Annotated in this window: 43 protein-coding genes and 1 pseudogene; 19 read left to right on the forward strand and 25 right to left on the reverse strand. The window is 41.9% G+C overall.

The window, feature by feature from the left end; translation table 11 throughout:
* The 4 genes from F8R90_RS27075 to F8R90_RS27090 all read right to left on the reverse strand — a co-directional run.
* Positions 1-236: transposase family protein (locus F8R90_RS27075; RefSeq protein WP_196513253.1), on the reverse strand; the 236-nt coding region annotated here is incomplete at its 3' end.
* Between the two features lie 361 nt (positions 237-597).
* Positions 598-2,271 (reverse strand): O-linked N-acetylglucosamine transferase, SPINDLY family protein, encoded by a 1,674-nt coding sequence (locus F8R90_RS27080; RefSeq protein ID WP_196513254.1) that lies wholly within the window; start codon positions 2,269-2,271, stop codon positions 598-600.
* Entirely contained in the window at positions 2,268-6,089 is a 3,822-nt protein-coding gene (locus F8R90_RS27085; protein WP_196513284.1) for an FkbM family methyltransferase, read from the reverse strand. Before F8R90_RS27085 ends, F8R90_RS27080 begins: the two co-directional genes overlap by 4 nt.
* 35 nt (positions 6,090-6,124) lie before the next feature.
* Entirely contained in the window at positions 6,125-6,523 is a 399-nt protein-coding gene (locus F8R90_RS27090; RefSeq protein WP_196513255.1) for a tetratricopeptide repeat protein, read from the reverse strand.
* A 51-nt stretch (positions 6,524-6,574) separates the two neighbouring features.
* On the opposite strand from F8R90_RS27090, the gene F8R90_RS33170 reads away from it, so the two are divergent.
* Positions 6,575-6,754, forward strand: a complete 180-nt coding sequence (locus F8R90_RS33170; RefSeq protein ID WP_230966928.1) for a hypothetical protein — start codon at positions 6,575-6,577, stop codon at positions 6,752-6,754.
* A 697-nt stretch (positions 6,755-7,451) separates the two neighbouring features.
* A complete protein-coding gene (locus tag F8R90_RS27095; RefSeq protein WP_012407469.1) occupies positions 7,452-7,670 on the forward strand; it encodes a DUF4327 family protein in 219 nt (72 codons plus the stop codon).
* A 60-nt stretch (positions 7,671-7,730) separates the two neighbouring features.
* Here the strand turns inward: F8R90_RS27095 and F8R90_RS27100 are convergent, their stop codons facing one another.
* The 3 genes from F8R90_RS27100 to F8R90_RS27110 form a co-directional block, all read right to left on the reverse strand.
* Positions 7,731-9,002, reverse strand: coding sequence for a protein kinase domain-containing protein (locus F8R90_RS27100; protein WP_196513256.1), 1,272 nt, complete (start codon positions 9,000-9,002; stop codon positions 7,731-7,733).
* Positions 9,003-9,204: 202 nt separating this feature from the next.
* A complete protein-coding gene (locus tag F8R90_RS27105) occupies positions 9,205-11,181 on the reverse strand; it encodes a serine/threonine phosphatase (RefSeq protein WP_196513257.1) in 1,977 nt (658 codons plus the stop codon).
* Between the two features lie 181 nt (positions 11,182-11,362).
* Positions 11,363-11,686, reverse strand: a complete 324-nt coding sequence (locus tag F8R90_RS27110) for a transporter substrate-binding domain-containing protein (RefSeq protein ID WP_331000729.1) — start codon at positions 11,684-11,686, stop codon at positions 11,363-11,365.
* Between the two features lie 227 nt (positions 11,687-11,913).
* On the opposite strand from F8R90_RS27110, the gene F8R90_RS27115 reads away from it, so the two are divergent.
* Entirely contained in the window at positions 11,914-13,113 is a 1,200-nt protein-coding gene (locus F8R90_RS27115; RefSeq protein WP_196513258.1) for an aminotransferase-like domain-containing protein, read from the forward strand.
* Between the two features lie 200 nt (positions 13,114-13,313).
* On the opposite strand, the gene F8R90_RS27120 is transcribed toward F8R90_RS27115, so the two are convergent.
* From F8R90_RS27120 to F8R90_RS27130, 3 genes are all read right to left on the reverse strand, one after another.
* Positions 13,314-13,940, reverse strand: a complete 627-nt coding sequence (locus tag F8R90_RS27120) for a J domain-containing protein (RefSeq protein WP_196513259.1) — start codon at positions 13,938-13,940, stop codon at positions 13,314-13,316.
* A gap of 209 nt (positions 13,941-14,149) precedes the next feature.
* Complete coding sequence (locus F8R90_RS27125) at positions 14,150-14,761, reverse strand: ATP-dependent Clp protease proteolytic subunit (protein WP_196513260.1); 612 nt, start codon at positions 14,759-14,761, stop codon at positions 14,150-14,152.
* A gap of 104 nt (positions 14,762-14,865) precedes the next feature.
* On the reverse strand, positions 14,866-15,528 hold the full coding sequence (locus tag F8R90_RS27130) for an ATP-dependent Clp protease proteolytic subunit (RefSeq protein ID WP_179067383.1): 663 nt from the start codon (positions 15,526-15,528) through the stop codon (positions 14,866-14,868).
* Positions 15,529-15,766: 238 nt separating this feature from the next.
* Between F8R90_RS27130 and F8R90_RS27135 the strand changes: the two genes are divergently transcribed.
* From F8R90_RS27135 to F8R90_RS27145, 3 genes are all read left to right on the forward strand, one after another.
* On the forward strand, positions 15,767-17,023 hold the full coding sequence (locus tag F8R90_RS27135) for a vWA domain-containing protein (RefSeq protein ID WP_196513261.1): 1,257 nt from the start codon (positions 15,767-15,769) through the stop codon (positions 17,021-17,023).
* Positions 17,020-18,300, forward strand: a complete 1,281-nt coding sequence (locus F8R90_RS27140; RefSeq protein ID WP_196513262.1) for a vWA domain-containing protein — start codon at positions 17,020-17,022, stop codon at positions 18,298-18,300. Before F8R90_RS27135 ends, F8R90_RS27140 begins: the two co-directional genes overlap by 4 nt.
* 144 nt (positions 18,301-18,444) lie before the next feature.
* The gene (locus F8R90_RS27145; RefSeq protein ID WP_196513263.1) at positions 18,445-18,666 is read left to right on the forward strand and encodes a hypothetical protein; all 222 of its coding nucleotides are present in this window, start codon (positions 18,445-18,447) and stop codon (positions 18,664-18,666) included.
* 254 nt (positions 18,667-18,920) lie between these two features.
* Here the strand turns inward: F8R90_RS27145 and F8R90_RS27150 are convergent, their stop codons facing one another.
* The 3 genes and pseudogenes from F8R90_RS27150 to F8R90_RS27160 form a co-directional block, all read right to left on the reverse strand.
* Positions 18,921-19,349, reverse strand: coding sequence for an MAPEG family protein (locus F8R90_RS27150; RefSeq protein ID WP_196513264.1), 429 nt, complete (start codon positions 19,347-19,349; stop codon positions 18,921-18,923).
* A 19-nt stretch (positions 19,350-19,368) separates the two neighbouring features.
* Positions 19,369-19,494: pseudogene (locus F8R90_RS33945) on the reverse strand (pentapeptide repeat-containing protein); the annotation flags it as partial.
* 792 nt (positions 19,495-20,286) lie between these two features.
* Positions 20,287-21,216 (reverse strand): AraC family transcriptional regulator, encoded by a 930-nt coding sequence (locus F8R90_RS27160; protein WP_196513265.1) that lies wholly within the window; start codon positions 21,214-21,216, stop codon positions 20,287-20,289.
* Positions 21,217-21,456: 240 nt separating this feature from the next.
* On the opposite strand from F8R90_RS27160, the gene F8R90_RS27165 reads away from it, so the two are divergent.
* From F8R90_RS27165 to F8R90_RS27175, 3 genes are all read left to right on the forward strand, one after another.
* The gene (locus F8R90_RS27165) at positions 21,457-22,533 is read left to right on the forward strand and encodes an alpha/beta hydrolase (protein WP_196513266.1); all 1,077 of its coding nucleotides are present in this window, start codon (positions 21,457-21,459) and stop codon (positions 22,531-22,533) included.
* Between the two features lie 429 nt (positions 22,534-22,962).
* Positions 22,963-23,349 carry an SMU1112c/YaeR family gloxylase I-like metalloprotein gene (gene gloA2 / locus F8R90_RS27170; protein ID WP_190891983.1) on the forward strand — a complete coding sequence of 129 codons (387 nt, stop codon included), beginning with the start codon at positions 22,963-22,965 and terminating at the stop codon, positions 23,347-23,349.
* 9 nt (positions 23,350-23,358) lie between these two features.
* Entirely contained in the window at positions 23,359-23,580 is a 222-nt protein-coding gene (locus F8R90_RS27175) for a hypothetical protein (RefSeq protein ID WP_230966930.1), read from the forward strand.
* A gap of 63 nt (positions 23,581-23,643) precedes the next feature.
* On the opposite strand, the gene F8R90_RS27180 is transcribed toward F8R90_RS27175, so the two are convergent.
* Entirely contained in the window at positions 23,644-24,720 is a 1,077-nt protein-coding gene (locus F8R90_RS27180) for a PIN/TRAM domain-containing protein (RefSeq protein ID WP_190891524.1), read from the reverse strand.
* 250 nt (positions 24,721-24,970) lie between these two features.
* On the opposite strand from F8R90_RS27180, the gene hemW reads away from it, so the two are divergent.
* The 3 genes from hemW to F8R90_RS27195 all read left to right on the forward strand — a co-directional run bounded on the left by hemW (position 24,971) and on the right by F8R90_RS27195 (position 28,311).
* Entirely contained in the window at positions 24,971-26,152 is a 1,182-nt protein-coding gene (hemW, locus tag F8R90_RS27185) for a radical SAM family heme chaperone HemW (RefSeq protein ID WP_196513267.1), read from the forward strand.
* Between the two features lie 60 nt (positions 26,153-26,212).
* On the forward strand, positions 26,213-27,100 hold the full coding sequence (locus F8R90_RS27190) for a sugar phosphate nucleotidyltransferase (RefSeq protein ID WP_196513268.1): 888 nt from the start codon (positions 26,213-26,215) through the stop codon (positions 27,098-27,100).
* Positions 27,101-27,189: 89 nt separating this feature from the next.
* Positions 27,190-28,311, forward strand: a complete 1,122-nt coding sequence (locus F8R90_RS27195) for a THUMP domain-containing class I SAM-dependent RNA methyltransferase (protein ID WP_196513269.1) — start codon at positions 27,190-27,192, stop codon at positions 28,309-28,311.
* A 236-nt stretch (positions 28,312-28,547) separates the two neighbouring features.
* Here F8R90_RS27195 and F8R90_RS27200 read toward each other — a convergent pair whose 3' ends face one another.
* The 4 genes from F8R90_RS27200 to F8R90_RS27215 all read right to left on the reverse strand — a co-directional run bounded on the left by F8R90_RS27200 (position 28,548) and on the right by F8R90_RS27215 (position 34,842).
* A complete protein-coding gene (locus tag F8R90_RS27200; protein ID WP_196513270.1) occupies positions 28,548-29,195 on the reverse strand; it encodes a PEP-CTERM sorting domain-containing protein in 648 nt (215 codons plus the stop codon).
* A 387-nt stretch (positions 29,196-29,582) separates the two neighbouring features.
* Positions 29,583-31,235: an NAD(P)/FAD-dependent oxidoreductase gene (locus F8R90_RS27205; RefSeq protein ID WP_331000732.1), complete on the reverse strand. Its 1,653-nt coding sequence runs from the start codon at positions 31,233-31,235 to the stop codon at positions 29,583-29,585.
* Between the two features lie 24 nt (positions 31,236-31,259).
* On the reverse strand, positions 31,260-32,285 hold the full coding sequence (locus F8R90_RS27210) for a S66 peptidase family protein (RefSeq protein WP_196513271.1): 1,026 nt from the start codon (positions 32,283-32,285) through the stop codon (positions 31,260-31,262).
* A 115-nt stretch (positions 32,286-32,400) separates the two neighbouring features.
* Positions 32,401-34,842 carry a dynamin-like GTPase family protein gene (locus F8R90_RS27215; protein WP_196513272.1) on the reverse strand — a complete coding sequence of 814 codons (2,442 nt, stop codon included), beginning with the start codon at positions 34,840-34,842 and terminating at the stop codon, positions 32,401-32,403.
* A 606-nt stretch (positions 34,843-35,448) separates the two neighbouring features.
* Between F8R90_RS27215 and F8R90_RS27220 the strand changes: the two genes are divergently transcribed.
* The gene (locus F8R90_RS27220) at positions 35,449-36,006 is read left to right on the forward strand and encodes an HPP family protein (RefSeq protein WP_196513273.1); all 558 of its coding nucleotides are present in this window, start codon (positions 35,449-35,451) and stop codon (positions 36,004-36,006) included.
* 163 nt (positions 36,007-36,169) lie between these two features.
* Here the strand turns inward: F8R90_RS27220 and sppA are convergent, their stop codons facing one another.
* Together sppA and fni are read right to left on the reverse strand one after the other, a co-directional pair.
* Entirely contained in the window at positions 36,170-38,005 is a 1,836-nt protein-coding gene (gene sppA, locus F8R90_RS27225; protein WP_196513274.1) for a signal peptide peptidase SppA, read from the reverse strand.
* An 89-nt stretch (positions 38,006-38,094) separates the two neighbouring features.
* On the reverse strand, positions 38,095-39,144 hold the full coding sequence (gene fni / locus F8R90_RS27230) for a type 2 isopentenyl-diphosphate Delta-isomerase (protein WP_196513275.1): 1,050 nt from the start codon (positions 39,142-39,144) through the stop codon (positions 38,095-38,097).
* A 153-nt stretch (positions 39,145-39,297) separates the two neighbouring features.
* On the opposite strand from fni, the gene F8R90_RS27235 reads away from it, so the two are divergent.
* Entirely contained in the window at positions 39,298-39,885 is a 588-nt protein-coding gene (locus F8R90_RS27235; protein WP_196513276.1) for a Uma2 family endonuclease, read from the forward strand.
* Positions 39,886-40,271: 386 nt separating this feature from the next.
* Here F8R90_RS27235 and F8R90_RS27240 read toward each other — a convergent pair whose 3' ends face one another.
* Positions 40,272-40,652: a DUF6632 domain-containing protein gene (locus F8R90_RS27240; RefSeq protein WP_196513277.1), complete on the reverse strand. Its 381-nt coding sequence runs from the start codon at positions 40,650-40,652 to the stop codon at positions 40,272-40,274.
* Between the two features lie 904 nt (positions 40,653-41,556).
* Complete coding sequence (locus tag F8R90_RS27245; protein WP_196513278.1) at positions 41,557-41,811, reverse strand: hypothetical protein; 255 nt, start codon at positions 41,809-41,811, stop codon at positions 41,557-41,559.
* Positions 41,812-41,990: 179 nt separating this feature from the next.
* Between F8R90_RS27245 and F8R90_RS27250 the strand changes: the two genes are divergently transcribed.
* Positions 41,991-45,719, forward strand: coding sequence for a HEAT repeat domain-containing protein (locus F8R90_RS27250; RefSeq protein WP_230966934.1), 3,729 nt, complete (start codon positions 41,991-41,993; stop codon positions 45,717-45,719).
* Between the two features lie 225 nt (positions 45,720-45,944).
* Here F8R90_RS27250 and F8R90_RS27255 read toward each other — a convergent pair whose 3' ends face one another.
* Positions 45,945-46,124 (reverse strand): type II toxin-antitoxin system RelE family toxin, encoded by a 180-nt coding sequence (locus F8R90_RS27255; RefSeq protein ID WP_230966935.1) that lies wholly within the window; start codon positions 46,122-46,124, stop codon positions 45,945-45,947.
* Positions 46,125-46,196: 72 nt separating this feature from the next.
* Positions 46,197-46,475 (reverse strand): hypothetical protein, encoded by a 279-nt coding sequence (locus tag F8R90_RS27260; protein ID WP_196513279.1) that lies wholly within the window; start codon positions 46,473-46,475, stop codon positions 46,197-46,199.
* Between the two features lie 58 nt (positions 46,476-46,533).
* Between F8R90_RS27260 and F8R90_RS33565 the strand changes: the two genes are divergently transcribed.
* Together F8R90_RS33565 and cax are read left to right on the forward strand one after the other, a co-directional pair.
* Entirely contained in the window at positions 46,534-46,656 is a 123-nt protein-coding gene (locus F8R90_RS33565; RefSeq protein WP_269141805.1) for a hypothetical protein, read from the forward strand.
* 542 nt (positions 46,657-47,198) lie between these two features.
* Positions 47,199-48,320, forward strand: coding sequence for a calcium/proton exchanger (gene cax, locus F8R90_RS27265; protein WP_196513280.1), 1,122 nt, complete (start codon positions 47,199-47,201; stop codon positions 48,318-48,320).
* 50 nt (positions 48,321-48,370) lie between these two features.
* On the opposite strand, the gene F8R90_RS27270 is transcribed toward cax, so the two are convergent.
* Complete coding sequence (locus tag F8R90_RS27270) at positions 48,371-49,885, reverse strand: phenylacetate--CoA ligase family protein (RefSeq protein WP_196513281.1); 1,515 nt, start codon at positions 49,883-49,885, stop codon at positions 48,371-48,373.
* A 221-nt stretch (positions 49,886-50,106) separates the two neighbouring features.
* On the opposite strand from F8R90_RS27270, the gene F8R90_RS27275 reads away from it, so the two are divergent.
* Positions 50,107-51,807 (forward strand): serine/threonine-protein kinase, encoded by a 1,701-nt coding sequence (locus F8R90_RS27275; protein WP_196513282.1) that lies wholly within the window; start codon positions 50,107-50,109, stop codon positions 51,805-51,807.
* A 50-nt stretch (positions 51,808-51,857) separates the two neighbouring features.
* A partial coding sequence (locus F8R90_RS27280; RefSeq protein ID WP_196513283.1) for a serine/threonine-protein kinase occupies positions 51,858-52,921 on the forward strand: 1,064 nt, incomplete at its 3' end.

Below are 52,921 nucleotides of genomic sequence, written 5' to 3' on the forward strand. Positions count from 1 at the left end.
CATTTGAACTGGCGACGATTTATTTTTAAGAGTACTGGCTTTTTACTCCAAGATAAATCATGAATCATCCGCCAATGATTTTGATGTATACTCTGAGTATTTTGCCCACAAGATGGGCAAGTCGAATAGTTAACGCTTTTTTCTATCGTTATAATTATTTCTTCCCCTTGAATTTCTTGAAAATCTAATACTTTCATATCGGGCAGATTCAGGATTTGCTCTACAGTAAATTTCATAGCGATACCTACGGCACACTGTGTGAAAGCCTTAATTTTTACTGTGTTATAGTATAATCATGCTATTTGGATTATTTCAGTATACGTGAAACTGCTGTAATGCTTATACAGCCTATATTTTAAGGATAAATATCATTAAAATATAGTTAGTAAAATTTACTAAAATTTAGTAACCACCATAAAAGCACCGGAAGAACCGATTTTTTAAGCATTCAAGTGCTTACTACAAACAATTCAAAAGTTTGTAGTAAGCACTTTAGTCCTCCTCCTTTGTAATTACAAATTTAAGCACTGAAGTGCTTACTACAAACAATTCAAAAGTTCGTAGTGAAGACTTTAGTACTCCTCTGTAATTACAAATTTAAGCACTGAAGTGCTTACTACAAACTCGTTTATAAAAGGCTTCTAAACCTGCGACACAAGCTTTATCATCAAATAGATGATCGTGATTTTGGCTCATTCTTTCGGCAATAGTACCTCGCCAAGTTGGGTCTAGTCCTAACTTGACAGCAATTTCAATATATTCAGTTTCGTTTTTAGATATAGTATCTGTCACTCCTAGCATTTTCAGGAAGCTGTCAGAGTGACGACCCCGCATAAATTCTCCAGGACAAGTAACAATGGGGAGATTACAAGCGATCGCTTCTAAAGTAGTATTACCACCAGACCAGGTGAAAGTATCTAGATAAACGTCTGAAAGTAAGTTAATCATTAGATAGTCCAGTCGCTCAGGAATACTGAGAAATACACAATAATCCTCGCTGTTCAAACCGATAGCAGCAAAAGCCAGCTTCAGGCGTGGCTGAAGTAGAGTACCACGCAAAAATACAAATTTAGCTTGCGGAACGCGATGAGCAATTTCTGCAAAAATAAAATCATATTGCGGTAGATACTTGAAAGGAGCTTGGCAGCATAAATATATGACTGCATCATCTGGTAGCTGAAAATCTGAGCGAGTTTTGATAACTGGTGGAATATACGGTTTAGGATAAGAAACCCCAATATTAGGCAAGCGAATTAATTTTTCTGAATAATGCTCTTGGGCATTTTCTGGTTCCATCAACTCGCTAGATAAAAAGTAATCAATTGTGGGTAAGCCAGTTGTTACCGGATGTCCCCAAGCTGTACATTGTACAGGCGCAAGCCGCAGACCTGCCATCTGCATAGTTTGCGGGTTCATCCCAATTTCGGGAAAGACTAAAATATGCAATTTATCAGCAATTATCTGTTCACTGACTGCTGATAAATTATCAGGAATATGGTGGAAAAAATCACTGTACTGTTGAAACTGTTGAGTAATTGGATCTGGCTGATTTCCTATATAGTAACAATAGATTTCAAAGCTGGAGCGATCGCAGTAACGTAACCACCCAGTTAACCAAAGCGTTCCACTATAAGAATGGAGGTAATAAGAAACGTAACCAATACGAATTTTGTTATTAGGCTGAAGCTTAGGCATAGATACAGGAACGACCCATTGTGGATAGTTAAGAGTCATAATTTCATGCACTAAGTTTCCATATTGACGTTGCAAATCTATATCATTTTGTGCTTGATATGACAGGTAAAAATTAGTGAGGCGACCTATACCTGCCAAAGCACTATTTTGTTCTTCTGTAGTTTGAAGCGATGTTTGCTGAATTAAATCTTGCAATCCTTGAGTATAGCGTTGGCGATAAAAGTTAATTTCCTCTCGATTTTCATATATTGATGGAACTGTTAAATATTTTAAGAGTTGAAAAGTATAATCATCAGGGAAACATTTAGCAGCATTGTCTGCACTGAAAATTGCTTCTTGAATACGTCCATTCTGCCGCAAATCGATGATTGATGAAAAATGTAGTCTTTCATCTGTAGGGTAAAGTTTAATTCCTTGTTGAAGAGTATTAAAATATTCATCTAGAAGGTTTAACTGTCTATAGCAATGGCTTAAGTTCCAATAAATATCTACATCACCTGATTGGATTTCTAGGAGTTTTTGATATTGTGCGATCGCTTCTTTCCATCTTCCCTCACTGAAGAATTTATTGCTCAAGCAAAAAAAAACTGTTTAGCTTGTGCTTGGCTAAAGCCTTCTATTTCGTAAGATTTCAGAGCTTCTGCTTTTCCTTGGAGCAACGCGTTTTTATCTTCATATTCTAAAATAATTCTTCCCTGAATACGAGGTAGCAAAGCTTTCCATTGAACCTCAGCCAAATTTCCTACTAAAGAAATTTCTAAACCCTCAGTAACATCTAAATCTTCCTGCACTAAAAGATTCATAACCACACTAGATAAAAACAGTTCTGCATCCTCGCTAGCAGTTTCACCAATGCTGATAAGCAGAGTAGTTTTTTTACTAATAATATTAGTTATTATTGCCTTTATTGCTCGTTCCAACTCTAAACCAATTAACTCTTCTGGTTGCGACCAATCTGGGAAAATAATTAAATTAAGCTCCTTGAGGTTTAAAGATAGAAGAGTAGCATCAATCAAGGCAGAACTTACAGTTTGCGCCATTTTTGTCCATGAGAACTTTTTCGCCTGTGCTAAACCCGCAGTAATTAAAGAGTGACGAATACTAGGCTTTTGCACCTCACAGAGTGCATTTGCCAATTCATCCACATCATCATCACTCACATATATTGCTGCATCTCCTGCTACCTCTGGAATTGAGGCATTAGGACAGGTGATAACTGGACAACCACATGCCATTGCTTCAATCACAGGCATTCCAAAACCTTCATATTTAGAAGGATAAACTAGCGCTACACCACCAGAGTAAGCTGTTGCTAACTCTTCATCACTGAGTTGCAGCATATACACTACACTACCTAATGTGTAAGCTCTAAACTCAGGTGCTAATAAACCGCCACTTCCTGTACAGATAATATCAAATCCATAGCTATTGGCAAGTTTTGAAAGAGCTTGAAAGAATAAAATACTATTCTTATACCCACTTCCAGCACCAACTAAAATAAAGTATGGTTTTGTAATACCGTATTTTAATTTAAAAGCGTTAATTTCTTCAGATTTGGCTGGTGAAAAAGTACTACTAACTCCGCAATGAGCAACAGTAATAGACTCTATAGAAATATCAGCAAAGCAGCGTGCTAAGTCATGTGCTGTATATTCTGAAATTGCTATATAAGCAGATGCATATTGAATACCCTGATGCTTCTCTCGCCACATGGGATTATCCATATCCCATCCCATCACTTCTGGAATCATGTCGTATGCCATAAATACAGAAGGCGTTGTAGTCGGCGTTGTATAGTAAGAAGAGATAAATAAATCCGTACCTTCTTCATCACATACTTGCTGTAGCATTTCCCGGTCAGCATCAGTATTATTATAGTCATAATGTGGAATGCTGCGATATCTAATACCAGGAATTTTGGGAGCCGTTCCAGCCCGGTCAAGTACAATGATATGCCTAGCAAACCCACTGTCTACCCATTCTTCTAACAAGGATTTCCAGACACGCGCAATACCAGTTTGGTAAAGTTGAAAGAATACACCATCAACTAGAATTGTTGGTGTTGCTTTCTTAATATGTGCAACTTGTTGCTGCACTTCATCTGGTTGTAAGAATCGCCAATAATTGTTGCGGAGTTCTCTTTGTGCAATTGGTACTACACCGCATGATTCAACGGTATCAACCATTGTTTCATCTCTTAGCCACGAAAAATATTCGCGTAACAGAACTGGAAATTTACTTGTTTCCTGCAAAGCTTTCCATTGTGAAACAGCATTGTTATAACCGTAGTATTGTTCTTTAAAGCGTAGTTGCTCTAGTGTTACGTAAGCAAAATGTTGAAAAACTAAACCATGTTTTTCAGTCTCTTGATGCAAAAAAGGATTTACTGCTGCAACATCCCGCCATTGACCATTTGGCAAAGGTTCTTCTAGTCTTGGTGGTTCATGTGCTACCCACACTGATCCTGGTTTATATCTCCAGGTTCGTAACCACTCTTGTCTGGGATTTTGGGCATAACAATTACGAGTACTGATAATTATTTTTTCTCCTACAAAATACCAGCACCAATAGAAAGCAGCAGTTTTATCAGGATTCTCAATAAATATCTGTCGTGCAGTCAAAATCTGCTCGACCGTCCATAACTCATCTGCATCTATTTGCCATAGTAAACATTCTTCATTTATGTTCAACAATGGCTCATTAACCATTTCCCGTTTGCCATCCCAAAACATACCATCTGGCTTACGATGAACTGTGATATTGTCGGGATATTTCTGTGTCAATTCATCCAAATATTCTGTAGTACTGTCATTGCTGCGGCCATTATCATGGATTTCATCATTTATATATCCACCCAACTTCAGACTCCATCCAGTATCATGCTTTAATTCAGCTACACCTTCAACAATGTGCCAATGCCATTTGAAAGGAAGTTGTTTGAATATATCAATGTGGTAGCGGATAAATGGTTGACCATTGAGAACTATGGTAAAAAAGTGGATTGGTAAAGAGGGAAAAGCAATATAATTTTCATAAAAAGAATTAGATTCTGTTACTTTTTCTCCAATATCTCCATTTATGTTGATACGATGGCACTCATAACCATATTCATTCAAAAGATCAAAAGTAGATTGGGCATTGCGATTTAAGCCCTCTAACATTTTTTGCGATATCTCAAATTGTATAAAATAAATATTTTTTTCTCTTAAGAGTTTAGCTGCTCCTTGTAGTACATCAATCTCTGCTCCTTCAACATCAATTTTCAAATAATCAATTTTTTGGATATTGTTGTTTTTACAAAAAGAATCAAGCGTAATTGTTTCGATAATTTCAGTATTTACAATAGGGACATATTGTCCAGACCCTTGCGGGTCTGGCATTTGTGGTTTACCAATACTATTCCATGCTGAAAAATCCTCTGAAAATTCGTTAAATGTGATTTGGCTATTATCAGAATAAACTGCTTGTTGAAATGGGTAAACATTATTACATTTTGAGTTGCTTAATCGTAATTTTAACTTATTAAAAGTACTCAACGTTGGCTCAAAAGAATATACTTTACCATAAACTCCTACTAATTTACTGAACAAGATTGAATAGTCACCAATATTTGCTCCAATATCAAAAACCATCATTCCTGCACGCACAATTTTACTAACTAGCAGTTGTTCAGATATTTCATAGGGAGAAAAATAATTATCAATCTGCTCAATTTTCTTAAATATAGAGTAACCATTACGAACAGTATTACTTTGAGCAATTAGTACATAGTTTTGATCTGCAAGTAGCCTTTGATGATTTCTATAATTTTTAAATGTCGTAATATCATCTAGACAAATAAAATTTGCTCCATATACTTCATTTAATTCAGCTTGACCAGTAAATTCTGAACCATCGATTAAAACCAAATCAAAATAATCAATATTGTTTTCATGCTTAATTGTTTGAATTCCGTTGTCAGATACTCCAGAATTATTTACATACTCAATATCTTGTCGCAGCCAACCGATTACACGCTCAAGAGGATAAATATTTAGATTAGTATGAAGACTATTATAAAAATCAATAACTTCATCTTCTGTGGAAAATTTTTGTACAGGAATAGACGACATATTGTAGCATTTGACAAAATCTTCATTTATATAATTACTTTTCAATTCAGTAAATCTATTTTTGGAGATTTCCATGCAAAACAATGTAGGCTTGTTAGGATTTTCACGAAGCCCTGTTACAAATGCTTCGGTACTTCCTTGTCCTGAAGATGAACCAATTTCTAGAACTGTTTTAATATCTTCTTCTTTAGCAATTCTTTGAATAGCTGTATAAAATTCATCATTTTTAATTTCTGCGGGAATCAAACGGTTCAGTTCAGAATCGTCAATTTTTTTATTCATATTCATATTCGTATTCTTATCTTTGATTGTTTACTCTAGCGATCGCTATTTGCCTCTTCCTTCTTAACCTGCTCTAATACAACTTTGTAATCTTGCCGTTCGGGATGCAACTTCACCAACTTCTCCAAAAGTTTTATCGCACCTTTGGCATCCTTCAATTGCAACCGCACCAAAGACAGTTTCTCTAAAGCAAGTTGGTTTTCTGGTTCCCGTTGTAAAACCAACTCGTAACCCCGCGCCTGTTGCTGTAATAGTGACTCAGGAGAAGCAGACGCAATTGCTGGCTTAGGTTGACTAGCCTGTTGGATTGCCGGAATTATTGCAAATAGCGTAGAACCAAAAAATGAGAACATCGACACTATCGTGACAATCTTTTGTCGCCGCTGAATCTGCTTTTTGCGGGTAATTAGGTATTCTTCGTCTGAACCAGCCATGCCTCACATACTTGCTGCGGTAAATACTTAGGTATCAGCAAGCCTCCCGTTATGAGGTTACCCATCTGCCCAATAGAAACTAACATCTTGACTGGAAATTTTTTACACAAAATTCAAATGCTGACTCTGAATACGAGGAAACTTTATGGTAAGCCGATGCTGCACCAACAATTTCGCTATGCGATCGCCCCCGCACCCATGCTTCACAACAAAACCCTCTCCTGCGCCTAAACAGGTCAACCCTCCAGGTCTTATTCACTGAACGAAACATTAAAATTATATAAAGATTTGCGATGATTCTACCTAATGCCAGATGTTTGCGATATTCTAAATAACGTTTAAATAAACAGGAACAGTAGACATTTCTACTCAATTTCAAATTTACCTGTCAGTCAAAAACTTTCAAACTAGCCCGTGTCTTATGGGTTCTTCAACAACCACACATATTTTTTGTGATTAAAACAAATAGAATTTTCCCAGTCGTCCTCAGTCACACTACTTAGTGCAACTTCCCAGATGACTAATTATTTTGCTCGGCGTTCACAACAGATATCTTACAAAAGGTACTGTTGCACTCCTGTGTAGAAAGGTTAAAGGTTAAGAGGAAAAAGAAGATGGCGAAAGGTTAAAGAGAAAAGGGGAAACAGAAACATCCCTTACCCCTTTATCCCTTAAGCCTTTGCCCTGAACCTTTGCCCTGACTTCTGCACAAAGTTTAAGGAGTGCTTGGTAAAATTGGAGTTTTGTGGTGGTAATTACCGTACAAAAGTGAATTTACCAGTAATTTAGTAGAGTTTGTTATGGTATAGTTAAAAAGTTAAGACTAGCTTTACCAAAATTACACCACTCTACGGCCCGGCAACAATTGCAGAATGGGAAGCAGTTTTAATTAAGTATTTACCAACCAAATCTGAATTCAATCGAGGTTATGACTCAGCAAGTGATTCACCCAATGGTGAAATTGCAGCGCAACGTGCAATCACTCATAGAATCGAATATTATCAAGCCAAGCGATAGCATCTGGAAAATCGCTTTGCTCTACGGTAATGAATGGCAGCACTGGAAACAAGAGCTGCTAGACTTTGGCTTTAGTATGCAAGACCCAGTTAGCGAATTGCTAGCTGTAGAAACTTGGGATGAGGAATAGGGAATAGGGATTTTCAATATTCCCTTCTCCCCAGTACAGGCGCGATTAATCGCGTCTCTCCTATACTTTGCAAGCAGCTAACGCCGCAGCTAATTCCTTTGCAGTTTGATAGCGATCGCGTGGCAATGGTTCTGTAACGCGATCAATCACATCTCTTAATTGGGAACTAATGGTGGGAACTTTTGCCACATCAAACCTGAAGTTTCGCCCCCGTTGGCGGTAATACTTGAAAGGGTTTTCGCCTGTGAGCAGAAAAATCAGCGTTGGCCCAATTGCATACAAATCAGATTGAGTCAAAGGTTGTCCTCGTTCTTGTTCAGGAGCGCAGTAACCTTCTGCACCAATCCGAGTACCGGGCGCTGTGCCAATTTCCTTAACTGCGCCAAAATCTAGCACTACTATGCGATTTCCTGAACTTCGCACCATCAAGTTGGCGGGTTTAATGTCGCGGTGAATCAGTGGAGGCTCTTGGCTATGAAGATATTCTAAAATATCGCAGGTTTGGATCATCCAAGCGATCGCTTGGCTTGGCGTAACTGGCCCAGTAGTATAGACACGTTTCTCTAAATCTTGTCCGTGGATTAATTCCATTGCCAAGTATTTTTTTCCGTCTTCTACAAAGAAGTCGTAATACTTGGGAATTCCAGGATGGTTAAGGGATTTGAGAGTATACGCCTCACGCTCAAATAATTCTTGAGCTTTAGCAATTCTTACCATATCAGCATTCATTTGCTTCAACACCAGCAGTTGTGGGATACTCCCAATCTGACCAGTACCATCCCAAGCGAGATAAGTAGTACCCATACCTCCTTGTCCGAGAGTTCGCAACACCTGATAATGGCGAATTTTTTGTTGCACTGAGAGAGGTTGACCGCAGTGGATGCAAAACAGATTGTTTGGGGAGTTGCCTTCATGCGTGCAAGTGTATCTACCTTGGGCTGAGTAGAGTGTTGCAGCGGCGTTTTCTTCTGTTTCTTGCATTTGTTGCGATCGCACACCAGTTTCTAATACTGTTACCTCCTGAATTTGGAATTGCAGTATTGGGCCTCCCTGTGCCAGTTGCAAAAGGGAATTATCTGGTAACGGACTCTGAATCACAAGGACACCGTTGAGGAAAGTCCCATTAGTACCCTGACTAATCAGCCGCCAACTACCGCCATTGCCGGCAGAATCGACTTGTCTCAGTTCTAAATGATGCCGCGAAACTAAACTATCAGTTAAAACAACGTGATTATCTGCCGCTCGACCAATCCGAATTATGGAAGAGTTCTCAAAGCACCACTGCTGGAGGGGCGTTTTCTGTTGCGGTTCTAACAGAGTCAGACTAACCACAATACAACCTACAAGGTAAAAGGATCAGGGATTGGGCATTGGGCATTAAGCATTGGGCATTAAACTTATCCGTAAATTAGGTTTTAACCCTTGATTTATAAGGTTTTGAGGTTAATTCGCTGATATGTGTATTGGGAATTGGTGATTGTTCTTTCTTCTTATTACCCATGCCTCATGCCCTATTCCCTATGCCAATTTATTTCTAACTTTCTAGATTTGGGCGTACTTTTGCCCGAATTAGTATACCAGTAATGTTGTCATGACCATTGTGTTGGTTCGCTAAATCAATTAACTCTGTAACACCCCGTTCTAAGTTAACGCCAGAACTAAGTAACGGTTCTAAGTGAGTCTGCCAATGAGTTTCTAGTAAATCATTATCTGATAGACCGTCTGATGCCAACAGCAGAAGGGTATCTTCATTGATCTCTAAAAAGCCTACATCGGGATTAATCGAGTTTTCATCACGAGGCCCCAAGGCTTGGGTGAGTTGGTAGGCATCTGGGCGGGCATAAGCTATGCTTGCTTCTACTCCTCGGTTAATTTCCCGTTGTCCAACTTCGTGATCTACTGTGACTTGTTCTAGTCCTCGCTTACGCGTCAAGCGATAGAGACGGCTATCTCCTACATGAGCAACTGCTGCTTGGGTATCTTGAATTAAAAGCATTACCAGAGTTGTACCCATGCGCCCCACTCCAGAACGGGCATCTTGTTGATTAAGCTTGTAAATCGCCTCATTAGCTAAATACACTGCCTCACGAATGCTATCTTCTGTTGGCAGCTGGTTGGCAGTCCAGTGTTCTTGAAAGTATTGCCTTAGGGTGTTGACTGCTAACTCACTGGCTATCTCGCCGCCAGCGTGTCCACCCATACCATCACAGAGAATATACAAACCATGCCCTTGCAAGACTCGACTTTTGGGGAACTCCAGCTTTTGAATTTTGGTTTCAATGCCAAAGTAGTCTTCGTTATGATGACGTTGACGCCCCACATCTGTGCGTCCTGCATCTTCCAAGCTACTTAACTGCATCGCCAGCACAACAGTTGGCATATCATCAGTTTTGCTAATGATATCTTCTGGCTCATCTGATTGCGGGATAGTGGACACAGCAGTATTTTTCTCCTTTATTGGGGGCAAAGTTGCGGTTCCTAGTGCTTCGAGTTCAACAGAGATTTCCTCCAAACGCGATCGCAATTGTGCGATCGTCTGAATCTTACCTACATCTAAATCCCCCAACATCTGAACTACAGAGCCAAATTGAGTGCGTTGAGACTGCCTAAATAGCGCTTGCCAAACCCGCCCCAAAGCTTGAATGGTTAACGGTTGCTCTGGAATCGCAGATGTTTGAACTTGGGCATCTTCTGGCGACTCGGTGGTGGGTTGAGAATTCGATGATTCCACATACAACCTTTGTAGCGCTAGCGTTTGGTCTTCATCCAATCGCAAATTAGATAAATCTAAAAGGCTTTGACGACAATTTACTGGTTCCAATAATGCCCAAAGTTGGGTCATTTGATAACACCAGTGTAAAATTTTTAACGAACTCGTTGTTTCTTCTTGCCACAAGTCGAGTAAAGGCTGCCAATGTGAGCGGTCTTCAATTATGACTATCTGCACATCCCCCTGCTGCCATGCATCGTGAATCGGCGGTATCCCCCGCTGACCTTGGGATTGTAAGGCAATATAAACCTTAGCAAGGTGAGGAATTCCATTTGCTTCCACTGATGGCGTTAGCAAATCTGGTTGCTGACTTGCTAGCACTGCCTCAATGGGTGATATTTGATACGGCTGAGAGTCTAGAACTCTCACACCTACATCAGTAATGATTGCAGTTTCAGTTTTGGCAGGTAGCGGATCTAACAATTGATACCGCTCTTGGGAGTCTAAATAGGAGCCTAATGCAATCTGAGAACTAGGGGATAGAGGAGATGAGGAGGATATTGCTCCTTCATCTCCCTCATCTTTCTGTACTCCCAAACCTTCTCCAGTCGTTTCCTTAGCAATAATTGCCCAAAACACTGTTCCACATTCCGTGCCACAGTTATGACAACGTAGTGCATTCACAGGTACATCATCAGTACTGCATTCAGGACAAACCTTGTGAGTCAGGGACGTGCCACAGCTTTGGCAGAATTTGTTGCTATTGGGGTTTTCAAATTTACACTGAGGGCAAATCAGCATAGTGGAAGTTCCTTTATTCCCGTTCCAAGGTGCTTCTAGCCACTAAGATCCAAGGTGCCGCAATTGGCTGTCCCTGACTACAGTAGACCTAGAAAAGATTGTAGTTGATCAATGAATTTTGGTGGCAGTATTAATTGTGACGCATATTAGATAAATATTTAATATATTGGCAGCCAATTCCTTATAAATGGGGCATGAGGAAGATGAGGGAGCAGGGGAAGAAGAAGTATTGAAGATTGACTAATGTCCCAGACCAAGAGTCTGGCAATTGCGGTGGGTCAGCGTTAAACCATTTTTGATAAATTTGCTTGTAAGTGCTATTGGATAACAAAGTCGCTATATCTTTGTTAATTGCATCCAGATGGGGAGAGTCTTGAGGTGTAGCAATGCCGTAGTATTCTTCAGTAAGCAGGTCGGCAACAACTCTGATGCCTTTGAGTTTGCCATTTTTAATCGCATACAAAGTAGCGAAAGCATTGCTAACTACACCATCAACATTTTTCACTCTAGTAATTCCGTTCTATCAGTCAATATTCACGATACTTGTCATGATGTTATAAGAAAGAATACATATGTCAGCAGCCACAATCCATCATGAATTCTAGGCGATTAACGAAATTTTAAGACCGCCACTCTCTTGAAAAGTCGAGATCACGGGAAGTTTCCGATCTGACTTTTTGCCAATTGCCTTCTTGTGTGTTCTGTATTCTGACTTCCAATTTTGAACTATTTATGGTTTCTACAACCCCTGCTTACCGAATTACTGATTTGTTCGCCGAACGAGCAAAAAACCTCGCACCACCAACCTACGGTACAGAGTTAACCAAAATCGCCACTGTCAGTTTTGCCTACGGTCTGGCTGACCCAATTCTCTTTCCTCATGCTGACTTGGCGGCTGCAAGCGCCGCAGTGCTGGCAGAAGAGGCTCCGATCGCCCTAAATTACGGTCCGCCCTCAGATCAACTTTATGAGCAAATTATCCTCCGCTTGCAGGCTAAAGGAATCGCTACCGATCGCGATCGCCTAATCATTGGCTACGGTTCTGGTCAGATTTTGGGCTTGCTACCAGATGTGTTTATCGAACCTGGTGATGTGGTAATTGTGGAAGGCCCAACTTTCCTGGGAGTAGTTGTTAGATTTGTCCACGCTGGCGCACGCGTAATTACTATTCCTGTGGATGAGTTGGGGATGGATGTAGATGCCCTAGAAGTAACATTAAGCGACTTGAAAAAACAGGGTATCCGACCCCGGTTTATTTACACCATCCCGACCTTTCACAATCCCACAGGCGCTACTATGCCGTTATTTCGCCGCCAAAAACTGGTAGCATTAGCAGCTGAGTATGGCGTATTGGTGGTGGAAGATGATGCTTATAGCGATTTGCGCTTCCAAGGAGAAACTGTGCCTTCCCTGGCAACCCTCGACCAAGAAGGGTGGGTATTATATGTAAGTACCTTCTCGAAAATTATTGCGCCTGGTATAAGGTTGGGATGGGCTTGTGGCGATCCAGCGATTATTGAGCGGCTAGCAATGTGCAAAAGCGAGGGGCCTGTGGGGCCATTTGTCAGTCATGTGGTCGCCCGCTACTGTGCCACAGGCAAATTAGAGAATCACATTCAAGAGCTAATTGCCTGCTACAAGCATAAGTGTAATTTGTTGTTAGAGGCGATCGCTCACGAGTTTCCAAGTGATATAGTTGCTTTGCGTCCCGATGGCGGCTTCTTCGTTTGGTGTAAATTGCCGTCAGATATCAGCGCCAAAGCACTCCTAATGGCTGCTAGCGAACACGGCATCAGTTTTCTGCCAGGGACTCGTTGCTACGCCAATGGACAGGGCGATGATGCCATCAGATTAGCTTTTAGCTTTCAGCCAACACAGAAGATTGTTGAGGGAATCGCTACATTAGGAGCAGTGGTGCACGGATTGCGGTAATTCGTAATTCGTAATGACGCTCGCGGACTCGCTACCGCTACGCTAACGTAATTCGTAATTGGTACATCGTTTCCAGTCTCAGACTGGGAATGCTCTTTGGGAGGCTCCCGCCTCCCATCTCAGTGGCGCAAAACAATGAAGACCATTTCCTTCTTTGGCCAGGAAACGAGATTTTGATTTTCAATAAATTTTGTAAATCTTTAAAAAGTTTGTTCTAATCGTTGAAAATCGCGCTGCACTTCGTACCAGAGACTTTTATTATGGGGGTCTGTTTTTAGAGCTTTTTTGAGATAAATTCTGGCTTTGAGGTGTTGATTTTCGGAGATTAGCGCCCGTCCCCAAATTTGATAAGCGATCGCTAGCCATTGGCGAACTTCTGCATCTGTTGACAAACGATCTGCTAAAGCTTCCGCCAGGGCGATCGCTTGCGGAAATCGTCTTTCTTGCAAAAACCGCTGCAATTGCTCATAAGTCTTCCACTTCAGCCGTTCTTCTATTTCCAACAGATTAGGTGGCTTTGGTTTTCCTGGTTGTTGGCTTGTCGCCGTTGCTACTGGTGTTTTCTGCCTATGCGTTGCCTTAGCCTCATCACGCCCACCAGATGTTGACACCTGACTTGAATGTGCAGCTGTTTCCTCTGGCAGTACTACCGTCAGCAGGAGTTTGTAAGCCTCTGTCAAGGCAATAAACTTATCTTTGGCTTTGTTGTCATCTGGGTTGATATCGGGATGATATTGCTGCGCCAATCGTCGGTAAGACGCTTTGATGTCAGCAAAAGAAGCTCCCGATCTTAAACCTAGTAAACGGTAGCAATCTCCAAGATCCATCTTGAGCTATGAGCTATCGAATATCCAGTGAGAGGCTATTAGCTATGAGCTTTAAGCCTGAACTATTAATAATAAGGGCTAATTTGGTATTTTCAAGTTCAATCTTGACAGTTTGATGAGGGGAGAGACGCGATTAATCGCGTCTGTACTAGGGAGTTAGGAGTTATAATTCGTTCCCTGCTTCCCCTGCTCCCTCACCTCTCTATTCCCTACTCCCCTGCTACTATAGAGGTTCGTTCTTCAATCACACGGTCAATTAAACCGTATTCTTTTGCTTCTTCGGCAGACATGAAAAAGTCACGATCCATATCTTTTTCAATCTTTTGTATGGTCTGACCGGTTTTATCGGCATAAATGCCATTGAGCTGGTGACGAATCCGCAGAATCTCTCTAGCTTCAATTTCGATATCGGTAGCTTGTCCACGGGTGCCACCTGATGGCTGGTGAATCATAATCCGTGAGTGAGGCAATGCTAGCCGTTTGCCCTTAGTGCCAGCTGCCAGCAGGAAAGACCCCATTGAGGCAGCTAAACCTACGCAAATAGTCACTACATCTGATTTGATATGTTGCATGGTGTCAAAAATAGCCATGCCAGAAGTGACCATCCCACCTGGGGAATTGATGTATAAATAAATATCTTTACCTGGATCATCTGAGTCCAGATACAGCATTACAGCAATAATTTGATTGGCAATTTCATCATCAATATCTCGCCCTAAGAATATAATTCGTTCCCGGTAAAGGCGATCGTAGATGCTAATCCAATCTGTATATTGTCCTCCGGGCATCCGGTAAGGAACTTTAGGAACGCCTATAGGCATAATTTACTCCGTTCTTAATAATTTGCGGACGGTGGGAGAGTTAGGAGTTAGGAATTAGGAGTTCTCAATAACTTATAACTCCGAACTCCGAACTCATAACTAAGTTAAAGGACACTGGCAGGGAGTGGGGGATTTGCGAGTTCTTCTTTCTCAAAAACTCGGTCAATCAGTCCGTATTCCTTTGCTTCGTAAGGTGTTAAATATAACAACCGATCCATGTCTTTAGTAATTTTTTCTGGAGCCTGTCCAGTGGTGCGATGTAAGATATCAACTAACGCCCCTTTATTTACCAAAACTTCCCTAGCGCGAATTTGAATATCCGTTGCTTGACCTTGGGCGTAGCTCTTGGGCTGATGCAGGATAATCGAGGAGTGAGGCAAACTAGCGCGGCAACCTTTTGTACCAGCACTGAGAAGCATCGCTGCCATACCCATCGCGGAACCGACGCAGATGGTGTGGATCGGAGGCTTGATATATTTCATGGTGTCATAGATGGCGAAGGCTTCGGTTTCAAAGCCAATGGGTTCGCCACTGTAACCGGAAGTGCCGGTGGAGTTGATATAGATTTTAATCGGTTTTTCGGGGTCGTCGGATTGCAAAAACAGCAACTCGGCTACGATTAACTCCGTAACAGCAGGCACCAGTGGCATCCCAATATAGACAATTCGCTCCTTCAATAAGAGGGAAGGTAAATCTGGCGGTGGTGTCCGGTAAAAGTTATCGCCGTAATATGGGGCTTGAACAGCCTTGATTGGGGAAATGTCCATAGCAACTGATCGCCTGAAACTATGCCGTTAACTGTAATACATCCTAGCGCGATGCTCGCCTCCCTCAAGGTGCGGATTTCTCCCTAATTCTTCAGGCGGCTTTGCATCTGCCACTGCTTGGCTTCTAAGATATTCTGATTATATTAATGTATTTATGTTGGATAGGTTTTCCGTAGAGCTAAAGTGGTGCTTTGAAGTTATTTATTAATATGTATATCCTGAATAAGGACTTTGATTTATGAAGGTTAGCTTACAGCCTGCCTTGAATGATGGTAATTTGGACGCAAATCAACTGAACAGTCAACGTCAGTTGGGAATTTCGATTTCGGCGATCGCAGAGACTCAAGACCGGAATGTGCCCCTGAATTTATGCTTAATTCTCGATCATAGTGGTTCTATGAACGGGCGATCGCTAGAAACGGTCAAAAAAGCAGCGAATCGTCTGGTAGATAGACTTAATCCTGGCGATCGCCTCAGTGTGGTAGTTTTCGATCACCGTGCCAAAGTCTTAGTACCCAGTCAAAGTATCGAAGATCCAGAGAAAATCAAAAATCAAATTAGTCGCCTAGCTGCTGATGGTGGAACTGCGATTGATGAAGGGCTGCGCTTGGGGATTGAGGAGTTGGCGAAGGGCAAAAAAGATACTGTTTCCCAAGCCTTCCTACTAACCGACGGGGAAAATGAACACGGTGATAACAATCGCTGTTTGAAATTCGCCCAATTGGCTGCTAGCTATAATTTGACTTTGAACACTTTGGGATTTGGTGACAACTGGAACCAAGATGTTTTAGAAAAAATTGCCGATGCCGGCTTAGGTACTTTATCTTATATTCAAAAACCCGAACAGGCAGTGGATGAGTTTAATCGCCTGTTCAGCCGCATTCAAACAGTGGGATTGACTAATGCTTATCTGTTATTCTCCCTAATGCCCCATGTCCGGCTAGCGGAACTCAAACCGATTGCTCAAGTTTCCCCAGACACAATTGAGTTACCACTGCAACAAGAAGCTGATGGACGTTTCGCTGTGCGGTTGGGAGATTTAATGAAAGATGCAGAACGGGTAATCTTAGCTAATATTTATTTGGGACAATTGCCAACAGGTGAACAAGCGATCGCTAATGTGCAAGTCCGCTACGATGATCCAGCCGCCAATAAGGTAGGTTTAGTTACACCAAATGTCCCAGTTTATGCCCATGTAGTGAAAAATTACCAAGCAGATCCAAATCCCCAGGTGCAACAGTCGATTTTGGCATTAGCGAAGTATCGCCAAACCCAGTTAGCCGAAACGAAATTACAACAGGGCGATCGCACGGGTGCAGCGACAATGCTACAAACGGCTGCTAAAACTGCGCTGCAAATGGGAGACACTGGTGCAGCGACGGTGTTGCAAACTTCTGCCACCCAGTTACAATCTGGTGGAGATTTATCCGAAAGCGATCGCAAGAAAACCAGAATTGTCTCCAAAACAGTTTTGCAAGATACTCCTCCTCAATGAAAGTTAAATTGCTATCGGCGTTAAATGACAATAATGTTGATGTGGCTCAAGCAAGTAGCCAACGTCAACTAGCAATAACGATTTTTGCGATCGCTGGTGAGTCTGACCAAAATCTCCCCCTTAATCTCTGCTTGATTTTGGATAGAAGTGGTTCCATGCATGGACAACCAATTAAAACGGTGATCCAGGCGGTGGAAGGATTAATTGATCGGTTGAAAGTAGGCGATCGCATCTCAGTTGTGGCTTTTTCCGGCACTGCGGAAGTCATTATCCCTAACCAAGCGATTGAAGACCCCGAAAGCATCAAATCTCAAATAAAAAGCAAACTGACTGCTAGCGGTGGCACTGCGATCGCTGATGGTTTGGAATTGGGAATTACAGAACTGATGAAGGGTACAAGAGGCGCTGTTTCCCAGGCGTTTCTGCTGACGGATGGGCATGGTGAAAGCGGTTTGCGAATTTGGAAATGGGATATTGGGCGAGATGACAACAAACGTTGTCTTCAACTCGCGCAAAAGGCTGCCAAACTGAACCTAACTATCAATACTTTCGGATTTGGCAATAGCTGGAATCAGGATTTGCTAGAAAAAATTGCCGATGTCGGTGGTGGGACTCTAGCCCATATTGAACGTCCTGAACAAGCTGTAGATCAATTTAGCCGATTGTTTGGGCGGATTCAGTCTATTGGGTTAACTAATGCTTACTTACTATTATCTTTAGTGCCCAATGTCCGACTAGCAGAATTGAAACCCATTGCCCAAGTTGCCCCAGACACAATCGAGTTACCAGTAGAACCCGAAGCTGATGGTAGCTTTGCTGTCCGTTTGGGAGATTTGATGCAGGATGTAGAACGGGTAGTTTTGGCAAACATTTATCTGGGACAATTGCCAGAAGGTAAACAAACTATCGGGCATCTACAAATTCGTTATGATGACCCGTTGGTTAACGAAGAAGGTTTACTTTCGCCCCTCGTGCCAGTGTATGCAGATGTAGTGCAAGCCTATCAACCTACGTCCAATCCGCAGGTACAACAATCTATTTTAGCATTAGCGAAGTATCGCCAAACCCAGTTAGCCGAGGCGAAATTGCAACAAGGTGATCGCACTGGTGCAGCAACGATGTTGCAAACAGCTGCCAAAACAGCTTTACAAATAGGAGATAAAGGTGCAGCGACAGTGTTGCAAACTTCCGCTACTCGCCTGCAAGCTGGAGAAGAACTTTCCGAAGCAGACCTCAAGAAAACTAGGATTGTATCAAAGACTGTTTTACAGGAATAGTAAAAATTCTGCGTTGCTGATTAGCGGTATGAAAGTTTCGGGACAAAGTGCAAAGCGAGAAAAAATATTTTATTCCTCAATTGAGCAACAAAGTAGTCGCATATTCCTAACTTATTGATTAACAACCAGCGAAGAGTTTGACTTATGCTGATCCAGAAGATTGTCCAAGAATTGAAAGACATCCCTGAAGACAAACTAGCAGAAATTTATGACCTAATTCACTACTTTCGGCTAGGTTTAAGTCAAGAACGTACACAACCTCTTGCGGTGAGCGAAGTCGAACCGCGCACCCCTGGTTTATTGAAAGGACAACTTGGTGATGCTTTCTTTGAACCACTACCAGAAGATGAACTCCAGCAATGGTAATGAGCTACCTCATCGACTAATCTTCTTACTGCTAAAGCAACACAAGCTTTTAACCTAATTCCGTGGGTTTAAGTCCTCGGTTCCATAATCGGTAAGTTTTGTGTTGGGGTTAAATCCCCATTACAAAACTTAATTACGAATTACGGATTATTTTAAGGATGCTGAGAAGATTATGTGATTATTAGATAAATTTACTAATAGTCAAAAATTATAGAGATATTAATATTCGATTAGCTTTTCTCAGATCAGTATAGTTATTGACTGAAGTGGATAAGGGCTGCGCGGATAGCGATGAACCATACCGCAAGCGTGGCAAATAGGTAGAGGTAGAACCGAAGGATGATGAGATTGAATGTGCAATGGACAGCGCTATGCAATGCGCGAAACACAACGAAGATCCATGCCGCATTCACATACACCGAATCCACCTGATTCGTGACAAAAAGATATAGCACAAGCGCATAGAAGAGTACCGGAATCTCAAACAGATTCTTTAGGTGATCTGATGGATTGGATACGTTTGCTGGCGAGAGTTGCGCCAGTGTGCCAGGTACAGCAAGGTCTTTGGAGTTGATCTTTGTACTGATGATGAAACTGATACGACGGATGTACATATACACCCAGACTAGGAGTGTTAGAAACACTGTCGCAAAGAAGGGGCTGAAGATTGCATCTTGCGTCATTTCCACTTCTCAAACTTGCTCTACGTAAGTCAGCGTTTTTAAGGCTAGTGCGATCAAGGTTTGCATTTTCAAGATTAGCACTTTGAAGATTAGCTTTTCTCAGATCAGCAAACCGTAAATTAATGCCTGCTGCTCTAGCTGCCTCAAGATTAGCATTTTATAGTAACGCGATCGCTTTTCTTTCGGCTCAACGATATACCAAAAGGAATGCGGAAATTACTTAAATAAACAAGCAAACTGGGATTTGAGAAAGCAATATCTCCTTTTGCTTGCGGAAAACACTAAAATGAGAAAGCAATATCTCCTTTTGTTTGCGGAAAACACCAAAATGAGAAAGCAATATCTCCTTTTGCTTGCGGAAAACACCAAAATGAGAAAGCAAACTGGGGTTTGAGAAAGTCAAACGCCATTTTGAGTAAGCAATATGGCTTTTTGCTTATTAAATATGAAGTTTTGAGAAAGTAATATGCCTTTTTGCTGATTGAATATAAATTTAAGTTAAATATGCGAAAGTTTAGACACCCGGCAACAACGGGAAACGATGGTGTCGATACCTGCATCACGTAGCAATGCTGCCGCAGAGAGTAGTAATCACTAATGGGGCAACAATTTCATAGCGGTTATACCAATTTGAAAAAAGAATGCGACAGATAGACCATTTGTAGAGGCGCGATTCATCGCGTCTTTACCCAAGGATGTGTTGCGATCATTAATTGAATTGGTATTAGGTAGTTCAATGATGCGATCGCCCAAGTAGGACGATGCAAAAATTAAGGCTTGTTGAATATCTTCAAAATAGCTGTTTCGCCCTCACGTCCATTGAATTGTTAGCCCACCGTTCGGTTTTACCACGCCGTTTTTGCTTACGCTCAACGCGGCAAAACAAAAAGCGAGCAACTTTGTATTAGTCCTTTGCACCAATAAACCTGTCCAATTCTTATTGCCCTAAATTGCTGCGAAGCTTGGCAATGTCACGATGCGGGGGAATACCAAATAGTTTTTTATATTCCCGGCTGAAATAAGACGGATCATCGTAACCTACGCGAAAGCTGGCGATCGCCACGTCCATGTTTTCGCCGAGCATCAGACGGCGCGCTTCCTGAAGCCGTATTTGTTTCTGGAACTGCAAAGGACTCATCGCCGTAACGGACTTAAAATGTTGGTGAAAGCTTGACACGCTCATGCCGAGTTCGCGGGCTGTATCTTCGATTTTCATCGGCCGATCAATGTTCTCGCGGATTTGCTTGACCACCCTGGAGATGCGCTGCGCGTCGCCTTCGGTAGTGATAAGCTGACTGAGCCGTGCGCTCTGTTTTCCCTTTAAAAGCCTGTAGATGATCTCGCGGATGATGAGCGGCGCGAGAAACTTCATTTCGTCCGGCGTGTCAAATAGTTTCACCAGTTTGACGACCGCTTCCAGCAAATCGGCATCAACCGGGCTGACATCCATCGCCTTGACTCCGGTGCCGCTTTTTTTATTAGTTTCGATGCCAGATTCAATCATCACCGCAGCCACAAGTGCCGGATCGAGGTCTATCCGAAGATTCAAATAAGGTTTTTCCTCGGACGCTTCGACGACATTACTCATAATTGGCAAATCAAGCGTCGAGATTAAGTAATGACCGGAATCATAGTGAAATAATTCATCGTTCAAAAGCACATCCTTGCTGCCCTGCGCGATGACGCAGAAGGCGGGCTTTAATACGGATACCTGGCTCTCAGTCGGTTTCGATGATTGATATATGAAAATACCCGGAAACACTTCCAAAAGGCTGTTTTCGGGAGCGAGACGAATCATTCTTTCGATCAGCTCTTCCCGATTGATCTGCATCTTTCGCTTTTCAAATTCTGCTTCCTTTTGGTTCATAAATTTATATTAAACATTTTGTTTCTGTTCAGCACGTTGCACGGCAATTTTTTGGAGAATTGTCCGGTTTTTTTCAATGAACGTCCTAACGCTATCCGTTTTTACACCCGCATAATTGAACTCATAGAGCAAACGGTAGAAACGCTGCTGATAAAACCAGATTAATATTTGGAGAAATTTAAGATTAATAGAGCAACAATTTCAATGCGTAAATCTCACAATGAAAAGGGGAGAAATTATATGAAATATATATTAATTTTACCGATGATGGCTCTTATGATAAGCGGACAGGCTTACACACAAACAGAACAAAAAGGACAATCAAAAAAAACAAAAGAAATGGAACAAATAACACCAAAGGGATATACAACTTTTAAGGTAAGCGACAACGTTACGATGTATAAGGTTACTTTTAAAAACCAATACAAAATGAATGTTGCGGGACATCTATTTATTCCCAAGAATTTAGATCAGAGTAAAAAACATTCAGCGATCATTGTTGGGCATCCTATGGGAGCTGTAAAAGAACAAAGTGCCAACGTGTATGCTGCAAATATGGCTGAACGAGGGTTTGTGACATTATCTCTTGACTTGTCTTTCTGGGGTGAGAGTGAGGGCGAACCACGCAACGCTGTTGCGCCTGATATTTATTCTGAAGATTTCAGTGCAGCAGTTGACTTTCTTGGCACCCGTCCATTTGTTGACAGAAACCGAATCGGAATAATTGGAATTTGTGGTAGCGGAAGCTTTGTTATCAGTGCCGCTAAGATTGATCCGCGAATGAAAGCGATCGCAACTGTCAGCATGTACGATATGGGAGCAGCCAACCGAAATGCACTTAACCATTCGCTGACCCTTGAGCAGAGAAAGAAAATCCAAGAGGAGGCTGCAAAGCAACGTTATGTAGAGTTTACCGATGGTGAAACCAAATACACCAGTGGGACTGTACATAAGTTAGATGAAAACACACACCCTATCCAGCGTGAGTTTTATGATTTCTACCGTACACCGAGAGGTGAATACACGCCTAAAGGAGGATCACCAGAACTCACAACGCACCCGACCTTAAGCAGTAACGTTAAGTTTATGAATTTTTATCCGTTTAATGACATAGAAACGATTTCCCCTCGTCCTATGCTTTTCATCACGGGTGATAAGGCTCACTCAAGAGAGTTTAGTGAGGATGCCTACAAACGTGCAGCCGAACCCAAAGAATTGTATATCATTCCAAAAGCAGGACACGTTGATTTATATGACAGAGTTGAGTTAATTCCCTTTGATAAACTCGCGTCTTTTTTTACCGAACATTTAAAGTAACGTGAGTTTCAGATAAGAACCGAAGAGTTATGAAGAAACCGTCGTTCGAGATACAACGACGGTTTCTTTTCAAGTAATTTCAACAATAATTGAAACAAATCTTTGTCACGGTGATTGAATTCGTATTCGCACTCGAATGAGTGCGAATAAAAGTTCTGTTAAAGATTGACTCTCGATTTTTAAGAAGCGGTCTAACTATTTATTATACGGAAAGTTTCTATATAATCTTTTTCTAAATCCTAATATATCAATCATAACAACTACCTTCTGTCTGAAATATACGGAAAATTTCTTTTTTACGTTCCCATTGAGATATTATCCAGAATTGTTCCGTATAATTCTAGAGAACTCTTGCAAAAGTGTTTTGTGGTTGGGTTTCCACCTACGTACACTTTCTTAATAATTGTACTAAAAAAAAGCAAAACTCCAATGAAAACCACTGGTATTCATCATGTAGCTGTTATTTGTTCTGACTACGATCGCTCCAAAAAATTTTATGTAGAAGTTTTAGGCTTTTCGATTATTCAAGAGACTTTTCGCGCCGCAAGAAATTCTTATAAATTAGATTTAAAAGTTGCAGAAAATACTCAAATCGAACTATTCTCTTTCCCCAATCCTCCAGAAAGACCTAGTAAACCAGAGTCTTGTGGTTTAAGACATCTTGCTTTTAAAGTTGATGATGTAGAGGAAACTGTTATTTATTTAAAATCAAAAGGGTTAGAGGTAGAAAATATCAGAGTTGATGAAATTACAGGTAAGAAATTTACTTTCTTTAAAGATCCAGATAATTTACCATTAGAGATTTATGAAAATTAGAATATATAGATGTGGTCAGATATTATGCGCGAGTCAGTGATTTATCAAGATATTTTAGACGAAGGCAAAGCTGAAGGGAAGGCTGAAGGCAAAGCTGAAGCTTTACTTGAAGTGGCAAGAAATCTATTTAATACTGGTATGCCATTAGAACAGATTGCCAGAGTCACAGGGTTATCTATTGATCAGTTACAGAATTTACAAGCAAATGAATCTCGTGAGTCTAATCAATAAATAATCGGTGCAGTCAACCTGCACCGATTACTAAGTGTCACTCGAATTGAACATCCCATTGTTTCACGCCAATGCTGAAGCTTGGGGTTTGGCAAAAATCATCCGTCCTGCGGTGGTTTGCAAAGCACTAGTGACTACTACTCGCAGTTCACCACCCACATAACTGCTACCTTCTTCAACGACTACCATTGTGCCGTCGTCTAGATAGCCAATGCCTTGACTCGGTTCTTTGCCTTCCTTGAGAATTTTCAAATCCAAGTTGTCGCCAGGTAAATAACTGGGACGGACGGCATTTACTAAATCATTCACATTCAAAACAGGTACTTTCTGAACGCTGGCGACTTTAGACAAGTTGTAGTCGTTGGTTAACAGTGTACCGCTGATTTCTTGGGCAAAGCGCACCAACTTGGCATCTACTGTGGGAATATCTTCGTAATCAATTGCATTAATCACGATGCGATCGGGATATTCTTCTTTAATACGGTTGAGAATTTCTAGTCCTCGTCTTCCCCGCACCCGCTTTTGGTCTTTGCTAGCATCCGCTACTTGTTGGAGTTCTTGCAAGACAAACTGTGGTACAAGAATTTGTCCTTCCAGAAACCCTGTTTCTAGTAAGGCTTCAATGCGACCATCAATAATGCAGCTAGTATCTAAAACTTTAGTATTAGCTGGTTTTAGCGTCCCTTCCACTACCATCGATTCGACGGTGTTGGGATTAATGAAGCGCAATAAACCTCGCCCGTGAGTGTCTGCCAAATTCATGCCAGTAACGGAGAGGATAATACTGCCGACAACTGCCACTAGTGGCTTAATAAATCCAAAATCCGCCGGTATAGGTAGTAAAAATAGTGGGGCTAGCATGAGGTTAGCTAGCAATAGCCCAATCACTAAGCCAATGGCACGAGTTAAGATCACTTCCAGAGGCATTTCTTTGACTTGTGATTCTAGACGACGATACGTCGTCTGGAAACTCAGCCCGATCGCACCACCAATAATAGCGGCAAAGACGGCAACAACTAAGCGTAAAGCTTCAAGATTTGTTACCTGATCGAGAGTGCCATTGGGTAGTAGTTCAATGCTGTAGAACCCTATTCCCGACGCTGCCAAGATAAATGAGAAAATAATAATGGCGTCAAGCATGGTTGTCTTGTTTTCCTGCAACTGTGGTAACCGATAAAGTTAAGTATTTTTTATTTCATCGGTAAGATAGACTCATCAATATTGACTTACACTAAGGGTTTAGTAGGGCAATATCTGCAATTATTATAACCAAAGGCTTTTATCTTAATATTTTTCATTGTTTCGTTGTAAAACGACAAAAACTTGTAAATAAACTACTTATTTTCATTGTCTCTAATTCGCAGTTGGCTTAACTTAATTCTTTCTCAAAATGAGTCAAAAATTTAGTATTTCTGGAATTGCGAGTTCTGCTTATGTGCATATTCCCTTTTGCAGACGGCGGTGTTTTTATTGTGATTTCCCGGTGTCTGTTGTGGGCGATCGCTTGCGGGGCGAAACATCTGGTACTATCTCCCAATACGTTGAGGTGCTATGTCAAGAAATTGCCATTACACCAGCATTTGGTCAACCCCTGAAGACAATTTTCTTCGGTGGTGGTACTCCTTCGCTGCTATCAATAGAGCAGCTACAAAGGATAGTAACAGAGCTAGAGAAGCATTTTGGCATTGCTTCCGGGGCAGAAATTTCTATGGAAATTGACCCAGGTACCTTTGATTTAGCACATATAGCAGGCTATCGCAGTGCAGGCGTAAACCGGGTAAGTTTAGGTGTACAAGCCTTTCAATCAGAATTATTGCAAAGGGCGGGGCGATCGCACTCAGTTGAAGATATTTTCGCAGCTGTGGAACTAATTCACCAAGTCGAGATTCCCGAATTCAGCTTAGACTTAATTTCTGGGTTGCCACATCAGTCTTTGGATCAATGGCAGGATTCTCTAACAAAAGCGGTAGCGCTTCTACCCACTCATATATCTATTTATGATCTTACCATCGAACCAGGTACAGCCTTTGGTCGTTACTACAAACCTGGTGATACTCCCTTGCCGACGGATGAAGCCACAGTCAAAATGTACCAGATGGGGCAGCAGGTTTTAACTAGTGCAGGTTATGAGCATTATGAAATTTCTAATTATGCTCAATCTGGCCATCAGTGTCGGCATAATCGAGTGTATTGGGAAAACCGCCCTTATTATGGCTTTGGCATGGGTGCAGCGAGTTATTTGGAAGGGAAACGCTTCACTCGTGCGCGCAAGACTAGGGAGTATTACCAGTGGGTGGAAGCTGGTGGTGTGATTGATTGTGATGTGACTCCCCCAAAGGAAGTATTGTTAGAAACGTTAATGTTGGGGTTGCGTTTGGCGGAGGGTGTAAGTTTGGTGGTGTTGGCGGAGGTGTTTGGGGAGGAGAAGGTGGAGGAAATTTGCAAATGTTTGCAATTATATTTTGATAAAGGTTGGGTGGAAGTTGCAGAGGGAAGGTTGCGTTTGCTTGATCCCCAAGGGTTTTTGTTTTCTAATGTGGTGTTGGCGGAGTTATTTGAGAAGTTGGGATGAAGAACCGCAGAGGCACAGAGAGAGGAGGGGAGATTTTAAGCTGATGAGGACTGATGATTTATGCAGAAAAATAAAGTTAGAAAAGCTGTGATTCCAGTAGCTGGTTTCGGCACTCGTTTGTTTCCAGCTACCAAAGTTGTGAAAAAAGAACTTTTCCCGATTATTGATCGAGATGGTAGGGCAAAACCTGTAATTATCGCAATTATTGAAGAGGCAATTAATGCTGGGATTGCAGAAGTAGGGATTGTGGTGCAGCCAGATGATCAAGAAATCTTTGAAAATTTATTGAAAAACCCACCTAAAAAAGAACTTTTAGATAAACTTTCACCGCAAAATCAAGAATATAGCCGATATATAGAAGATTTAGGTAGCAGAGTTACCATTTTATTGCAAGAGGAGCAATTGGGCTATGGTCATGCAGTATTTTGTGCTAAGGATTGGGTGCAAAATGAGCCGTTTTTGCTCATGTTGGGCGACCACATTTATGCATCTGACATTGAAAAATCTTGTGCGCGTCAAGTTTTAGATGTTTATGAACAAGTCAATCAAAGCGTTGTTAGCTTAACTACAATGCCAGCAGAAATTATTCATAAAGCTGGGTGTGTAACAGGAGTTTGGCAAGAGTTAAACTCTATTTTGTCAGTTAAACAACTCTATGAAAAGCCTACCATTGAATATGCACAACAGCATTTGCGTGTAGAGGGAATGCCAGAAAATGAGTTTTTATGTATATTTGGCTTATATTTACTAACGCCGAAAATTTTTGACTTTCTAGCAGAACATATCAACAAAAATTTCCGAGAACGAGGTGAATTTCAGTTAACATCCTGTCTTGAGGAATTGCGTCAGGAAGAGGGAATGACAGGATATCTTGTTAAAGGTAAATGTTTTGATATAGGATTGCCAGATACTTATCGTCAGACAATGATTGATTTTAAAAATATTTAGATTAATCTAAGTTCGAAAAGTCGCTTCTCTGAAAAACCAATAAATTGAGTTCCTAGTACGCATTAATTACGAATTACGAATTACGAATTATGAATTATTTTGCAACGGTTGCTCGTGGATTAGAAACCCTCGCGGCTCAGGAGTTAGAGCAACTGGGTGCTCATTCAGTGGAGCCAGGGTTTTGCGGTGTAGCCTTTGAGGGCGATCGCACCTTGCTTTATCGCGTCAATCTCTGGGCTAGGCTGCCGTTCCGAATCTTGGTGAATATCCATGAATTTCCTTGCCAAGATGCCAAGGATCTCTATCGCGGTATCCAGTCCATCGATTGGGTAAACTATCTCACGCCAGACATGACCCTGGCGGTGAATGTCACAGGCAAAAACGCTCACCTCAACCACAGCCATTTCACATCTCTCCAGATCAAAAATGCGATCGTTGATCAGCAGAAAGAAAATCTGGGTGAGCGTTCAAATGTAGAGCTTCATGACCCAGATGTGCGGGTCAATGTTCATATTGAACGTGACTTTTGTACCGTTAAACTCGATAGTTCTGGAAATAGTCTGCATCGCCGAGGCTACCGCCCTGCTGTTGGAGCAGCCCCTCTCAAGGAATCTCTGGCTGCTGCGCTCATTCAACTTTCGGGCTGGAAGCCAGACCAGATGTTCTACGATCCTCTCTGTGGATCTGGCACTTTACCGCTGGAAGCTAGCTTAAAGGCACTGAACATAGCCCCAGGGCTGTTTCGTGAGTGCTTTGGATTTGAAACTTGGCTCGATTTTGATCTGTCCCTTTTAGAAAAGCTGCTCCAAGAAGCTAAGGACAGTCAACTAGATAGCCTTCCCGCACCTATTTGGGGAAGCGATCGCGATGAAAATATAATTGAGCAAGCGATTAACAATGCTCAAAACTGCGGCGTTGATAACCATGTATGGTTTTCTCAAATGGAGCTTGCCGATGTTGTCGCCCCCGCAGACAGTGGAATTTTATTCTGCAATCCACCCTATGGCGAACGGCTGGGGCGAGATAGTGATTTAGGAGCATTTTACAAACTTTTGGGCGATGTGCTGAAACAACGCTTCAAAGGCTGGACTGCATTTGTGTTGAGTGGGAACAAGGAACTGTCTCAATCGATTGGACTAAAATCATCCCAGCGGATTGCGGTATATAACGGAGCGCTGCCCTGTCAGTTAATGAAATATGAGTTGTACTAAGGAATAAGAATTAAATAACATACAATTTATGTTCCTGGCTTACCTCACCCTCAATCCGTAGCCTTATAAAGAAGAGGGAAGCTAGATAGAGGATGAAGTTTTGCATTTTATCTAATTCACGTTCCTAAGACCAGAACAGATCAGATTTTGCGATTTTTTGATGATCAAGACTGAAACTACTTCAACCTCTGAAGTAGTTTCAGTCTTGTATTCTATGAAACCCTAAGAACGTGTAATCAGATAGCGCGACGGCGGCGAACCATTACCATTCCACTTGCTACTAAACCAAGACCTAACAAAGAAGCCGGTTCAGGAACGGAAGTAGGAGGAGGATTTTTCCCTATATTAGAGACGAATAATGAGGCATGAGATAAATCTTTCCCTGCCTTTCCACTGCCATCTAAAGCAACACCAATGGTATTGAATACTCCCGTTAAACCTTGAGAGAAATCATAATCTTTGAATAGGTAAGCAGTGTAAGCAGTACTTGTTTTGAGGCTAACTACAAACGTGTTGCTGGACAATGCTGTGCCCAAACCCCATGTACCAGAATTAAAGTCATTGGCTGCTGTAATCGCAAAGGGATTCGGCTCATCAGATTTGCCAGCTAAAGTCCATTGCACACCAGTACCAACAAAGCTGCTAAAAAGACCATTATTTAGCTCAGGGAGCAAAGTACCTTGTGCCCCTGTGTCATTACCAGCATTTGGGCCGTCACAAGCTGTAGCTGAAACTCCTCCAAGTGAAATATCGGCAAGGCTACATATTGCTGAAGAAGTTTGACCGCCACGGGGTGCAGCATATACTGGTGCAGCAATTGAAGCACAAGTTATTCCAGAAACTAATAAAACTGAAGCTGATATGAAAGAAAAATTCTTTTTCATTTTGGACTCTGCTTGAAACTTCGAACGAGATGTATTGTTATTGATGTAGGTAGTTACTAAATATTTACTTTGAAAGAATAGTCCCTACTACGATACTTTGAATCTTATATGTATTTCTTTTTACATACCTGTAATTTGGTGTCATTTTTATCAGATATTTAAACAATTGCCGCTTATTTAATCCCCTGATAAAGTAGTGATTGTATCCTCAGTAAAAACTCTTAAACTTTACATAAACGGCACAACAAGATATCAGCAATGATTAAAATCCAGTAATAAATAACCTAGCCGATTGCTCTCAACTATTTGTACTTCGTGCTAGGGCAGCTTACCGTAGGTATCCCATTGACTATTTCAGATTTGACGATACCTACGGCGCTAAACTACTCAATTCCTCAAAATACTTAAAGCCACCGCCTCTGCTACCTTAATCCCATCAATACCAGCCGAGAGAATTCCCCCTGCATATCCCGCGCCTTCACCAGCCGGATAAAGACCGACTGTATTTAAACTTTGATAATCCTCTTTGCGTTTAATCCGAATCGGTGATGACGTGCGGGTTTCCACCCCAGTCAATACGGCATCATCCATTGCAAATCCTTTAATTTGTTTGTCAAAAGCGGGAAGGGCTTCGCGGATGGCTGCGATCGCATAGTCTGGTAAACTCTGGCTCAAATCACCCAAATGTACCCCAGGTGTATAAGACGGCTTAACAGTGCCAAATGCTGTCGAGGGGCGATGGTTGAGAAAGTCACCCACCAACTGCCCTGGAGCTTCATAAGTTCCACCGCCCAACTCAAAAGCTTTTTCTTCCAAGCGTCGTTGGAAGTCAATTCCCGCCAAGGCATTGCCCGGATAATCTTCGGGTGTGATGCCTACAACGATCGCACTATTGGCATTGCGCTCATTGCGAGAGTATTGGCTCATCCCATTGGTGACAAGTCGCCCCGGTTCTGATGCAGCTGCAACTACCAAGCCCCCTGGACACATGCAGAAACTATAGACGGAACGACCATTTTGGCAGTGGTGAACGAGTTTGTAATCGGCAGCACCTAAAAGCTTATGACCAGCTTGAGGGCCGAAACGACATTGGTCGATGAGAGTCTGGGGATGTTCGACCCGAAAGCCGATGGAAAATGGTTTCGGCTCGATGTAAACCCCACGATCAAATAGCATTTGGAAGGTATCGCGGGCGCTATGACCCACCGCCAGAACGACGTGATCGCTGGCGATATATTCCCCATTAGCGAGGGTGACTCCCCGCACCTGTCCATTTTCGATGTTGATATCTTCAACCCGACTTTCAAAGCGAATTTCGCCACCGAGGGATTCGATTTTGGCACGCATACTTTGGACGATTCCCACCAGTTTGAAGGTGCCGATATGCGGTTTGTTGATATAGAGAATTTCCGGTGAGGCTCCCGCATTGACGAGTTCGGTTAGTACCTTACGTCCATAATGCTGAGGATCTTTGACTTGACTGTAGAGTTTGCCATCGGAAAATGTACCCGCACCACCTTCGCCAAACTGGGCGTTAGATTCTGGGTTGAAGTCTGATTTTTTCTTCCAAAAGCCAAAGGTATCAGCAGTGCGATCGCGAACTTTTTTCCCACGTTCTAAAATGATGGGACGGAACCCCATTTGCGCCAGCATCAAACCCGCAAACAAGCCACAAGGCCCTGTACCAATCACGATGGGGCGAATCGCCAAATTACTAGGTGCTTGTGCTACTGGACGATAACTCATGTCTGGCGTGGCCATTACATGGGGATCTTTTTTCAGGCGCTTGAGTAGATGAGTTTCCTGAGTTGTTTCTACATCGAGAATATAAACAAGAGTGATCTCTCCTTTCTTACGCGCATCGTAGCTACGCTTGAAGATAGAATAGCTGATCAATTCTTCGTCCGTGATTTGCAGCTTTTTGAGGATGGCAGACTTGATCTCATCTTCAGGATGATCAAGCGGGAGCTTTACTTCTGTTAGTCGTAACATGGCGAGGAGAAATTCATACTTGTCTATCAAAATCTTAATCAAAATCACTGTGGCGCTGCTGATTTTCGTGGCTCAAACCAGACTAACAGCCGCCTCTAACATTCGTATTGTCCCAAGTTCAGCATCTATTTCCACTTCCACACCGATTGGCAAGGTAAATTTATCTTTAATATGACCAATCATTGAACCATACCAAGCAGGAATACCCAAAGGAAGTATGTGGTCTTGCAATACTTGCATTAAACTAAATGACGGTTCATCCCCAAGACTACAATTAGTGCATTGCCCAAAGATAAAGCCAGCAATTTGATTAAGTATCCCAGCAGTTTTTAACTGTGTCAGCATCCTATCTAGACGGTAAACATCCTCGCCAATTTCTTCCACAAACAGGATGCTTTTGTTCCAAGAAGGTAGGTAAGGTGAACCTACCATCGCTGATAGCACTGATAAGTTTCCACCCACAAGTTTACCTCTTGCCTTTCCCCGTGCTATTGTCTGCACCCGCACTTCGCTAGGGTTGAGATTTTGCATAGTCACAGTTTCAGCATTAAATAGGATGCGCTTGAAGTAATCCACTGTAAATTGATTCCAGGTAGACGTAGCAACTGGCCCATGAAAAGTAATCATTTGACTACGGGCATTAATTGCCAATAACAGCGTCGTAATATCGCTGTAACCCATGAGAATTTTCGGATGGGAGCGGATCAGCGAGTAGTTGAGTAAAGGTAAAATGCGATTACAACCCCAGCCACCACGCATGGCGATAATTGCTTTTATGGTGCGATCGCTAAACATCAAGTTTACATCCTGGGCGCGATCGCTATCTTTACCCGCTAAATAGCCGTAACGATCTAAAATATGCTTCCCCAGCTTGACTTTTAACCCTAATTGTGAAACCGATTGCTGCGCTGCTTCGATGTCTTTAGCGTCAACGATACCCGCAGGCGCGATTAGTCCTACAGTATCGCCTAATTGCAGACGAGGCGGCTTGCGGATGGTGTTTGCGGGTAGTTTACCTTCAGCGGTAAGTGGTGATATCTGGGTGGCTAGGGTAGCGAGTCCACAGGTTGTGAGAAATTCCCGACGCTTGATAGTCATAACCATTAAGTTGGAGATTAGGATTCTAAAAAGTTAGATCCCCGACTTCTCAAAGAAGTCGGGGATCTAAACACTGCTAATTTTCACAAATCAAATCGGATTGTGATATGTAAAATTAAACCTCTTGTACCACATCTGAGATCACAAACCCATTATTAGCAAACTTACCATCAGTGTCAAATGAATCACCAATTACAGGCAAAAGATGGTCATATAATTGCATAGACTGCAAACAAGTATTGATACTAGAAGCTGCTGAATTATATGCTGCAATATTTTCTTCGACAACATTCAATAATCGCCGATTATTTGCAATATTTTCTTCAGCTTCTTGTTGCAGCGTTTTCTCTAAATAAGCACGCGCTTGTGGATATTGCTGCAAAATCTCATCTGCTTGCTGATCTGCCATTGGCAATAACTGAGTTTTCAGGGTTTGGTTGATGGCTTGACGGAAAGATTTACGGATAGTTTGCGAAACTTTTGGTTCAAAATCTAACTTTAATAATTGCCTAATTGCTGGCTCTGCTTCTACAATACTTTCAGCGTCATAACCTTGAGAAGTTTGTGATAAAGTTTGGCGAAATTGATATATAGAAAAAGTGCCTTCATCATAAAATCTCGGACTTTCTCGCACGAAGCGATCACACTCTACGCTAGCTGCACTCACCAATGCTTGAGTAACTTGTTTTTCTAAATTCCTGATCTCTTGTTCAATGCCGCCATCATGATCTAATAAACGATACAACTGGCGATAATATTCGGATTTGCGAATCTTTTCAATTAACCGCTGAAAATAATTTGCAACTACTTGCTGAGAAGATTCAACCAAAATATCTTCTAATTGATTTGCTAAGTAATAAAATGCCTCTACTAAAATAGCAATCAAAGGTGCGGTAGCGTTGCGAGGATGGCTGATGGTGGCACGCCGATAAGCATAAGCTACAGAAAAAGTATCTAGCAATTCATCTAGACGGCGAATCATGCGTGATTGCAATTGCCTAAAATCTGCTTCAAAAGCATCACAAGAATTATTAATTACATGGTTAACTTCTTCTGTGATATGCTCACTAAATTCTCTACCAATTTGCTGGAGTTGCTGATTTAGGTGTTGCACTTCTTGTGCCTTCATCATCTCAATCTCTTGAGGCTGACTATCTAAATTACGTTGTACACTCTGATAATGTTTTTTCAGTTTAATACAAACATCTTCCAAATCATCAGCAAGATTTTTAAATAATTGTGGACGCTTTTTTTGTGTAAGATAGCGAGTAATAGCTGTGCGAAATTCTTCAGTCCCACTATCTTGAATTAGCTGTTCTATAAGTTCATTTCCCGAATCTCCTAAAATCCGCACATAATTTTGATTTGGAGTTTCATAGCCGTTAACAGAGACACGGAATTTAGTAGAAGATAGTTTTCCTGAATTTACACAGTAGTTGTTAAATGCATAGACAAATTGCGGTGTTTCTTCATTACCATCTAAACCTTTAATACTTTCTGCGAAAACAGAATCTAAACCAAATCTATCTTGTTGGCTTGTCTGTTTAATTTGACTGCCGTAAAATCCTAATAATCCACTGGTTTTATAAACCTTATTTGAATTGCTAAATTGCCCACTAATTAAAGTATCTAATCGTTGCCGTAGTTCTGTATTATACCAAGTTTCATCGATGCGGTTGAAGATATAGAAAACGCGATCGCGTACTCCCCCATTCTCCCGCATTAATTCTAAAAGTTCTGTTTCTTCTTTTGTCATGTCACCCGCCGAAGCAGGTTTTAGCACACATACCACCGCCGAAGTATCAGGATGTTGAATTTTGGCATAAGTTAGCTGTGCATCTTTCTCTACTGGTGCATCGATACCAGGCGTATCTATAATTACATTGCCATCTTGTAGCAGAGGATGATTACAGTAATATTCTATTCGCTTCAATACTGCACTATTACTACCACGGCGGGCATATCCAGCCGCTTCCTTGAGGTTAGAAAAATTAAATTGCTCCATTGAATATGTAGCATTATTAACCGTATTGATGCGATCGCTATTTGCTATATATCCCTCTACCAATAACATTAACGCCTTCGCCTGTTTTGCACGTTCTGATTTACTCTCACCACCCTCTTGCCGAATAATTGCTTCAGAATATTGACTTAGCAAGTTAATTAAATCAGCTTGGTTGATATTAGGTACTGTCTTAAATCCTAGCTGCTGACACAAATAAGCTACTTGTTCCCGAATTTCTGCTTCACTTAAAAACGTCAAAACAACACGTTCTTTATCTACTTCTGCATACTCGATTTTGCATTCTGTACCTGTAGCGTGTCCCTCTGCACTGTAGAGTAATTCTCTCTCCAACAGTGCATTGATTAGCATTGATTTACCAGCACTAAATGCACCTGCAAACACAATCTCAAACTTGGGAGAAATCGCTTTAGTTAGGGAAGTTTGTACAGGTGTAATATCTTGAGAATGTAGCGTTGGTTCTTGTTGTAAAAGTTGTAATATCGACTCAACTTGCTCTTTCAAATTTTTGCACTGAAGCGGTAAATCTGACATATTCAGCATCCTGACAATATTTATGTATATGTTAGTTACATTTATTGTCTTGATGGTTCAGTAGTATTTCTGAGATATTTGATGTGATTTAGTTACTGGATAATCACCTAACCCACAAAGATCATGTCTGCTTAAAAACTTATTAGGCTGACGCGAAGAGAAGTCTGATTACGAAGTTGGCGAGGCCAACTCATCCGCCTTGGTGCAGTTAGGGAGCAAGAAGAAATCAAACAAAGAGTAATTTCAACTAAGCTAATCGTCAGTCATTTTACCGAATGATTAGCTTGCAGTAAGGGCTACCCTAGGGGAACGCTTCTCTACGAGAAGCTACACCAACGCGAACAGCCCTACTTTTATGCCAATACGGTTCAGTGGGTTTTTGAGACGCGATAAATCGCCGTCTCTACAAGTGTTTTGGTCTTATCTGAAATGTATTGACTTTTATGCAACTTAAATTGACCCGTTTAGCCTAATCTTTAATAAAACAAAAAAATCTGTATATTTGAATACTTTTTAGAGTGGTTTTGAGAAATGTCATGGTATTGTAACTTTAGTAAAGCCTTACTCAGTCAAGTCAGGAAGTCGTGATTATCGAGTGGTTCATTCATGATTGACGGTAAAAAAGTCCGGTTGAAATTAAAAAATTATTGGTTTAAAACCTTTGGCAGATGGCGATCCTGTCCGCTAACCTGTCCAATAGACAGACCTCATCATCGGCATGTTTTTTGGAGTTGGATCGGTAGTTTCTTAGCCATCACTGCAACGTCTTACCTTGCTGCAAAAACTAATTCTCCTTTGCTGATGGCTCCTTTTGGTGCTACAAGTGTCTTGATATTTGGTGTTCCTGACAGTCCTTTGGCTCAACCTCGCAATGTCATTGGGGGTAATCTTTTAGCTGCTATAGTGAGTCTGATAATTCTGCATTTTCTCGGTGCTTCTCCCTTGGCAATGGGAATGGCTGTTTCTAGTGCGATCGGAATCATGCAACTTACTGGAACTCTACATCCACCTTCGGGTGCTGTTGCATTAGTCGTCATGATGACGAAACCGGACTGGCAATTTTTGCTAACACCTGCCTTTGAGGGATCGATGATTCTAGTGCTGTGCGCTGTTATCTTCAATAATTTAGCAGAAGAAAGGACGTATCCAAAACACTGGCTATAGCATTGTCTCTAGCAAAGTAGAGCATCCTTAAGCATGGGACAAAGAACAATAGATTGCACTTCAATGGATTTTCGGTTGCTTTGGTTAGACTTAGACGTTTCCTCCGTATGACAATGCCCTTGCGATCGCAAGGGCATTGTCAGTGCGATCGCGGCATAAAAAGCTACTCAATCTTCAAGTTGAAAGGCAAGCGGGCGTAAACCCCTTGTGGATCATTCATCTTTTGCAGAATCTCTACTTCCTGTTGTAATTTCTGAAATTCAGTGGTGAGGGGATTGGATTGTTTAAGTTGCGTCCCCTCAATTCCTAAAGCAGTCCGCGCCTCTTCAGTTACACGCCCAAAAAACCGTTCTCCGAAACTGCTAGTGCGAGGATATTCTTGCACTTCCCAGTCTTCTCCTAGTTTCGTCTCCTTGACAGCATATGCGATCGCAGTATTCAAACCACCAATTTCATCAACCAAACCAATTTCCTTGGCCGCCACACCCGACCAAACCCGTCCTTGGGCAATTTCTGCTACTTTTTGTTCTGGGAGTTTCCGACCTTGAGAAACTTTATTCAGAAACATATTATAAATCCGGTTAACACTGCGCTGATAAAGTGCCAACTCTTGAGGCGATTTTGGACGCGAAACTGTTTGACTATCAGCATAGGTTCCGGTTTTAACCGAATCCCAGGTGATGCCATTATCATTCGCCAGCTTTTCGCCATTAAACAACACCCCAAACACACCTATTGAACCTGTAATGGTATTTGGTTCTGCAAAAATACGGTTTGAGTCGCTAGCAATCCAATAACCACCAGAGGCGGCGATATCACCCATTGACACTACAACTGGTTTCGCCTCACGAGTTAATTTCACTTCTCGCTGCATGACTTCAGATGCGGTAGCGCTACCACCAGGACTATTAATCCGTAATACAACAGCCTTCACATCCTTATCTTGTCGTAGTCTGTTGAAGATTTTCGCAAAGCGATCGCCTCCTACTTGTCCACTATCACCTTTACCATCGACAATCTCGCCCTCAGCATAAACTACGGCAATTTGATTTTTTGAACTACGTTCTACACCCAAAGATTTGCCGGGAACTTGGGCGTAGCTATTCAAGCTAATTTGTCGGAATGTTTTGTCTTCTTTATCGCTATCTGTCAACTTTTTGAGGTCAGTTACCACTTCATCGGGGTATTGTACTTGATCGACTAAACCGCTGGTTTTAGCTTGTGTGGCTTCCAGTAGCGCCTGATTATCTGCGATCGCTTGCAACTGGTTAGGTTCAAGTTTCCGACTTGCGCCCACAGCAGTGCGCCACTCTCCCCAAACATCATCCAACAATTTCTGAGTTTGTTCGCGGTTTTCTGGACTCAACTTTGTGAGGAGAAACGGTTCAACAGCTCCCTTAAATTTTCCCACCCGCACAACTTGGACACCAATGCCGTACTTCTGTAATGCTCCCGCCAAGAACATCGGTTGTGAACTCAAACCGTTGACTTCCATCATTCCCAAAGGATTAAGTACAATGGAATCTGCTACTGAACTAACGTAATATTCCTTTTCACTCCAATCACTGCCATAGGCCACAATCTTTTTCCCAGCAGCGCGAAACTCCTCCAAAGCTTTCCGAATTTCTTTAAGGGAGGCATAGCCAACATTACTAGCTTGGCTTGTCGTTGTTGCATCTATGTAGATACCGACAATTCGCGGATCGCGTCGCGCCTTTTCCAAAGTTTCCACAACTTTGCGGAGTGATATTCTTTCTTCATCCACACCTGATATTGTGTTTTGAAACAGTTCGCTAGAACTAGGTTCGCTATCAGTAATTTTCATCGACAAGTCAAAAACCAGCATTGACTTATCTTTCACATTTGGCCCAGTATCTTTAGAGGAGCTAGCAGCCAATATCAGCAATAACAGTCCAGTGGTTCCCAGACCACCGAAAATAATTAGTCCTAGTAAGGTGCCAATTAAACTAGCAAAAGTTTGTTTGATAAAATTACGCATTAGTTATTAGTTATTAGTTATTAGTTATTGGGCATGGATCATTGGGCATTGGTTATAAATAAAAGACTAATGACCAATGACCTGTTTACCTATTGTATGCGCTGTAAACTACCAGAGTGCTGTAACTGACATAAGGTGGCGTTGCCAGTGCAGAATAAGACTGTGGTGATTTCGGCAATTAATACTTCAGCCAGTTCGGCAACTGCTGTTTCTGATGTTGCTGCTGCTTGCAAAAAAGGCATTGCTAAACCAGCTATATCTGCTCCCAAAGCGATCGCTGCTGCAACATCCAGTCCATGACGCAAACCACCTGAAGCAATTAAGGGTACATCTGGAGCGATCGCTCTAATAGTTGTAATGCACTCTGCCGTCGGTAAACCCCAATCGGCAAAAGTCTTCCCTAAGCGACGTTGTAAGGGATTTTCTGCCCGTTCACTTTCCACCTTTGCCCAAGAAGTACCCCCCGCACCAGCCACATCAATTGCTGCTACTCCGGCGTCAATGAGTTTGTTGGCGATCGCTGCTGAAATGCCGTTACCAACTTCCTTCGCAATCACTGGCACTGGCATCTTAATGCACAACTCAGATATTTTGTCAATCAAACCCCGAAAATTAGTATCACCTTTGGGTTGAATGCACTCTTGTAGAGGGTTAATGTGTAAAATCAGGGCATCAGCCTCTAGGATATCAACTACGCGCAGACATTCATCTAAACCGTACTTGTAGTTAAGTTGCACAGCGCCTAAGTTTGCAAATAGCAGAACATCGGGCGCATACTTGCGGACAGCAAAAGTATCAGCTACTTGGGGTTTTTCTACTGCTACTCGCTGGGAACCGACACCCATTGCAATTTTGTAGTGTTGCGCGACTTGGGCCAAACGTTGGTTAATCATTGCGGCTTGTTCTGTTCCGCCAGTCATGGAAGAAATTAACAAAGGTGCGCTAAGGTGTTTCCCCAGGAAAGTTGTACTGATATCAATATCGTTGTGGTTTAGTTCGGGTAAGCAAGAATGGGTGAAGCGATAACGTTCCAGTCCATTGGTGATTTGATGAGACTGAACATCTTCCTCTAAGCAGATCCGAATGTGATCGGCTTTGCGATTCTGAGTTTGTGCAGAGATATTGGTAGGGGCGTTCACTGGTGGATATCGCTAAAAGTATTTGCTTGCGATCGCTATTGTTACATTGTCTGCAACCGTATTTGTATAACAAAAATATTTATTTTCCCTATCTTTCGGGTACGTTACGCTATTGATAACATATCCATTCCCTCATTTTATGAGTTAATTAATATGGTTTTACAAACAGAAAAGCGTTACTACACCCCTGAAGAATATTTGGAATTAGAAGAGAAGGCTGAATATAAAAATGAATATAAAGATGGAGAAATTATACCTATGACAGGGGGGACAACTAACCACAATAAGATTGCAGGTAATTTTTATAAAAGGTTTCCCCTGACTGTGCAAGAACAAGATTATGAGATTTACATAGGGGATGTGAAATTATCAATCCCTCGTTATCGCCTTTATACTTATCCTGATATTATAGTCATCAAAGGTAAGCCTATTTATGAGGGAACAGTTACAACAACTATTACTAATCCCTTATTAATTGTTGAAGTCTTATCAAATTCAACTAAAAATTATGATAAAACAGATAAGTTTAAATATTATCGTTCAATTCCTGGTTTTCAAGAATATATCATGATTGACCAGTATAGTTTTGCTGTGGAACAATTTGCCAAGCAAGCAGAAGGTCAATGGATTTTTAAGGAATATGAAGGTGAAGATGCAGTTTTAGTCTTAGATTCTATCGATTTTCAAATTGCCTTGCGTGATATTTACGAGCGAGTTGATTTTGAGTTGATTGAAGAATAAAACTGCGAGCATACGATGCCTGCGGTGGTCACTGAGCTGCTGGTGAGCGGAGTCGAACCATGTCTTCGCGCAGCGTCTCGTAGAGAAGTGCGGGCTACGCCTACGCAAAACAACGGGCATCATTCACCGTGGATGATGCCTACTTATTGCTCATTACGCCGTAGCGGCTTTTGAATCTGCGGTAGACTTTAACCGGGTGATAGGCTAAAAAACATCTAATTTGCATAATCAAATTAAATATAATTCTTGTGGAGTTTGCGCGCCCAGCTTATGCAAATTAAATCTGGAACAGCTTAGGCTTTACTAATGCAATCCGCTCTTGCGTACCCCATAAAACGCACCCAAAGCTTTCTTCTGTCTGCTACATTTGATTTGTTATGCCGCTCTCATTCATGCACTGACACTACTTCGCGTGACGCTAGGAAACCAAGGACAATTGCCACCAAGATCAATGCTGGAACGTCGCCAAAGAGGTGTCCATGTTCCGCAGGGTCAATCACTGCCTGTACCGCCATAATCAGTGCGTGAACAACACTCGACCAGACGGTAAACCAGATTAAACTGAGATGCGCTTCTGGTTTTCGAGAAGCCCGTAGTAAAAATACACCGAGCGTCCCATAAATGCCGATGATCATCTGTTCGTATTCGTGTTGACCTGGTTGCCATGACCAGCCCGATGGCCAGATATTCATCAACGGATAGATCAGGAGAAAAGCAATTCCAACAACAATAAGGGCGATTTGCAAGTACCGATGCTGTTCATCCATTACTCCAACCTCACACTATTTTTCCAGGGTAGTTTCTACTAATGGAATGCCTAATTTTAATAGTATTCTCACTAGTGACACTTCAACTTAGGAGTGTTAGGAATCTTGATGTTACCTGTGGTTTAAAGCTGATGGAATCGCCAAAATCGAGGCTGGAATTAATCGATTTAAATCCGATTACTCTCTGTTCGGTTTTTTCTAGCACGAGAGAGCTTCTTTTTTTACGTGGCATCAATGCATACTTTTTACTAAACTTTATCTTTCTAGAGTGTCTCAATGGAACAGTATAGTGGTTCAGGAAAACTTGCAAAAAAGGGGTTTTTTGTAATAAGATTGGATTGCTATCTCAGTAATTACACGACAATAGACTTGTGTTCTGAACGAATAAACTTGTGTTCTGAATGAATGAACCTGTGTTCTGAACGAATGAACTTGTGTTCTGAACAAATGGACTTGTGTTCTGAACGAACAGACTTGTGTTCTGAACGAATGGACTTGTGTTCTGAACGAATGGACTTGTGTTCTGAACGAATGGACTTGTGTTCTGAACGAATGGGGTTGTGTTGTGGACGAGCAAGAGAGTTGTGTTGTGGACGAGCAAGACGCGATAAATCGCCGTCTCTACAAGGCGTTTTTGTCATCTATATATAATTTTTATCAAAAAACCCGATCCCAACCGGATTGCACGCAATCGAAAAACGTAACAAATAGACCATACATCTTGTAGAGACGCGATGAATCGCGTCTTCTTCATCCCACGATTCATCGCGTCTTAAACCAAGGATGTGTTGCAATCATTAATTAAATTGTTATTAGATTTTTTCACGCTATTAAACCGGGTTCCTATATAAATCAACCAATATAGCCACAGCCCCTCTCTGCAAGCGAAGAGGGGCTTGTGATATTATTTATCCTCAGAACGGCGATGTTGGGGTAACAAGCTCTTTTTCTGTTTTTCTTGCAAACTGCTGGCTTGTTTCACAAGTGAGATCGACTCCTTAACGATCCATAGTAAAATCTCGATTGTTGAGTCTCCCTGATCAAGGCGGTTTTCGGCATTTATTCCAATCAACATTGTTTGGATAATTAGCAACACTGTAATGATTTGGCGATAAAGCTTTTGACGTGTGTTTTGGGTTTGCTTGCGTTGAGTTTTCATTTATTTACCTCACCTGAATAAAATCGAGGTTAAGGTTGGGATTAATTGACAAGTAAATTTCCCAAGCATTGATTAAAAGCCGTTTAGAATCTACATAGGGTGCTTGGGAAAGATTGTCTGCCTTGGGAAAGCACAGAACTTTTTGGAAAATTTCTTTTCTTTTCGATGACGGTACTTACATGGAGCAGAAGGGGCGGAATCTTAGCTACGATGCTGGTAGAAAACAAGCAGAAATATTGCTGCGTGCTTTACTGTCATTTGTGGAAAATTCGGAAGAATCAAAAGACTGTAAAGCCGATTGGCAAGCTGGTACTGAGTTATGGGTAACGCATTCTACACTAGAAGGACTGGCAGAACTGACGAAGAGTTATAACAACAGCTTAGAGCCTGAAGAAATTAGGAATGCGCTCAACTGTCTGATAAGGCTGAAAATTATTGAGGATAAACGTGGACAAACCAACGCCAAAACTAGAACAAACTCAAAAGTTTGGCTTTTCGCGCTCAAGTTTCCCAGCATTGATAAAAAAGAAAACCTCAATTGGTTGTTTAAGCAAGGTGGGGAATGGGATAAATGCCGAGAAGCTCAAAAAAACAACTCTGCTAAAGTTCCCAAGACTGCGAAGGAAAAATCTCAGGGTGTTGATTGGCAAGAAATCTGCGGCGCTATGCTGGAAAAGCACAAGCGTCTCACCACAAATGAGTTGCTGTTTGCTGATGATGAGATGAAATTTGAGCTAGAGGCAATTCATGTCCCTTTAGCATTGGTAGAGCGTAACAAACCGAAGAAGTGCAGCGAGGAGATTTCCGCAGAACAAGGTTCGCGGCTTTATGAACCGAGTTATGAAGAGAAGCAGCAATTTGAACATGAGGCTTTTTTAGAGCAAATTATCGGTGATGGTGTTGGTAAAACTCAAGGACACCGCATCGCTTTAATTGGGGAACCGGGTGCAGGAAAAACTACTCAGTTGCAAACTATAGCTTTTTGGATATTAGACAATAATCTGGGTTTACCAATTTGGATTTCTTTGGCAGACTTGCAAGGAAAGAGTGTAGAAAATTATCTGCTGCAAGATTGGCTGAAGAATGCTTTAGAAGTGGTGCGTGTAAAAGAAGAACAGGAAAACGCTTTTGCAGATTTATTCAAGAATAATTCTGTGTGGTTGTTGTTGGATGCAGCAGATGAAATGTCTTCACTCCAACCATTAACTGAGATTTCCCAGCAGTTGACGGGATGGGTGAAAAATGCGCGGGTTGTGCTGACTTGTCGCGTGAATGTTTGGGAAGCAAACGCGGGCGCTTTAGAAAATTTTGAGACATATCGGTTACTCAATTTTGAATATCCGCGACAAGTGCAAGAGTTTATTCGGCGTTGGTTTCACAACAAGGATGCAGACAAAGGGAAAAGATTATGGCAGGAATTAGATAAAGCTGAACGTCAGCGCATCCAAGATTTAGTTAAAAATCCTTTGCGGTTAGCGCTGTTGTGTAGCACTTGGCAAGGTTCCGACAAAGGTTTACCGGAAACTAAAGCCGGACTTTATCAAAAGTTTGTTAAGCAGTTCTACAGTTGGAGAAAAAATCGCTTTCGCACGACTCAAGAGCAGCGACAAAAACTAAACGCAGCACTGGGACGTTTGGCAAAGCGCGCAATTGACACAGAAACTTTTCGCTTTCGGTTGCGCCATGAGTTTGTAAGTAATCAATTGGGCGATCCAGAAGAGGAGGGTTCTCTATTTTGGTTGGCGCTAAAGTTGGGATGGCTAAATCAAGTTGGACTGGCTGCCGAATCTGACGAAGAGGAAGTTTACGCTTTTTACCACACCACATTTGAGGAATATTTTGCAGCGTTAGCAGTTGATGATTGGGACGAGTTTCTGAATCATGTTCCCGGCAACCCCGCGTTAGGCGTTTATCACATTTTTGCACCACAGTGGAAAGAGGTGATTTTGCTGTGGTTGGGACGTGAGGATGTGGAGAGGGAGAAGAAGGAAGAGTTTATTCAGGCGTTGGTGGAATTTGATGATGGGTGCGGAGAATGCAGAGCTATTGATAGAGTCAGAAGGGGATTTTACGAGTTTCGTGCTTATTTTCTGGCTGCTGCGGGGGTTGATGAGTGGAAAAATTCTGGCAACGCAGATGCGATTGTAGCGGAAATTGTTAAATGGGGCTTTGGCGAGTTTAAAGTTGAACAAAACGATTGGGTAAAATTTCTCTACCCAATCCTAGAGGAAGCACAGACAGCACTGCCTCAGACAAATCGCATAAAAGCAATTGATACTTTGGTGGAGTTAATCGGCAAATCACAACTGGATGATTCTACCCGAAGGCAAGCGGCAGAAAGCTTAGGAAAAATTGACCCAGGCAACCAAAAAGTGATTGATGCTTTGATGGAGTTAATCGGCAATCCACAAATGGATGAAGATACCCTATGGCAAGCGGCAGAAAGCTTAGAGAAAATTGGCTCAGGCAACCAAAAAGCGATTGATGCTTTAGTAGAGTTAATGGGCAATCCACAACTGGATGATGATACCCGATCACTAGCAGCATATAACTTAGGGAAGATTGGCTCAGGCAACCAAAAAGCGATCGCTGCCTTAATGGAGTTAATTGGCAAACTACAACTGGATGATGATACCCGAAGGCAAGCGGCAGAAAGCTTAGGAAAAATTGACCCAGGCAACCAAAAAGCGATTAATGTTTTGGTAGAGTTAATTGGCAAACCACAACTGGATGATGATACCCGAAGGCAAGCGGCATCTAGCTTAGAGAAAATTGGCTCTGACAACCAAGAAGCGATTGATGCTTTGGTAGAGTTAATCGGCAAACCACAACTGGATAACTCTACCCTATGGCTATCGGCATATAGCTTAGGGAAAATTGGCTCTGGGAACCAAAAAGCGATCGCCGCTTTGGTGGAGTTAATCGGCAAACCACAACTGGATGATTATACCCAATGGCTAGCGGCATCTAGCTTAGGAGAAATTGACTGTGACAACCAAGAAGCGATTGATGCTTTGGTAGAGTTAATCAGCAAACCACAACTGAATTATTTTACCCGAAGGGACGCAGTATGTAGCTTAGGGAAAATTGGCTCTGGGAACCAAAAAGCGATTGATGCTTTGGTGGAGTTAATCGACAAACCACAGCTGGATTATTCTACCCGAAGGGACGCAGTATGTAGCTTAGGGCAAATTGGCTCTGGGAACCAAAAAGCGATTGATGCTTTGGTGGAGTTAATCGACAAACCAAAACTGGATTATTCTACCCGAAGACTAGCGGTGTGTAGCTTAGGGAAAATTGGCTCTGGCAACCAAAAAGCGATTGATGCTTTGGTGGAGTTAATCAGCAAACCACAACTGGATGATTCTACCCGAAGGGACACGGTATGTAGCTTAGGGAATATTGGCTCTGGCAACCAAAAAGTGATTGACGCTTTGATAAAGTTAATCTGCAAACCACAACTTGATGATGATACCCGAAGAATTGCGGCATCTAGCTTATGGCAAATTGACCCTGGCAACCAAAAAGCGATTGATACTTTGGTGGAGTTAATCGGCAAACCACAACTGGATTATTCTACCCGAAGGCAAGTGACAGAAAGCTTAGGGAAAATTGACTCTGGCAACCAAAAAGTGATTGATGCTTTGGTGAAGTTAATCAGCAAATCACAACTGGATGATTTTACTCAAAGATTAGCGGCATTTAGCTTAGAGCAAATTATGTTAGAGGAACAGATGCCGAGTGTTGTCACCGGGTTGAAGGATTACTTCTCACCTGAAACTTACAAAAATGACCTTGAGCGATTTTTTCATTGCTACAAAGTTATCTGGAAGTGCGCCCAAAGTATGCCCTACCCAGCTTTTTATCAAGCTTGGCATCAACAAGAGAAAGTGAAAGATGGAGAGTAGGAAAGAAAAATACTTCCTCCAGCCAAAACATAAGGGAAATGTAGAAGCAGCAATCCCTTGTAAAGACGCGATTCATCGCATCTCGTAAGCGTCTCGTAAATCTATCGCGTCCGATATTTCCCCAATCCAGGGAATGCGTCGCACCTAATAAAACAGATATTGTGAACAGAATGGGAATGCGATCATTTGTGCGATCGCTGCGATGAATTGATTAAGCGATCGCCTTTACGGTTTATATACCTCACTGCGATGAGCGATCGCCACAACAAGTACCTGCACAACTTCATCGTCTATAGAATAAATGACCCTGTAATCCCCGATTCGGTAGCGATAGTAACCTGCATAATCTCCCTTCAGGGCTTTAATGGGTGCGATCGAGGAGTTTGTTCTAGCTGCTGCAAACATCAGGCAATTTTCTTAGCAAAAGCTTTGTCAGCATTGACATAAACTTCTTGGACATCGGGATGAAGAATAACTTCATACATCAGAGCGAAGAGTTCTCCATGCGGTGTATTCGGCTTTAGGCGTTGCTTGATTTTGCTTAACTCGCTTTAACAATCCAGGAATTGCCAAAAGTTCTTGGGTTGCAGCTTCGCTTTCAGCATTTGCCAAATAAGCAGCAAAATCAGTCAGCACCTGTAATCGCTCTGGAGATAGTTGCTGGAGTAAGTCATTAAGCTGTTGCTGTAACTCTGCGACAGAGATCAAATCTGCTGATGACCCATCATCCATCGGAGAATTATCGGTAGTATTCATTGCCTACTTCATAATTTCAAGGATTAGTTTTTATTATGCATCAAATCTTCCAGGTGCTTTGGTTATCTTAGGGGAAACCGTGGCAGAGGCGATCGCACCTAATAAAACAGACATTGTAAACAGAATGGGAATGCATAGGCGTAGCCCGCCGCAGGCATCGTTTTTGCGATCGCCGCGATGAGTTAATTAAAAGACTTCCAAATAAAAAATATCCCAAAACTGACGCAAAAATCTTCTCTATTTCTCCTCTTCCTGCGTTCTCTGCGTCTCTGCGGTTAGTTTATTTGGATAATTTATTTCTTGGAAATCCCTAACCCTCTCCTAAGAGGATGTTTGAAAAGTAGTTAGCTGTGATTTTAGATACTTATTGATCCCCCCTAACCCCCCTTAAAAAGGGGGGAACTGGAATTAAAGTCCCCCTTTTTAAGGGGGATTTAGGGGGATCTAAAACTTTTTGTTACCGAGAATAGGACTTTTCAAACAGCCTTTAATTGTAATGTAATAAGTAACAATTACAGCAGTCAAAGGGATTAATTTATTTACCAGCCTCATCCATCTTTAGCCAGTTAGCAAAGTTTCTCGCAGCAGATAAGATTCTTTAGGCAAAGGAAATTTATCTACTGTAAGTCCTTTAGAAAGTGTTACAGACAAGGAAAATTGCTTCTATTGTGCAATTATTTCAATGAACTAAACGATTGTTATCATTATTAGAGTTATATACTCATGCCAACCGCACTCAAAAATATACAAACTAAAAACCTAATTTCAATAGGTTTGCTAGTTTTCGTTCCTATTGCTATTGTGGCAGAAAAGTTAGAATGGAATGCATTAATAGTATTTGGACTTTCAGCAGTTGCAATTATTCCTTTAGCAGTTTGGCTGAGTCAGGCGACAGAAGAAATTGCTGTAGTTTTAGGGCCTTCTATAGGCGGCTTGTTAAATGCAGTCTTCGGTAATGCAACTGAGCTAATTATTGCTCTAGTAGCTCTCAAAGGAGGCTTGGTAGATATTGTTAAAGCCAGCATTACTGGGACTATTATCAGTAATCTACTGCTGGTAATGGGGCTATCTATGTTTCTGGGAGGGTTACGCTATAAAGAGCAGACTTTTCAGCCAATGGCAGCGCGAGTCAATGGCTCGACAATGACACTAGCAGTAACTGCAATTGTCCTGCCTGCAATGGTAATCACTACATCTAATGTCGTCGAGCAAAGCGCTATTACTAAACTGTCGATTTTTGTAGCAGTTATTTTAATTGTAGTTTATGGTTTTACGCTGTTATTCTCCTTGAAGACTCACAGCTACCTCTACGATGTTGGGGTTGTAGAACTAGAAGGTGTTTCTGAAGACGAGGCTGCCACAGAGCAAGATAAACATTCAAAGCCAAACTTGAGCCTTTGGGTTGGTGTTTTGCTTGTAGCAACGATTGGTATAGCGTTCGTGTCTGAGATTTTTGTCGGTGCGGTTGAAGAGGCAACAAAAGGACTAGGATTGACACCTTTGTTTACCGGAGTAATTTTATTACCACTAGTTGGAGGTGCAGCCGAATATGTAACTGCTGTCCGAGTAGCGATTAAGAACAATATGGATTTGTCAGTATCTGTAGCAATGGGATCAAGTCTACTAGTTGCTTTGTTGGTTGCGCCGCTCCTTGTGCTAGTTGGGCAGGTAATTGGACAACCAATGGATTTAAACTTTAACTTGTTTGAGGTTGTTGCAGTAATCATTGCAGTGGTCATTGCCAACTTAATTAGTTTGGATGGCCGCTCTAACTGGTTAGAGGGGATGTTGCTGCTAGCAACCTATGCTGTACTGGGTGCTGCCTTCTACTTCCATCCAGTTTGAGCGCTAATCGGGCAATGGCGCTGTTATGCTGTTAATTGCGAAACCAAACTCTATTGACGGGTATAACGATGTTTCACCCCAATAGGAAAATATTCAAAATCACCCATTGGGGCTAATGTAACCTGTGGTGTTTGATATTCTGCGGGAACATAATTAGCAAACTCGCTATTTAGGCGGAGCAGTTGTGAAAGAATAGAAGATGCGATCGCTTCTCTTCGATCTTCACTACCCTCTACCCCTGCTCCTAACTCCACAACCACATATAAAAATCGATTCTTATCTGCATCTTCCTTCACCTGCAACACAAATTTACCCGTCACCCATTCTTGAATTCCTGGTTGTTCTAATCCCACCGTCACATTTTCGGGATAGATATTTGCGCCAAAGTAGGAAACTGTAAAGTTAGAACGGCCGAATACATAAACAAAAGGTAGCTGATGAATACCTCTAGGTGATTGTTGAGTGTCAGAACGGAGATTTTCGAGCGGGTTAAATCCCCATTCAGCTAAAAATTGCAGCATGGCATCATAACTAATTATTCCGCCAGTATCCAAGATGTCATAACGCACTAAAGGAATGCCGTTATCTCCCGAAAACAGCAATCCGCCATCTTGAACTTCAAAAAAGCGATTGCAAGGATCGTATTGTACTAGCGTGGGTAAACGCGATTCCCCAAATAAAGCTCTAGCGGCATCGGGATTTTCTGCCAAAAAACGGCGAATGCAGATACTTAACGGTGTTTCATTACCTAAAACTCCCGCATCCGCAGTGCCGTAAAGTGATGCAAAATCATAGCAAGGATTTTGTGAACCAACTCTTTCACCAACTAAACTCCGCCATTCTTCACTAAATACTTCTCCCGCCATCACTAATTTAATCTGATATTGCTGCCACTCCACACCACGGGCGATACCAGTATCAATGACATCTTTTAAAAATGGCGGGTATCCCAATAACACCACTTGTTCAAATGCTGAACCTAATTCTTGGACAACTCGCAAGATTTCTTCTTTGTTGTTACCAGGAGTAATTACAGTGATGGGATAACCTTTGCTAGCAAGATAACGACAGCAATTAGTAGTAAACATCCCACCTACCCAAGTGCCCAAAGTGAAACAAATCACTGCTAGGGTACGTCTGGTATCTGCATAGAAACTATCGTGAAAAATCTGCTCAAAGCGTGTGGCGATTTGGAGTTCATCTGTGAAAAAACGAGGCCAAAATGTCGGTTTACCACTGGAACCTGAAGAAGCAGCTATCATGTCGCACGCTTCTAATTGTCCGTTGCGGCACAAGTCAGCTAAAGGATAACGCAGTATATAATTTTGTTTAGCGATCGCTGGGAGTTTTTGAAACTCCTCCAAGGTTTGAATAGTCGTGGGATTAATTTCCCTTTCTGCTAAAAAAGCCTTGTAAGCTGGTACATTAGCTGCCACATCGTGAAATAAAGTCAACGCTGACGAAGTTTGAGTGTTGAGATGCCGTTGCAGTAGCGTTTCTAGGGGGGTAGACAAAAAATCTTCAAATGCTTTAATTACTTGCTGCTGTCTTGATTTGCGGTTCATGACGCTTGTTATTATCCTGAAGTAGAACCAACACCGTTAAAATAATTTGTAATTCGTAATTCGTAATGACGCTCTCTACGAGACGCTAGAAGCGTAGCTTGCTTCTCTGTAAGAGTACGCGGACTCGCTACCGCTGCGCTAACGTAATTCGTAGGATATCCGAAAATGAGGGTATGCGCGTTGTAGTTACTCAATAAAACCTTAATTTATCCTTCAGCACCATGCAGCTCTATTGCAGTAAACAACACACAAATAATGGTAGTAACCGCTTTTGTACCCATTGTGGTGAGCCATTACCTCTTGGTGTGGGACAGGTTGTGGATAATCGCTATCAAATTATCCGTCATCTAGGGCAGGGCGGCTTTGGACGCACCTATTTGGCTGGGGATATAAGTCAATCCCATCGAACCTGTGTGCTGAAGGAATTTGCACCCCAAGTTCAAGAACATCAAGATTTACAAAAAGCTAAAGAGTTATTTGAGCGAGAAGCCAATGTTCTGAAAAAACTCCAGCATCCGCAAATTCCGCGTTTTCACGCCTCGCTACAAGTGAAAATAGGCACTAAAGATTTTTTCTTTCTAGTGCAAGATTATGTGGATGGTGACAATTACTACCAATTATTAGAACAGCGTGAAAATCAAGGAAAAACCTTCAGTGAAGAGGAAATAATCACTTTACTGCAACAAATTTTACCTGTGTTATCCTACATCCACTCACGAGATGTAGTTCACCGTGATATTTCTCCCGACAATTTAATTTGGCGACGTTCTGATAATCTGCCAGTGCTGATTGATTTTGGTGGTGTCAAGCAATTGCCGGCTTCTCAAGGTTTTTGGCGGACTAAGCTGGCTGAAAATAACACTTTGTTAGGTAAAAAAGGCTACGCACCAGAGGAACAACTACGGCAGGGTAAAGCATTTTTTAGTAGTGATTTATATTCTTTAGCGGTGACATCACTGGTGTTACTCACAGGACAAGAACCGCAAAAATTATACGACAGCTATCAGGGAATTTGGGGTTGGGGAAAGGAAATCCGAGTGAGTCCGCAACTGGAAGCGGTGTTAAAAAAGATGCTGGCTTATAAACCGAGCGATCGCTACCAACGAGCCGAGCAAATCCTCAAAGATTTACCATCGTCAACTGCTAGTAAATCCGCAGGTAGTTATATTACCACCAAGATAAAAACGATGGTCGTTGCTCCAGGAAGACAACGCGCCAGCGCTGTTATGAGTAGATTCCAGAACAAAACGCAAGCGATTGCTAAACCAATATCTTTACCTATTTGGATTCGTCCTTTTGTGATGAGTTTAGGGGGGACAGCTTTAGTTGTCTTAACCGGCGCAGGTGCTTGGGCGGTGGTAAATGCGGTGATTCGAAGCGTAACTTCAATTACTATACCTTCAGTTTCATTACCGCAAATTCCCCAGTTTCCAAATCCGATCGGTAAACCAGTCAGCGACAAAGGAAAAAATAGCAACCTCCAGGAAATTATCAGTCGTCGTCAAGAGCTAGAAATTACTGAAGGATTTTTTATACCCTTTGTAGATAATTTATTTTATACAAAAAAACCGGAATTAAAGGGACGTAGCCTCACATCTAAACCTGAAGACGCTGGTTTACGAGATGAATGGTCTGGTATCGCTGATGATTTGTTGGATAAACTAGAACAGGCTAACCTCAGTACAGCAGCTCGTCGCAAATTGGGGAACTATAGTCAAAAAGATTACGATACATGGAGACGACAAGCGCGATCAGGGCAGTTTGGGAACTATACAATTGATCAACTGACCAAAGACACAAATGAAAAATTTGATCGGTTGTTTCCTGATCAGCAGCGTGGGAAACTGAACCAACAGACTTTTGGTCAAATTTGGTATGCGATCGCAGCTGATCAAGTCAGTAAAGTACAATCTGGCAAGTAACGGGACTGGGCACTGGGGAAGAATAACTAATAATTAATGACTAATAACTAATGACTAAAATATATTGTTCTAAAGGACATGAAAATTCCCCAGGTAGTCGCTTTTGTCTCCAGTGCGGTGAAAAATTGTTGGATACACCCATGAGTTATGGTATCCAACCGGGACTAACTTTAGGCGATCGCTATGTGATTGTACGTCAAATTGGCCAGGGTGGCTTTGGACGCACTTATTTAGCTGAAGATGTCAACCGTTTCCGCGAACTTTGTGTTTTAAAGGAATTTTCCCCCCAAGTTCAAACCGCTTACGTTGTTCAAAAAGCTGAAGAACTGTTTGAGAGAGAAGCAAGTGTTCTTTATAAACTGCAACATCCCCAAATTCCCCGCTTCCGGGAACTGCTTCGCATCAACTTAGGGGGCAAAGAATATCTGTTTTTGGTACAAGATTATGTAGAAGGGGAAACTTACAACTCGTTGTTAGATGCTCGAATAAAGCAAGGTTTGCGCTTTACAGAGGCAGAAGTACGCCAATTATTGCAGCAAATTTTGCCAGTGTTGGAATACATCCACTCACTAGGAGTAATTCATCGAGATATTTCTCCAGATAATTTAATGCTTCGCACTGTTGACAAACTGCCAGTATTAATTGATTTTGGCGGTGTCAAACAAGTAGTAGCAGTAGTTGCTTCCCAATATTACCAACCCGGCGTAGTTGCATCATCCCCATCACCAACCCTATTGGGTAAGATAGGATTTGCGCCCCCAGAACAGATGCAAACTGGGTTAGTATCTCCCCACAGCGACTTGTATGCTTTAGCAGCAACAATGTTGGTTTTACTGACAGGGAAACAACCTCAAGAATTAATTGATACCTACACTCTTAGTTGGCAGTGGCGACGGGAAGTTAGCCTGAGTCAAACTTTGGCAGATGTATTAGATAAAATGCTATCTGCAAGACCAAGCGATCGCTATCAATCAGCCCGTCAAGTACTCCAAGCTATCAACTCGCCCCCAGCTAACTTTCCCCCAACTCAATACCCCAAACCACCACAACCACAACCCACATCCGCCACCGTAGCCGTCTCTCCACCTCCCCCATCCTCCCCATCCCCCTCATC

The organism is Nostoc sp. NZL (assembly GCF_015714705.1).
Taxonomy (GTDB): domain Bacteria; phylum Cyanobacteriota; class Cyanobacteriia; order Cyanobacteriales; family Nostocaceae; genus Nostoc; species Nostoc foliaceum_A.

What these genes read in the sequence shown, in the direction of transcription:
- F8R90_RS27085 (WP_196513284.1), bottom strand. Translation starts at nt 6,089, where the DNA reads ATGAATAAAAAAATTGACGATTCTGAACTGAACCGTTTGATTCCCGCA.
- F8R90_RS27090 (WP_196513255.1), bottom strand. Translation starts at nt 6,523, where the DNA reads ATGGCTGGTTCAGACGAAGAATACCTAATTACCCGCAAAAAGCAGATT.
- F8R90_RS33170 (WP_230966928.1), top strand. Translation starts at nt 6,575, where the DNA reads ATGAGGTTACCCATCTGCCCAATAGAAACTAACATCTTGACTGGAAAT.
- F8R90_RS27095 (WP_012407469.1), top strand. Translation starts at nt 7,452, where the DNA reads ATGACTCAGCAAGTGATTCACCCAATGGTGAAATTGCAGCGCAACGTG.
- F8R90_RS27105 (WP_196513257.1), bottom strand. Translation starts at nt 11,181, where the DNA reads ATGCTGATTTGCCCTCAGTGTAAATTTGAAAACCCCAATAGCAACAAA.
- F8R90_RS27115 (WP_196513258.1), top strand. Translation starts at nt 11,914, where the DNA reads ATGGTTTCTACAACCCCTGCTTACCGAATTACTGATTTGTTCGCCGAA.
- F8R90_RS27120 (WP_196513259.1), bottom strand. Translation starts at nt 13,940, where the DNA reads ATGGATCTTGGAGATTGCTACCGTTTACTAGGTTTAAGATCGGGAGCT.
- F8R90_RS27125 (WP_196513260.1), bottom strand. Translation starts at nt 14,761, where the DNA reads ATGCCTATAGGCGTTCCTAAAGTTCCTTACCGGATGCCCGGAGGACAA.
- F8R90_RS27130 (WP_179067383.1), bottom strand. Translation starts at nt 15,528, where the DNA reads ATGGACATTTCCCCAATCAAGGCTGTTCAAGCCCCATATTACGGCGAT.
- F8R90_RS27135 (WP_196513261.1), top strand. Translation starts at nt 15,767, where the DNA reads ATGAAGGTTAGCTTACAGCCTGCCTTGAATGATGGTAATTTGGACGCA.
- F8R90_RS27140 (WP_196513262.1), top strand. Translation starts at nt 17,020, where the DNA reads ATGAAAGTTAAATTGCTATCGGCGTTAAATGACAATAATGTTGATGTG.
- F8R90_RS27145 (WP_196513263.1), top strand. Translation starts at nt 18,445, where the DNA reads ATGCTGATCCAGAAGATTGTCCAAGAATTGAAAGACATCCCTGAAGAC.
- F8R90_RS27150 (WP_196513264.1), bottom strand. Translation starts at nt 19,349, where the DNA reads ATGACGCAAGATGCAATCTTCAGCCCCTTCTTTGCGACAGTGTTTCTA.
- F8R90_RS27160 (WP_196513265.1), bottom strand. Translation starts at nt 21,216, where the DNA reads ATGAACCAAAAGGAAGCAGAATTTGAAAAGCGAAAGATGCAGATCAAT.
- F8R90_RS27165 (WP_196513266.1), top strand. Translation starts at nt 21,457, where the DNA reads ATGAAATATATATTAATTTTACCGATGATGGCTCTTATGATAAGCGGA.
- gloA2 (WP_190891983.1), top strand. Translation starts at nt 22,963, where the DNA reads ATGAAAACCACTGGTATTCATCATGTAGCTGTTATTTGTTCTGACTAC.
- F8R90_RS27175 (WP_230966930.1), top strand. Translation starts at nt 23,359, where the DNA reads ATGTGGTCAGATATTATGCGCGAGTCAGTGATTTATCAAGATATTTTA.
- F8R90_RS27180 (WP_190891524.1), bottom strand. Translation starts at nt 24,720, where the DNA reads ATGCTTGACGCCATTATTATTTTCTCATTTATCTTGGCAGCGTCGGGA.
- hemW (WP_196513267.1), top strand. Translation starts at nt 24,971, where the DNA reads ATGAGTCAAAAATTTAGTATTTCTGGAATTGCGAGTTCTGCTTATGTG.
- F8R90_RS27190 (WP_196513268.1), top strand. Translation starts at nt 26,213, where the DNA reads ATGCAGAAAAATAAAGTTAGAAAAGCTGTGATTCCAGTAGCTGGTTTC.
- F8R90_RS27195 (WP_196513269.1), top strand. Translation starts at nt 27,190, where the DNA reads ATGAATTATTTTGCAACGGTTGCTCGTGGATTAGAAACCCTCGCGGCT.
- F8R90_RS27200 (WP_196513270.1), bottom strand. Translation starts at nt 29,195, where the DNA reads ATGAAAAAGAATTTTTCTTTCATATCAGCTTCAGTTTTATTAGTTTCT.
- F8R90_RS27210 (WP_196513271.1), bottom strand. Translation starts at nt 32,285, where the DNA reads ATGACTATCAAGCGTCGGGAATTTCTCACAACCTGTGGACTCGCTACC.
- F8R90_RS27215 (WP_196513272.1), bottom strand. Translation starts at nt 34,842, where the DNA reads ATGTCAGATTTACCGCTTCAGTGCAAAAATTTGAAAGAGCAAGTTGAG.
- F8R90_RS27220 (WP_196513273.1), top strand. Translation starts at nt 35,449, where the DNA reads ATGATTGACGGTAAAAAAGTCCGGTTGAAATTAAAAAATTATTGGTTT.
- sppA (WP_196513274.1), bottom strand. Translation starts at nt 38,005, where the DNA reads ATGCGTAATTTTATCAAACAAACTTTTGCTAGTTTAATTGGCACCTTA.
- F8R90_RS27235 (WP_196513276.1), top strand. Translation starts at nt 39,298, where the DNA reads ATGGTTTTACAAACAGAAAAGCGTTACTACACCCCTGAAGAATATTTG.
- F8R90_RS27240 (WP_196513277.1), bottom strand. Translation starts at nt 40,652, where the DNA reads ATGGATGAACAGCATCGGTACTTGCAAATCGCCCTTATTGTTGTTGGA.
- F8R90_RS27245 (WP_196513278.1), bottom strand. Translation starts at nt 41,811, where the DNA reads ATGAAAACTCAACGCAAGCAAACCCAAAACACACGTCAAAAGCTTTAT.
- F8R90_RS27250 (WP_230966934.1), top strand. Translation starts at nt 41,991, where the DNA reads ATGGAGCAGAAGGGGCGGAATCTTAGCTACGATGCTGGTAGAAAACAA.
- F8R90_RS27255 (WP_230966935.1), bottom strand. Translation starts at nt 46,124, where the DNA reads ATGTTTGCAGCAGCTAGAACAAACTCCTCGATCGCACCCATTAAAGCC.
- F8R90_RS27260 (WP_196513279.1), bottom strand. Translation starts at nt 46,475, where the DNA reads ATGAATACTACCGATAATTCTCCGATGGATGATGGGTCATCAGCAGAT.
- cax (WP_196513280.1), top strand. Translation starts at nt 47,199, where the DNA reads ATGCCAACCGCACTCAAAAATATACAAACTAAAAACCTAATTTCAATA.
- F8R90_RS27270 (WP_196513281.1), bottom strand. Translation starts at nt 49,885, where the DNA reads ATGAACCGCAAATCAAGACAGCAGCAAGTAATTAAAGCATTTGAAGAT.
- F8R90_RS27275 (WP_196513282.1), top strand. Translation starts at nt 50,107, where the DNA reads ATGCAGCTCTATTGCAGTAAACAACACACAAATAATGGTAGTAACCGC.